This is a genomic window from Pseudescherichia sp. (assembly GCF_031979925.1).
Classification (GTDB): domain Bacteria; phylum Pseudomonadota; class Gammaproteobacteria; order Enterobacterales; family Enterobacteriaceae; genus Pseudescherichia.
Genome location: NZ_DALZFB010000002.1, coordinates 56322 through 108051, shown reverse-complemented (window position 1 = coordinate 108051; position 51730 = coordinate 56322). Strand labels below are relative to the sequence as shown.

Below are 51730 nucleotides of genomic sequence, written 5' to 3'. Positions count from 1 at the left end.
TGCCCACCGTAGGCCGGGCAAACGCAGTGCCGCCCGGCATTTGCGGCAGGCACAAACATGCCCGGTGGCGCTTCGCTTACGCAGGCCTACAAACCCGCACCGTGCCCACCGTAGGCCGGGCAAACGCAGTGCCGCCCGGCATTTGCGGCAGGCACAATTACGCCCGGTGGCGCTTCGCTTACGCGGGCCTACAAACCACACCATGCCCACCGTAGGCCCGGCAAGCTTGCGCCGCCGGGCATTAGCCTCAGCCCTTGATCTTCGGATCCAGTGCGTCCCGTAGGCCGTCGCCCAGCAGGTTAAAGGCCAGCACGGTGAGGAAGATCGCCAGGCTCGGGAAGAGCGCCACGTGCGGGGCGATAACCATATCCGCCCGCGCCTCGTTGAGCATCGCCCCCCACTCCGGCGTCGGCGGCTGCGCGCCCAGCCCCAGAAACGAGAGGCTGGCAGCGGAGATGATCGAGGTGCCGATGCGCATGGTGAAGTAGACCACGATGGATGAGATGGTCCCCGGCAGAATGTGGCGGAACAGGATGGTGGCATCGCTCGCGCCGATGCTGCGCGCCGACTCAATAAAGGTCTGCTGCTTGAGCACCAGCGTGTTGCCGCGCACCAGCCGGGCAAAGGCCGGCACCGAGAAGACCGCCACGGCAATAATCACGTTGGACATGCCGCTACCCATCACCGCCACCACCGCAATGGCCAGTAGAATGCCGGGAAAAGCAAACAGCACGTCACAGATGCGCATGATGATGCGGTCCCACCAGCCTTCGTAGTACCCCGCCAGCAGTCCGAGAACCGTGCCAATCGCAGCGCCAATCAGCACCGCTAGCACCCCGGCGGCCAGTGAGATCTGCGCCCCTACCAGCACGCGGCTAAAGATATCCCGCCCGAGAGAGTCGACGCCGAACCAGTGCACCATCGACGGCCCCTCATTGAGCCGATCGTAATCGAAGTAGTTCTCGGCATCAAAGGGCACAATCCACGGCGCGACGGCAGCAACAACGATCAGCAGCACCACGAACAGCCCGGCGGTCATCGCCATCGGCTGACGGCGGAAGCGCCGCCAGAACTCATGCCATGGAGTACGGATACGCGCCGGTTTGATCCCCGGCATACCCTTTAATATCGCCTGACGACGCCAGTTTAAAAGTCGCATCCTTACTTATACCTGATAGACGGGTTAATGGCGGCATAGAGCATATCCACCACTAAGTTGATAAGAACAAATTCCAGCGAGAAGAGCAGCACCTCGGCCTGAATCACCGGGTAGTCACGCATCTCCACCGAGTCCACCAGCAGACGGCCAAGGCCGGGCCAGTTAAAGACCTTCTCGACCACAATCGAGCCGCCGAGCAGAAAGCCAAACTGCAGGCCCATCATGGTTACCACCGGGATCATGGCGTTACGCAGGCCATGCTTGAGGATCACCCACTTCTCGCTGACCCCTTTGGCACGCGCGGTGCGCATGTAATCCTCGTTGAGCACATCCACAAAGGAGGCGCGGGTAAAGCGTGCCATCACTGCCGCCACCGCCGCGCCGAGGGTCACCGACGGCAGGACGTAGTGCCGCCAACTGTCTGCCCCAACGGTGGGCAGCCAGCCCAACTCAACGGAGAAGACCTGCATCAGCAGCATGCCAAGCGCAAAGGCCGGAAACGAAATGCCGGTCACCGCCAGCGCCATGCCGATGCGGTCTGGCCAGCGGTTGCGCCAGACGGCGGCGACTATTCCGGCGGCGAGGCCAAACAGCACCGCCCACACCATGCTGGCGATGGTGAGCCAGAAGGTGGGCATGAAGCGGCTGGCGATCTCCTCCGCCACCGGACGGCGGGAGACCATCGACATGCCAAAATCGCCCTGCAGCACGTTGGTGATGTAGTGCCAGAACTGGTGCCACAGCGGCTGGTCAAGGCCCAGCTGCTGGCGTACCAGCGCCACCACCTGCGCGTCGGCCTCCGGTCCGGCAATCAGCCGCGCCGGATCCCCCGGCAGCATATGCACGAACAGAAACACCAGCACCGCCACAATCAGCAGCGTGGGGATCAGGCCGAGCAGGCGTTTTAAAAAATAGTTAAGCATCTTCTACCCTGTTACTGGCCCCCGCCACGCTGGGCGGAGGCCAGGCACGACTATTTTAAGTCTGCGTCGTCAAAGCTAAAGCCGGTATCCGGCATGATATAAAAACCGCTCAGATCTTTATTGTGCGCGGAGACCAGTTTCTCTACCACCAGCGGCACCCACGGCGACTCCTTCCAGATGGTGTCCTGCGCTGCCTTGTAGTGCTGCGCCTTCTCCTCGTTGCTGGTAGTTTTCAGCGCGGCGGCGAGATCCTGATCAACCTGCGGATTGCTGTAAAACGCGGTGTTGAACAAAGTTGGCGGCCAGTTCTGCGAGGCGAACAGCGGCGACAGCGCCCAGTCCGCTTCGCCGGTCGACGCCGACCAGCCGGTATAGAACATCCTCACCCCGCTCTCCTTCTGCCCTTTGCCCTCAACTTCGGCGGCGCGCTGCCCGGCATCCATCGCCGTGACCTGCGCTTTAATGCCGATCTGGGCCAGCTGCTGCTGGGTAAACTGCAGCACCTTCTGGGCGGTACTGTGGTTATGGGAGGACCACAGCGTGGTGGTGAATCCGTTCGGGTAGCCCGCCTCTTTCAGCAGCGCCTTCGCCTTAGCCGGATCGTAGGGCCACGGCTGGTAGCTCTGGGCGTAGGCAATGGACGGCGGCACGATGCCGGTGGCGGGGGTGGCGTAGCCGGCAAAGGCGACCTTCACCAGCGCCTGGCGGTTGATGGCGTAGTTAATCGCCTCGCGCACTTTCGCATTATCAAACGGCTTCTGCGTTACGTTGAGGCTGATGTAGCGCTGCATGATTGACGGGCTGGCGACCAGATCCAGCTTAGGATTTTTTTGCAGCACGGCGGCCTGCTCGTAAGGGATCGGGAAGGCAAACTGCGCCTCGCCGGTCTGGAGCATCGCCGCCCGGGTGTTGTTATCCACCACTGGACGCCAGGTGATGGTATCCAGCTTCGGCAGGCCCTGCTGCCAGTAGCCGGCAAACTTCTTCACCTTCACAAAGTCGGTCTGGTTCCAGGTCTCCAGCTCGTATGGACCGGTGCCCACCGGGTGGAAACCAATCTCTTTACCATACTTTTTCAGCGCGGCAGGCGAGATCATCGCCGTCGCCGGATGGGCGAGAATATTGATAAAGGCCGAGAACGGCTGGGTCAGGGTGATCTTCACCGTGGTGGGATCCACCGCCTCAGTCTTAGCGATATTCTTGTAGAGGTTATAGCGCTTCAGCCCGCTCTCTTTGTTGCTGGCGCGGTCGAGGTTGGCCTTCACCGCCTCGGCGTTAAAGTCGGTGCCGTCCTGAAACTTGACGCCGCTGCGCAGCTTGATGGTGTAGACCAGCCCGTCGTCAGAGACGGTATAGCTCTCGGCAAGGACGTTTTTCAGCTTCATATCTTTATCGAGGCCGAAAAGGCCCTGATAGAACGACTTCGCTACCGCCTGGGAGAGCGTGTCGTTTGCGTCATAGGGATCGAGGGTGGTGAAATTCGACCCCACGGCCACCACCACATCTTTGGCAGCGAAGGCCGGTGCCACGGCGAGCGCGGCGGCAACGCCCAGCGCCAGACGCCATTTACGCGCAACAAATTGTGTCATCTTATTCTTCTCCTGAAATTCCCTGCCTGTTAACGATCAAAAACGAGACTGCGTGCTGCCGGGCGTAGAGCGGGCAACAAAGTGGCCAGGCCCGACGCTGTGCAGCTCCACGCGGTGTGGATCCTCACCCGGCTTATAGATATTGCTGGGCATATCATCGGAGAGCAGTACGCGCTGCGCCCGCGGATGCCCTGGCTCGGCCACCGGCACGGCGGCCATCAGCTTGCGCGTATAGGGGTGCTGCGGGTTTTCAAATACCGCGCGCCGGGGACCGATCTCCACGATCTGTCCGAGATACATCACCGCCACCCGATGGCTAATACGTTCCACGACTGCCATATCGTGGGAGATAAACAGAAAGGCGATGCCCATCTCCCGCTGCAAATCGAGTAGCAAATTAATAATTTGCGCCTGGATAGAGACATCCAGCGCCGACACCGCCTCGTCGGCGACCACCACTTTCGGATCGAGGGCCAACGCCCGGGCGATGCTGATGCGCTGCCGCTGGCCACCGGAAAACTCATGGGGATAGCGCCAGGCGTGCTCGGGCTTGAGCCCTACCCGCTCCAGCAGCCAGGCCACCCGGCGCTGGGCATCCTCCTCTTCCATCAGCCGGTGCACGCGCAGCGGCTCCATAATCGAATAGCCCACCGTCTGGCGCGGATCGAGAGAGGCGTAGGGATCCTGGAAGATAAACTGGATATCCCGGCGCAGCGGCTGCAATTTGCTGTCCGGCAGGGTATCGATCCGCTTGCCTTCAAACAGAATAGACCCGCCCTGGGATTCCACCAGCCGCAGCAGCGCCCGCCCGGTGGTGGATTTTCCGCTGCCGGACTCCCCCACCAGCGCCAGCGTCTCGCCAGGCCACAGGTCAAAGCTGACATGCTCCACGGCGCGTACCTCACGGGTCACGCGGTTGAGAATGCCGCTGCGCAGGCCGAAGCGGGTCACCAGATCGCGCACCTGGAGAATCGGCTCTCCCTCAACCACCGTATCCTGTTCGATCTCGGCCTCGTGCTGGTCGGGGCGCTCCTTGCTCACCAGCGGCAGGCGACGAGGCAGATCGCTGCCGTTCATCGCCCCCAGACGCGGAACGGCGGCCAGCAGCGCTTTGGTGTAGGCGTGCTGCGGGCTGTGGAAAACCGCCTCCACGGGGCCGGTCTCGACCGCCTCGCCCTGGTACATCACCAGCACGCGGTCGGCGATGTCCGCCACCACGCCCATATCATGGGTGATAAAGATCACCCCCATCGCCATCTCTTTTTGCAGCACGCTGATGAGCTGTAAAATCTGCGCCTGAATCGTCACGTCCAGGGCGGTGGTGGGCTCGTCGGCAATCAGCACCGCCGGACGGCAGGAGAGCGCCATAGCGATCATCACCCGCTGGCGCATCCCGCCGGAGAGCTGGTGCGGATAGCGGGAGAGGATCGCGTCGGCCTCTGGAATACGCACCTGCTCCAGCATCCTTTTCGCCTCGGCCAGCGCCGCCTCACGCCCCAGCTTCTGGTGCAGGCGGATCGACTCCGCGATCTGCTCCCCAACGGTAAACACCGGGTTGAGGGAGGTCATCGGCTCCTGGAAGATCATGGCGATATCGGCCCCGCGCACGCCGCGCATCTGCGCCTGGCCTAAGGCGTTGAGATCCACCACCTGGCGATTGCGTCGCTGAAGCCGCATATGATCGCAGCGCACGCTGGCCCCGCTCTGCTGCTCCAGCAGGCGCAGCAGCGCCAGAGCGGTGACCGATTTGCCCGAGCCAGATTCCCCAACGATAGCCAGCGTCTCGCCGCGTTGCAGGCTGAACGACAGATCGCGCACCGCCTGCGTCACCTGACCTTCGTTTTCAAAACGAATGTTCAGGTTACTGACGTCCAGTACGGGGCTATTTTCTTGCAGATGATTTGGCGGCTTAGTCATTATTTATTGCTCGTCTGGCAGCTTTTTCTATAAATATCATTATTGTCGCCGCAGTTTGATACGAATTTTGAATATAGAAAGTCGAAACGGTGATGTAAAGAGCCCGCGCGGCAATGGCACATAATGGGTACATTCAGTCTGGCCTGGTTTTCTGCCATAATGGCGCATTGATTTCCCAGATTGCCCTCCCAGGAGTGAACTCATGGACCATACCGCCGGGCTGATCCCGCTTGACGCGGCGCTCGCTCAGATGCTGTCGCACATTACCCCGCTCACCGACTACGAAACCCTACCCCTGCACGCCTGCTTTGGCCGGGTGACGGCGCGGGAGATTGTCTCCCCCCTCAACGTGCCCGGCTTCGATAATGCCGCGATGGATGGCTACGCCGTGCGCCTTGATGACCTGCAGGCAGGTGTGCCGCAGCCGGTGGCGGGCAAAGCTTTCGCTGGTCAGCCCTTCCACGGCGAGTGGCCTGCGGGGAGCTGCATCCGCATTATGACCGGTGCGCCCATCCCGCCGGGCTGCGATGCGGTGGTGATGCAGGAGGAGACCGAGCAGAGCGACGCCGGGGTGCTGTTTACCGCCGAGGTGCGTGCCGGGCAAAATATTCGCCGCGCCGGTGAAGATATCACCCAGGGTGCGATAGTCTATGCGCCGGGTACTACCCTGACGGTGGCGGAGCTGCCGGTGCTGGCCTCCCTCGGTATTCCCGAGGTCGAAGTGGTGCGCAAGGTGCGGGTGGCTCTCTTCTCCACCGGCGATGAACTCCAGCTGCCGGGCCAACCGTTGGGCGATGGTCAGATCTACGACACCAACCGGCTGGCGGTCCACGTTATGCTGGAGCAGCTCGGCTGCGAAGCGATCAACCTCGGCATCATTCCGGACGATCCCGCCCGGCTGCGTGAGGCCTTTATCGCCGCTGACCAGCAGGCCGACGTGGTGATCAGCTCCGGCGGCGTCTCGGTAGGCGAAGCCGACTACACCAAAACCCTGCTGGAAGAGCTGGGCGAAATCGCCTTCTGGAAACTGGCGATCAAGCCGGGCAAACCCTTTGCCTTCGGCAAGCTCAGCAACGCCTGGTTCTGCGGCCTGCCGGGTAACCCGGTCTCAGCGGCACTCACCTTCTACCAGCTGGTGCAGCCTCTGCTGGCTCGCCTGAGCGGCAAGCCTGGCAGCGCCCTGCCCCCGCGCCTGCGGGTCCGCGCCGCTACCCGGCTGAAGAAAGCGCCGGGGCGTCTCGACTTCCAGCGCGGTATCGTTGCACGCGACGCCGAGGGGAATTTGCAGGTGAGCGCCACCGGCCACCAGGGATCCCACATCTTCAGCTCCTTTAGCCAGGGCAACTGCTTTATCGTGCTGGAGCGCGAGCGCGGCAGCGTCGAGCCAGGGGAGTGGGTAGAGATCGAGCCGTTTAACCACCTGTTTGGGGGGCTGTGATGGCCGTCGAGCTGAGCGATAGCGAGATGCTGCGCTACAACCGGCAGATTGTCCTGCGCGGCTTCGATTTTGACGGTCAGGAGGCGCTGAAGTCCTCACGCGTGCTGGTGGTGGGTCTGGGCGGGCTGGGCTGTGCCGCCGCCCAGTATCTGACGGCGGCGGGCATCGGTCACCTGACGCTACTGGATTTTGACACCGTGTCGCTGTCAAATTTGCAGCGCCAGACTCTGCACAGCGATGCGACGATCGGTCAGCCAAAGGTCGCCTCGGCGCGAGCATCCCTGGCCCGGATCAATCCGCTCGTCAGCTTTACTACCCTTGATGCCCGACTGGAGGGCGAAGCGCTGAACGCGCAGATTGCCGCCCACGATCTGATCCTCGACTGCACCGACAACGTCGAGATCCGCAATCAGCTCAACGACGGCTGTTTCAGGGCCAAAGTGCCGCTGGTTTCCGGGGCGGCGATCCGCATGGAGGGGCAGATTAGCGTCTTTACCTGGCAGGAGGGGGAGCCGTGCTACCGCTGCCTGAGCCGCCTGTTTGGCGATACGGCGCTGACCTGCGTTGAAGCAGGCGTAATGGCTCCACTGGTGGGCGTGATTGGTGCGATGCAGGCGATGGAGGCGATCAAGGTGCTGGCGAAGTTCGGTCAAAGCGCCGCCGGGAAGATTGTCCTGTACGACGCCATGACCTGCCAGTTCCGCGAGATGAAACTGATGCGCAACCCCCAGTGCGAGGTGTGCGGCGGATAACGGTTAGATACCCGCCCGGCCAAACGCCGTCTGCCACTCCTGCTCAAACTTAACGATGGCCGCCTCTACCGCCGGGGCGGCGATAAACTGCTCCGCCACGTCCAGCGGCAGGGTAATGGCTTCACAGCCCGCCAGCAGGCACGCCAGCGCCTGACGCGGCGTCTTAAAGCTTGCCGCCAGCACCTTCGAACCCGGCGCGTGCAGAGTCAGCAGGCGTTGCAGATCCGTCACCGTCTGGATGCCGTCTCCGCCCTGAGCGTCCATGCGGTTAACGTAGGGAGCAACGTACTCTGCCCCGGCCAGGGCGCTCAGCAGCCCCTGCCCCGCCCCGTACACCGCCGTTCCGAGGGTCGGGATCCCTTGAGCTTTCAGCAGCTTAATCGCCGCCAGCCCCTCGGCGCTTACCGGCACCTTCACCACGATATCCGCAATGATACCGCGCAGCGCGCGCGCCTCGGCCACCATCTCCTCGGCGTTGCTCGCTAATACCTGGGCAAAGAGCCGCCCTTTTCCGCCCAGCGCATCATGCAGAGCGGGCAGCAGCTCCACCAGCGGCATGTTGCCTTTGGCGACAATGCTCGGGTTGGTGGTTACCCCGGCCAGCGGAAAGCTGCGGGCCAGCCTTTTTACTGCCGCCACGTCGGCGGTGTCCAGGTACAGTTCCATATGAACTCCTCAAAGTGTGAGATTTAGCATGCTTTAAAACTTACCCATTTCAACCTGCCCATATGTTGACCAGAATCAAAATAACTTTCATTCGAAAGTAATTTAATCTGTGTATGAAACATGAGGGCAGATTATGATTTTCAATATTCAGCGCTACTCCACCCACGACGGCCCCGGCATTCGCACCGTCGTCTTCTTAAAAGGCTGCTCGTTGGCCTGTCGCTGGTGCCAGAACCCGGAGAGCCGCGCTCTGAAGCGGGAGGTGCTCTTCGACGCCCGTCTCTGTCTCGACGGATGCGATCTCTGTCAGCAGGCCGCGCCGGGCGTGATTGACCGGACGCTTAACGGCCTGCTGATCCATCGGGAAAAACTCAGTGAGGCACATTTTACTGCGCTGGAAGCCTGCTGCCCTACCCAGGCGCTGACGGTCTGCGGTGAAACCCAACCGGTGGAGGAGATTATGGCCATCGTGCTACGGGATAAACCTTTTTACCAGCGCAGTGGGGGCGGGATCACGCTTTCCGGCGGTGAACCCTTTATGCAGCCCGAGCTCAGCGCCGCGCTGCTGAGGTCCAGCGTTGAGCACGGTATTCACACAGCGGTTGAAACCTGCCTGCACGTGCCGTGGGGCTACATCGAACCCTCCCTCTCCTGTGTCGATCTCTTCCTGGCCGATCTCAAGCATGTCGACAGCAAGGTCTTTAAGACCTGGACCGACGGCTCGGCGAAGCGCGTGCTGGTGAACCTAAAACGGCTGGCGGCGCGGGGGAAGCAACTCATTATCCGCGTGCCGCTGATCCCCAGCTTTAACGCTGACGAAGCCTCTATCAGGGCGATTACCCGCTTTGCCGCCGACGAGCTTAATGTCCAGGAGATCCACTTTCTGCCCTACCACACGCTGGGCATCAACAAATACCACCTGCTGAATCAGCCCTATACCGCGCCTGATAAGCCGCTCGATGCGCCAGACCTGCTGGCCTTCGCCAACGCGTACGCCCGCGAGTGCGGCTTAACCGCTACCCTACGAGGATAATGCCATGACCGAGTTACGTCTTGATACCCTGACCCGCCGCATTCAGGCGCATAAAGATGCGCTGGTGCACATTGTTAAGCCCCCGGTCTGCACCGAGCGCGCCCGGCACTACACCGATTCCTACCGGCAACATCTCGACAAGCCCATTCCGGTGCGCCGGGCGCTGGCCCTCGCCCACCATCTTGCCGAGCGCACCATCTGGATCAAACACGACGAGCTGATTATCGGCAACCAGGCGAGCGAGCTTCGCGCCGCGCCTATCTTCCCGGAGTACACCGTGTCGTGGATTGAAAAGGAGATCGATGACCTGGCCGATCGCCCTGGCGCGGGCTTTGCGGTGAGCGAAGAGAACAAGCGTGTGCTGCATGAGATCTGCCCGTGGTGGCGCGGCCAGACGGTGCAGGATCGCTGCTACGGCATGTTTACCGACGATCAGAAGGCCCTGCTGGCAACCGGCATCATCAAGGCCGAGGGCAATATGACCTCCGGCGACGCACACCTGGCGGTGAATTATCCGCTGCTACTGGAGCAAGGCCTCGACGGCCTGCGCGCAAAGGTGGCGGAGCGCCGGTCGCGCATCAATCTTACCGTGCTGGAGGATCTGCACGGGGAGCAGTTCCTGAAGGCGATTGATATCGTCCTGCATGCGGTCAGCGACCATATCAAACGCTTTGCCGCCCTCGCCCGTGAGATGGCCCAGGACGAACAGCGCGTCAGCCGCCGGTATGAGCTGCTGCAAATAGCCGAGAACTGCGACATCATCGCCCATCGTCCGCCGGAAACCTACTGGCAGGCGCTACAGCTCTGCTACTTTATCCAGCTGATTTTGCAGATCGAGTCCAACGGCCACTCGGTCTCCTTTGGCCGCATGGATCAGTACCTCTACCCTTACTACCGCCGCGACGTCGAGCTGAATCAGACCCTCACCCGGGAGCAGGCCATCGAGCTGCTGCACGGTTGCTGGCTGAAGCTGCTGGAGGTGAACAAGATCCGCTCCGGCTCGCACTCGAAGGCCTCCGCCGGTAGCCCGCTCTATCAGAACGTGACCATCGGCGGCCAAAAACGGGTGAACGGCAAGGCGCAGGACGCGGTCAACCCACTCTCCTACGCTATCCTCGAGTCCTGCGGACGCCTGCGCTCGACCCAGCCAAACCTGAGCGTGCGCTACCACGCCGGGATGAGCAACGATTTCCTCGACGCCTGCGTACAGGTGATCCGCTGCGGCTTCGGCATGCCTGCTTTTAACAACGATGAGATTGTTATTCCCGAGTTTATCAAGCTTGGCGTCGAGCCGGATGATGCGTATGACTACGCGGCGATCGGCTGTATCGAGACCGCGGTTGGCGGCAAGTGGGGCTACCGCTGTACCGGGATGAGCTTTATCAACTTTGCCCGGGTGATGCTGGCCGCCCTTGAGGCGGGCCGCGACGCCACCAGCGGCAAGGTATTCCTGCCCCAGGACCAGGCGCTGTCTAAAGGTAACTTCGCCGACTTCAACGAGGTGATGGCGGCCTGGGACAGGCAGATCCGCTACTACACTCGCAAATCCATTGAGATCGAGTACGTGGTGGACACCATGCTGGAGGAGAACGTTCACGATATTCTCTGCTCGGCGCTGGTAGATGACTGTATCGAGCGGGCAAAAAGCATTAAACAGGGCGGCGCAAAGTATGACTGGGTCTCTGGGTTACAGGTCGGCATCGCCAACCTTGGCAACAGCCTCGCGGCGGTGAAAAAGCTGGTCTTTGACCAGGGGATTATCGGCCAGCAGCAGCTTGCCGAGGCGCTGGCAGCGGATTTTGCCGGTCTGACGCAAGAGCAGCTGCGCCAGCGCTTAATCAACGGTGCGCCGAAGTACGGCAACGATGATGACAGCGTCGATCTGCTGCTGAACCGCGCCTATCAGACCTACATTGACGAGCTGAAGCAGTATCACAATCCGCGCTACGGTCGCGGCCCTATCGGCGGCAACTACTACGCGGGCACCTCCTCTATCTCTGCCAACGTGCCTTTTGGCGCGGCGACCATGGCGACGCCGGACGGGCGCAAAGCCATGACTCCGCTGGCGGAGGGGGCCAGCCCGGCGTCCGGAACGGATCGTTTCGGCCCCACGGCGGTAATTAACTCCGTCGGTAAGCTGCCGGTGGGATCAATTCTTGGCGGCGTGCTGCTCAACCAGAAGCTGAACCCAGCCACGCTGGAGAATGACGGCGATCGCCACAAGCTGATGCTGCTCCTGCGCACCTTCTTTGAAGTCCGTAAAGGGTGGCATATTCAGTACAACATTGTCTCCCGCGAGACGCTGCTGGCGGCGAAGGAAAATCCGGACCAGTATCGGGATCTGGTGGTACGCGTGGCGGGCTACTCGGCGTTCTTTACCGCCCTGTCGCCGGACGCGCAGGATGATATTATCGCCCGCACGGAGCACACGTTGTAAACAGCAACGCCCGGCGGCGCAGGCTTGCCGGGCCTATGCTTTACTTTCATATGAAATTAAAGGTGTGCATTTGCTCACATCGTTACTAGAATGCTCCTGACTGTTTTTACCCTGGGAGCATAACGTATGACCGTAAAAGTTATCGTCACTGACATGGACGGAACTTTCCTTGATGATGCCAAAGCGTATGACCGCGACCGTTTCCTCAGCCAGTACCGTGAGCTTCAGGCACGCGGTATTGAGTTTGTGGTCGCCAGTGGCAACCAGTTTTATCAGCTCATCTCCTTCTTTCCAGAAATCAAAGACGAAATCTCCTTCGTCGCCGAAAACGGCGCGCTGGTCTACGAGCACGGCAAAGAGCTTTTCCACGGTGAGCTGACCCGCCACGAGTACCAGATCGTGCTGGGCGAGCTGCTCAAGAGCGAAGGCCTGAACTTTGTCGCCTGCGGCCTCGAGAGCGCCTACGTCAGCAAAAACGCGCCGCCGGAGTTTGTTGAGCTGATGTCTCATCACTATCACCGCCTCAAGCTGGTGAGTGACTACCGTGAGATTGACGACAAGATGTTTAAGTTCTCTCTCAACCTCCCGGACAGCGAGATCCCGCAGCTGGTGGACGCCCTGCATGTCTCTCTCGACGGCATTATGAAACCGGTCACCAGCGGATTCGGCTTTGTGGATCTGATCATCCCCGGTCTGCACAAGGCTAACGGCATCACCCGCCTGCTCAAGCGCTGGCAGCTTTCGCCCAGCGACTGCGTCACCATTGGCGACAGCGGTAATGACGCCGAGATGCTGCGCATGGCGAAGTTCTCTTTCGCAATGGGTAACGCCAGTGAAGCCATCAAAGAGATTGCTAACTTCCAGACCGACGATAACAACCAGCAGGGCGCGCTGAATGTGATTCAGGCCGTAATTGACGCCACCCCACCTTTTACCGCCTAAGCACCTCTACGCCAGCACGCTCGCGGCTGGCGTCACCCTCTTCTCTCTTTTGTGCACCCCATCATCTTTTTAAACTTGCATTAACTTTTTTTTAACTTAAATTAGCATATGTAAGTTAATTACTTTCGAATGAAAGACACGAGAGGGTTATATGACTGAAATGTATGCAAGCGAAGCGCTGCCCGCTGACCATAAGGCGGCGATTCGTCAGGTAAAACAGGCCCTGCGGGCGCAGATTGGCGACGTGCAGGCCGTCTTTAACCGCCTTGAAGAGCGTATCGCCGCTCAGGTCGCTGAGATCAACGCCCTGAAAGCGAAAGGCGAGACGGTCTGGCCAGTGATCCCCTTTGAGGATGTGAAGAGCGGTCGCGTCAGCGAGGCGCAGCGTGCGGCCATCAAGCGTCGGGGCTGCGCGGTGATCAAAGGCCACTTCCCACGCGAGCAGGCGCTGGGCTGGGATCAATCCATGCTGGCCTACCTCGACCAGAACCGTTTTGACGACGTCTATAAAGGTCCGGGGGACAGCTTCTTCGGTACCCTTGAGGCCTCGCGTCCCGAAATCTACCCCATCTACTGGTCACAGGCGCAGATGCAGGCCCGCCAGAGCAGCGAGATGGCGCAGGTGCAGTCCCTGCTTAACCGCCTCTGGACCTTCGAGAGCGACGGCAAGCAGTGGTTCGATCCTGACGTCAGCGTAATCTATCCGGACCGTATTCGCCGCCGCCCGCCGGGCACCACCTCGAAGGGGTTGGGAGCGCATACCGATTCCGGGGCGCTGGAGCGTTGGCTGCTGCCAGCCTACCAGCAGGTTTTCGCCTCGGTGTTTAACGGCGATATCGACAGCTACGATCCGTGGCACGCCGCCCACCGTACCGAAGTCGAAGAGTACACCGTGGATAACACCACCAAGTGCTCGGTGTTCCGCACCTTCCAGGGCTGGACGGCGCTGTCGGATATGCTGCCGGGTCAGGGGCTGCTGCACGTGGTGCCGATCCCCGAGGCGATGGCTTACGTTCTACTGCGTCCGCTGCTGGACGACGTGCCGGAGGATGAGCTGTGCGGCGTAGCACCTGGGCGCGTGCTGCCCATCTCTGAGAAGTGGCATCCGCTGCTGATGGAGGCGTTAACCAGTATTCCGGCGCTGGAGGCCGGGGACTCGGTATGGTGGCACTGCGACGTGATCCACGCCGTCGCGCCGGTGGAGGATCAGCAGGGCTGGGGCAACGTGATGTATATTCCTGCCGCGCCGCTGTGCGAGAAGAACCTCGCCTATGCACGGAAGGTGAAGGTAGCGCTGGAGAAAGGCGCGTCGCCGGGAGACTTCCCGCGTGAGGATTATGAAGCGCAGTGGGAGAATCGCTTTACGGTTGCGGATTTGAACGAGCACGGCAAGCGCGCGTTGGGCATGGCTTAAACGTCGTACAATCCTTCCCGCTCTACGGCGGTGCGACGCTCCGGTCGTATCCGCCGTACCGACTCCCGTACCACCAGCGTGCCGTTGATCAGGTACGATCCGATTGCCGCCTGGGGACGAATAAGCCGCTGCTGTAAAAGCTGTACTGCTTCAACACCCAGCTCGTCGCGTGGGACATGCACCGCCGTCAGCGGCACATCCTGAATAGCCGGGAGGTTAAAGGCATCAATACTCATGACTGAAACGTCCTGCGGTACGCGCAGACCACGCTGTTGCAGGGCACGCACTGTCCCCTCCGCCATGAAATCTCCCCCCACCAGGAACGCCGTCGGCACGTTTTTATGCGCCGGGTTATCCAGCCACTCCGTTACTCGTGCCTCTGCTTCTTTAGCGCTAAAGCTGGGGACGGTTATAAGATCGCGTTTGCTCTGAAACTTCAGGTTTCGCTGCTCCCAGGCCTCTTTAATACCCGCCAGGCGGAGATCCATGGTATAGCGCCGCAGGCACATAATGGTGACGACGTCACGATGACCTAAATCAAACAGGTAGTCAGCCGCAAATTCACCTATCGCGCGGTGGTCGGGCGCAACGGTTGGCAGACGCATCCGCCTGTCGCGGCAGTTGATTAATACGCAGGGCTTAGCTAAATCTGCCGCCAGCTCATGGATATGCGGATCGTCAATGCCAAGTAGAATAGCCGCCTGGGTTTCCGGCTCACCCATTCTGGCAATAAACACATTGGCGTCACTGTCCAACTCCTCTAGCGCACAGTAACGCAGCCTGACTTCATGCGGCTCCAGCGATTTGCTAATACTCTGTATTACGCGATAGTAGAAGATGTCGGAACGCTCATCGAACGCCCGCTGAGGTGCGAAAACCACCAGGTTGTTAAGTAACAGCCGGCCAGCCGCAATACCACTCATCACCCCCAGTTCACGTGCGCAGGCCAGCACGGCATGCCGAGCGGCTTCACTGGTGTTCGCTTTCCCGGCCAATACTCTCGACACGGTGCTGGTCGAGAGGTTCGTACGGCGGGCAATTTCACTGATTTTGAGCTTTTTATCCATTCTGTGATCTGGCTCCGTTTCCCTCATGAGAATAATTTCATGAGATAAAAACCTGATGAATACTCGTTGCACGCCCATGCTGGCACATAATTTTAACAATTGATGAGAATCCTTGCACAGAATCCGCTTTGGCTCTCTCTTTTTCTCACCTAACGTAAACCTGTCGTACAACTTCCATACTAGTTGTATACAAAATCAAGGCTAAAAAAGAGAAATATCCTTACGCGGGCCATATCGGTATGACAAATAAACAGATGGCCCGTCACGACGTCCCTACAGAACGTGTGCGGAGAAACTGATGAGCCAGGGAATTAACAACAATGACGGGGTGGTAACCAAAAGCCCTCGAATAATCAAAAAATTACGCTGGTGGATGCTGATCCTGTTCCTCCTCGGCGTGACCGTTAACTATATCACCCGTAACTCGCTGGGGATTATCGCCCCGGAACTGAAGGACAGCCTCGGTATTACCACCGAACAATATTCGTGGATCGTTGGCGCCTTCCAGCTGGCCTATACCCTCTTTCAGCCCCTGTGTGGCTGGCTCATCGATGTCATTGGCCTGAAGCTGGGCTTTATGATCTGCGCCACTCTATGGGCCGTAGCCTGCATCGCCCACGCCGGGGCTGGCAACTGGCTACACCTGGCGATCCTGCGCTTCTTTATGGGCGGGGCGGAAGCGGCAGCCACGCCAGCAAATGCCAAAACCATCGGCGAATGGTTTCCGAAATCCGAACGCCCCATTGCTGCCGGTTGGGCTGGCGTAGGCTTCTCTATCGGCGCGATGCTGGCACCGCCAATCATCTATTTCGCCCACGCCTCTTTCGGCTGGCAAGGGGCGTTTATGTTTACCGGCGTGCTGGCGCTGCTGTGGGTCGTGCTGTGGTGGGCGTTCTATCATAGCCCTGATAAGCACCCGAACCTGAGCAAAGAAGAGCTGGTGCATATTCAGCAAGATAATGAGCCACGCACCGAGAGGCTGCCCTTCTTCATCGCGCTGAAAACCGTCTCGAAGAACAGACGTTTTTACGGTATCGCCATTCCGGCGTTTATGGCGGAACCGGCCTGGGCAGTGATGAGCTTTTGGGTGCCGCTGTATCTGGCAAAAGAGCATGGTATGGATTTGAAACAGATCGCCATGTTTGCCTGGCTGCCGTTCCTCGCCGCCGATCTGGGCAGTATCGCCAGCGGCTATCTGACCAAACTTTATACCCGCTGGTTTGGCTGCGTGCGCATTAACGCCATCGTCGCCAGCTCAGTTACCGGCGCATTCCTGATGATTTCGCTGGCTATCGTCACGCTGACCCGCGATCCCTACATCATCATCGCCCTTATTTCTATTGGCGGCTTCGGCCATCAGATCATCTCCTGCATGCTCAGCGCGCTGGTGGTGGAGTCTTTCGACAAGGGGCAGATGGCGACAGTAAACGGCATGCGCGGCTCTGCCGCATGGATCGCCAGCTTCCTCTTCTCTCTGCTTATTGGGGTTACCGCCGACAAAGTTGGTTTTAACCCGCTATTCATTGCCATGGGCTTCTTTGACCTGATTGGTGCCGTGTTCCTGGTTGCTTTTATTGCTGAACGTCGCGCCAAGCGCGCCTGAGAGTGGATATAAATTATGAAGACGCTGAAAAACTGGATTTTTGACACGCAGTCGGCCCATCACGTGGAGCTGAAAATCGACGGCCAGCACAGCCTGTGCCTCTACGTGCTGGAACAGGATCTGTTCCGCGTGCTGATTAAACGCAAGGGCGTACTGGCGCTGGAGAGAACCTGGAGTATCGCTCCGGCGCAGGACGTGCCGTGGGAAGGTCGCTCCCGGGACGATCTGAGCGGTTTCACCCTGCCCGCGTGGACGCTGGAGCAGCGAGACGAGCAGTTAACCATCGCCAGCGAACAGCTGCGCGTGACCGTCCATCAGCCGCTGTGGCTGGAGTGGCACTACCGTAACGAGGAGGGTGAGTGGCAGCATCTTACCAGCGACCGCCCAACCAGCGCCTACCTGCTGAATGCCCACGGTGACGGCGTAGCGCACTACCTCAACCGCCGTAAAGATGAGCGTTTCTATGGCCTTGGCGAAAAAGCGGGCAACCTGCAACGTACCGGTCAGCGCTACGAAATGCGCAACCTGGACGCCATGGGCTATAACGCGGCAAGTACCGATCCGCTCTACAAGCACGTTCCGTTTACCATCGCTCGCCGGAGTGATATCAGCTACGGTCTGTTTTATGACAATCTGAGTAGCTGCTGGCTGGATCTGGGCAATGAAATCGACAACTACCATACGCCTTACCGACGCTGGCAGGCCGAGGCAGGCGATATTGATTACTACATTTTCACCGGCAAACGTGTGCTGGATGTGACCAAAGCATTTATTCGCCTGACCGGTAAGACCCTGTTCGGGCCAAAGTGGAGCCTGGGTTACAGCGGCTCCACCATGCACTATACCGATGCCCCGGACGCGCAGAACCAGCTGCTGAACTTTATTCGCCTGTGCGCCGAGCATGCCATTCCGTGCGACTCGTTTCAGCTCTCCTCCGGCTACACCTCAATCAACGGTAAGCGCTACGTCTTCAACTGGAACTACGATAAGGTGCCGCAGCCGAAGGTGATGAGCCAGGCATTTCATGATGCGGGAATAAAACTGGCGGCCAATATTAAGCCCTGCCTGTTACAGGATCATCCTCGCTACAGCGAAGTCGCCGAGCGCGGCCTTTTCGTTCGCGACTCTGAGTCCAGTGCGCCAGAGCGCTCAAGCTTCTGGGATGATGAAGGCTCCCACCTCGACTTCACCAATCCGGAGACCGTGGCATGGTGGCAGGAGGGTGTGACCACCCAGCTGCTGGAGATGGGTATCGACTCCACCTGGAACGATAATAACGAATTTGAGATCTGGGACGGCGAAGCGCGCTGCCATGGTTTTGGCCGCGAGATCGCTATCAAGCATATTCGTCCGGTCATGCCGCTGCTCATGATGCGTGCCTCGCTGGAAGCGCAGCAGCGTTTTGCTCCGGAGTTGCGCCCCTATCTGATCTCCCGCTCTGGCTGTGCCGGGATGCAGCGCTATGTGCAAACCTGGAGCGGAGACAACCGCACCAGCTGGGAGACGCTGCGCTACAACACGCGCATGGGGTTAGGGATGAGCCTGTCAGGACTGTATAACATTGGCCACGACGTGGGTGGTTTCTCTGGTGATAAGCCTGATGCTGAGCTGTTTGTTCGTTGGGTACAAAACGGCGTAATGCATCCGCGTTTCACCATTCATTCGTGGAATGATGACCATACGGTGAATGAGCCGTGGATGTATCCAGGCGTTACGCCAGCCATTCGCAGCGCTATTGAGCTGCGCTATCGTCTGCTGCCCTATCTCTATACCCTGCTGTGGCAGGCGCACGCTGACGATGAGCCTATGCTGCGTCCAACTTTCCTCGATCACGAGCACGATGAACAGACCTTTGAAGAGTGTGATGATTTCCTGCTGGGTCGCGATCTTCTGGTGGCCAGCGTGGTGGAGCCGGGTGCTCGGGAGCGTCGTGTCTGGCTTCCTGCAAATGAGAGCGGCTGGTACGATTTTTATACTAATGAATGGTTCTCCGGCGGACAGTGGATTGTTCGTGATGCGCCGCTGGAAAAGCTGCCTCTGTTGGTCCGTGCCGGGGCCGGTTTGCCGCTCAGCGAGCGTATTACCCACGTCAATGCCGCCCAAGATGATTGTCGCAAGCTGTGTCTGTTTCCGCTGAAAGGTGTCGGTACCAGCCGCGGCCTGCTGTTTGAAGATGACGGTGAGAGCTGGGGCTACAGGCAGGGCAATGCGCTGTGGCTGGAGTGGGAGATGGTCTGCTCAGGCAGCACCATTGATCTCAAGGTAAATGTGCAGGGCGACTACCGTCCGGCCTGGAACGTACTGGAGGTGATATTACCGGCGGGAGAAAAACGCACGCTGCGGGTGAATGGTGAAGTCAGGAGTGAATGGAAGTTGTAGCAGATTGCCCGGTAGGCGCCAGCGCCACCGGGCAATCCCATAGCCCAATTTCCCTAAGTATTTCGCGTTACAGGAAGGTGGCAAACCTGTAAATCCCCGGGAGCTTACATAGGTAAGTGACCGGGGTGAGCAGGTGCAGCCAACACACCTGTAGCGCGAAAGACGACGGGAAATTAATCGATGCCTTTGCTGCGCAGATAGTCTTCATAGTTACCACTGAAGTCCACCACGCGCTCAGGGGTGATCTCAATCACGCGGGTTGCCAGCGAGCTAACGAACTCACGGTCGTGGGAGACAAACACCAGCGTGCCCGGATACATCTCCAGCGCCATGTTCAGCGATTCGATAGATTCCATATCCAGGTGGTTAGTCGGTTCATCCATTACGAGGATGTTCGGCTTCTGCATCATCAGCTTGCCGAAGAGCATACGCCCCTTCTCGCCCCCGGAGAGCACCTTCGCTGGCTTTTTGATATCGTCCTGGCTGAAGAGCAGACGGCCCAGGAAGCTGCGCACCACCTGCTCATCGTCCCCCTCCTGCTTCCACTGGCTCATCCAGTCGAAGACAGTGAGATCGTTATCGAAATCTGCGGCGTGATCCTGTGCGTAGTAACCAATCTTCGCGTTTTCAGACCACTTCACGGTACCGTTATCCGGCTCCAGATCGCCTACCAGGGTTTTCAGCAGGGTAGTTTTACCCACGCCGTTAGCGCCCAGAATGGCGATCTTCTCGCCTACTTCCAGCAGCAGGTTGAAGTTCTTGAACAGCGGGCCGTTATCGAAGCCTTTAGTGAGGGCTTCCACTTCCAGCGCGTTACGGAACAGCTTCTTATCCTGTTCAAAACGAATGAACGGGTTCTGACGGCTGGAGGCTTTCACCTCGTCCAGCTTAATCTTATCGATCTGACGCGCGCGCGAAGTCGCCTGACGAGACTTCGAGGCGTTGGCGCTAAAGCGGCTAACAAAGGATTGCAGGTCAGCGATCTGCGCTTTCTTCTTGGCGTTGTCGGCCAGCAGACGCTCGCGCGCCTGGGTCGCCGCGGTCATGTACTCATCGTAGTTGCCCGCATAGACGCGCAGCTCGCCGTAGTCGAGATCGGCCATATGGGTGCAGACCATGTTCAGGAAGTGACGGTCATGCGAGATGATGATCATGGTGCTGTTACGCTCGTTCAGCACCTGCTCCAGCCAGCGAATGGTATCGATGTCCAGGTTGTTGGTCGGTTCATCGAGCAGGAGAATGTCCGGATCGGAGAACAGGGCCTGGGCCAGCAGCACACGCAGCTTCCAGCCGGGAGCCACTTCGCTCATCGGGCCGTAGTGCTGCTCTACCGGAATACCGACGCCGAGCAGCAGCTCACCCGCACGAGACTCGGCGGAGTAGCCGTCCATCTCGCCGTACTGCACTTCGAGATCGGCCACTTTATAGCCGTCCTCTTCGCTCATCTCGGCCAGGCCGTAGATGCGATCGCGCTCTTGCTTCACTTCCCACAGTTCGCCGTGCCCCATGATCACCGTGTCGAGCACGCTGAACTCTTCAAAGGCGAACTGATCCTGACGCAGCTTACCGATACGCTCGTTCGGGTCGAGGGAGACGTTGCCCAGCGTCGGCTCAAGGTCGCCGCCGAGGATCTTCATAAAGGTGGATTTTCCGCTACCGTTCGCCCCAATCAGGCCGTAACGATTGCCGCCGCCAAACTTGACGGAGATATTTTCAAACAGCGGCTTACTGCCAAACTGCATGGTGACGTTGCTGGTAACTAACACGGTGTTATCCTGAAAATGTGTGACAAACTCTGCATTATGCCACAATTCCGAATTGAAATCGCGCAGGTGTGAACAGTTGCTACAATAGGGTGAGAGAAAAAAATGTGATTTCGTACACATCTCAATTCCATGCGCGTGGGAATGCACATATAATGCGCTCCCATCTTTTGAGCATTCTTAACTAAACGGCCTCTGGCATAGAAACCTCGCATACCATGAATATGAAATTAACAACAATTTTAGCGGCGGCTTTCGCTGTAGTAGGGTTTTGCAAATCCGCGTCTGCTGTAACCTATCCGCTGCCAACCGATGGTAGCCGTCTGATTGGTCAGAACCAGGTCATCACCCTGCCAGAGAACAACAGCCAGCCGCTGGAGTACTACGCAGCTCAGTACCAGATGGGGCTGTCTAACCTGATGGAAGCTAACCCAGGTATCGATCCTTACCTGCCGAAGGGCGGCAGCGTGATGAATATTCCTCAGCAGCTGATCCTGCCGGACACCGTGCACGAAGGGATTGTGATCAACAGCGCTGAGATGCGCCTCTACTACTATCCGAAAGGCACCAACACCGTGATTGTGCTGCCGATCGGTATCGGCCAGCTGGGCAAAGATACGCCTATCAACTGGACCACCAAAGTTGAGCGTAAGAAAGCCGGTCCGACCTGGACCCCGACGGCGAAGATGCACCAGGAGTATAGAGAAGCGGGTAACCCGCTGCCGGCTGTGGTTCCGGCTGGTCCGGATAACCCGATGGGCCTCTACGCCCTGTACATTGGCCGCCTGTATGCAATCCACGGTACCAACGCTAACTTTGGTATCGGCCTGCGCGTAAGCCACGGCTGCGTGCGTCTGCGTAATGACGACATCAAGTTCCTGTTCCAGAACGTGCCGGTGGGTACCCGCGTACAGTTTATCGATGAGCCGGTAAAAGCCACCTCCGAGCCGGACGGCAGCCGCTACATCGAAGTACACAACCCGCTCTCTACCACCGAAGCGCAGTTTAACGGCAAAGAGATCGTGCCAATCACGTTGACCAAGAGCGTGCAGAGCATCACCAGCCAACCGGACGCCGACCAGAGCGTTGTTGAGCAGGCGATTCAGAACCGTTCCGGGATGCCGGTTCGTCTGAACTAAGATTTTCGTAAGTCAGTAAAAAGCCCGGCAACCGCCGGGCTTTTTTATTACCAAATTACTGCTGTGCCAGCTGGTTACGGCGATATTCTCCCTGCCGCTCCAGCATCCAGCCTGGATACTCCCGCGGCAGCGCGCTGACCGCATCGAGCTGTTTCAGCTCCTCTTCACTCAGGCGAATCTCCGTCGCGGCAATGTTATCCGCCAGCTGATCCGGACGTTTGGCGCCGATAATCACGCTGCTCACTACCGGCTGATGCAGCAGCCACGCCAGGGCGATCTGCGCCACCGACACGCCTTTGCTGTCAGCAATGTTGCGCATCACGTCCACGCAGTCGAAGGCGCGCTCTTTTTCGACCGGCGGGAAGTCAAACGCCAGTCGGCGGCCGCCCTCCTCTCCGCTGCCGCTGCGGTCATACTTGCCGCTCAACAGGCCGCCCGCCAACGGGCTCCAGACCATCAGCCCCACCCCCTCGCTTTGCAGCATCGGAACCAGCTCACGCTCAAGGTCGCGTCCGGCGATGGTGTAGTAGGCCTGTAGCGAGGCGAAGCGGGCCAATCCTAAACGCTCGGAGATACCCAGCGCCTTCATGATCTGCCACGCCGCCCAGTTGGACACGCCGATATAGCGGACGTGACCGTGCTGAACCAGGTTATCGAGGGCGTAGAGCGTCTCCTCAATCGGCGTTGCCGGATCGAAGCCGTGGAGCTGGTAGAGGTCGATATGATCCAGCTGGAGGCGGCGCAGGCTCTCCTTGACGCTGCTGATAATATGGTAGCGGGAGCTGCCGCGGGAGTTGACCCCGGCGGTGCCGGTTTCGCCGAACACCTTGGTCGCCACCACTACGTCCTCGCGAGGGATCTTAAGATTTTTCAGCGCCTGGCCGGTGATCTCTTCCGAACGCCCTTCCGAATAGACGTTGGCGGTATCGATAAAGTTGATGCCCGCTGCCAGGGCATCGCCCACCAGCTGCTCAGCCTCGCTCTGCCGTAGCTGACCAATCTTGCCCCACATGCCGCCTTCGCCGCCGAAGGTCATGGTGCCCAGGCACAGCTCGGAGACAAAGAGACCGGTATTGCCAAGTTTTTGATAACGCATAGAACGCTCCTTAGGGTGTCGATGAGTGTTCAATAGTTATACGCCAGTGCGCCGGATCGCGAATGTGAGGATCCTGCGCGTTTCTTGCCCAATCCTCTGAACTTTATCCCCGCGCCGCCTCGCCAAAGACCGGGTAGTCCGGCAGCTGTACGGTCTGATACGGCTCCCAGCCGCCCCCCAGCGCCTTATAGAGCGCCACCAGGTCGAGGCTGCTCTGCACCCGTGCCTGGGCGCGCTGCTGCTCGGCCTGGGCCAGCTGGCGCTGGGCATCGAGTACGTCAATAAAGGTTGCGATCCCCTGGCGATAGCTGTCGCTGGCAAGGTCGAACGCGCTCTGCAACGCCTCTATGGTTTTGCTCAATCCAGCCTCGCGCTGCTGATCGGTGCGGTAGCTGACCAGAGCGTTCTCCACGTCGCCCAGCGCGCTCAGCACCGTCTGACGATAGTTAAGTGCCGCTGCGCCCTGCTGCGCCCGCGCCAGCTTGACGCTGGAGACCAGCCGTCCGCCCTGGAAGATGGGAATCGACACCTGCGGTCCGAAGCTATAGAAGTGGCTGCTCCAGTCGGTCAGCCAGTCGGTTTCGCTATTGCGCAGGCCAAACTGGCCGCTCAGGGTCAGGCTCGGGAAGAGCTGGGCCACCGAGACGCCAATCTGCGCGGTGGCCGCATGCAGGTTAGCCTCCGCCTCACGCACGTCCGGACGACGGCGGGCCAGCGTTGAGGGGATCCCGGTCTGGATGATATCCGGCAGCTTCGGCAGGGGCTGCACCGACCGTAGCTCCGCATTCAGCGCACCCGGAGGCTTGCCGATCAGGATCGCCAGGGCGTTCATCGCCTGCTGCTCCTGGGCCTGGTACTGCGGTAGCTGCGCCTCCAGGTTGCCGAGCTGTGCCCGAGCATTCTCGACGTCCAGCTGCGGCGACAGACCGCCGCGCTGGCGACTCTCGGTCAGGCTAAGCGTCTCCTTTGCGGTGTCGATCTGCGTGTTCATAGTCGCAAGGATGCTCTGCGCCCCGCGCAGCTGGAGCCACGCCCGAGCCACCTCCGCCTCCAGCGACACCAGGGCATCGTTGCGCTGCTCAATAGCCGCCCGCTGCTGGGCATCGGCCGCCTCGACCTGGCGGCGAACTTTGCCCCACAAATCCAGCTCCCACTGGGCGTCAAAGCTGCCCTGGTAGAGGTTCACCGGCTGGGTCAGCACGCCAAGGGCGTTACGCACCTCGGGGTCGGCATCCTGCAGTTGGCCGTAGACGTCATGCGCCTTCAGCTCCCCTTCCAGCCCCAGCTGCTGCCGGGTGGCCTGCAGGTTGCCGTTGACCGCTGGCATGAAAGCACCGCCCGCCTGGTTGATCTGCTCCCGTGCCCCGGCAATGCGCAGCACGGTCTGTTGTAGGGAGAGATTCCCGGCGATCGCCCGCTCGATCAGGCTGTTAAGCTGCGGCGAGTTGAAGCTGGTCCACCAGCGCGGATTGACCGCCTGGCTGGAGGTTTGCGACGGCACGGTTTTATCCCCGGCGTCGTTCCAGTGGCTTACCGCAGGCGGCACGGGTTGCTGGTAGTCCGGCCCCACGGCGCAGCCTGCCAGCAGCAGGGTGAGTAACGACAGCGTCGGGGTATGTATCCTGTGCATGTTAATGTGCTCCTGCGCTGCCTTCGCTCTTGATCGGCGAAAGCAGAAGACAAAACGGAATCAGTAGAAACGCCACGGCGCTGAGGATGGTAAAGACATCAACGTAGGCGAGAAAACGCGACTGCTCGATCATGGTTCGGTACATCTGACCGGTCGCCAGGCCAAGGGGATCTCCCGGCAGCGTGGTGAAGTCGCGGATCGCCTCGGCCGTCTCCCGCACCGCCTGCTGGAACTGCTCGCTAAAGGGGGTGGTGTGGGCGCTCAAATAGGCGCTGTGCACCTGGGCGCGTTCGGTAATCGCGGCGGTGGAGAGCGAAATACCGATCGATCCGGCAACGTTACGGAACATGGTAAACAGCGCCGCGGCGTCGGCGTTAAGCTGACGCGGTATAGTGATAAAGGCGATGGTGGTGAGCGGCACAAAGAGGAAGCCGAGACCAATCGACTGCGCGCTACGGAACAGCACCAGCGTTTCGAAATCGACGTCCGGGGTCAGGTTGCGCGACCAGAAGAAGGCCACCGCCAGGCAGGTAAAACCGAAGGCAATGATCCACCGGGTCTGCACCACCGGCATCAGCTTCAGCACCAGCGGTATGGTCAGGACGATCAGCACCGCGCCCGGCGAGAGCACCAGCCCGGACCAGGTGGCGGTATAGCCGAGGTCCTGCTGCGCCAGCTGGGGGATCACCACCGAGCTACCGTAGAGGATCATCGCCATTCCGGCCATCAGCAGGCTGGAGACGGCAAAGTTTTTATCCTTCATGCAGTGCAGATCGACCACCGGCTTTTTGGCATACATCAGCCAGTAGATAGCGCCGATAATGCCGATCAGGGTCAGGACGGCAAAGGTGCGGATAAAGTTAGAGGCGAACCAGTCGTCATCTTCCCCACGGTCCAGCATCACCTGCAAACAGCCCAGCCCCAGCGCAATCAGCCCGATGCCGGTCCAGTCGATGGTCAGCTTCTCTTCCGATTTACGCTCCCAGGGCGGATCTTCCAGCAGCTGGTAGATGGCCAGCACCGTGACGATCCCCACCGGAATATTGATAAAGAAGACCCAGCGCCAGGAGTAGTTGTCGGTGATCCAGCCCCCGAGGGTTGGCCCGAGCACCGGGGCAACGATGATCGCAATTGACGAGAGGCCAAAGGCCTTGCCGCGATCCTCCGGCTTAAAGTAATCCAGCAGCACCGACTGCTGGGTCGGCTGTAGCCCCCCGCCGAAGAAGCCCTGCAGGATGCGGAACAGGATGATCTCCCACAGCTCGGTGGCGATACCGCACAGGAACGAACAGACGGTAAACATCACGATGCAGATAAGGAAGAAGCGCTTGCGGCCAAAGACGCGGCTCAGGAAGGCCGAGATCGGCAGCACGATGCCGTTCGCCACCAGGTAGCTGGTGAGCACCCAGGTGGATTCGCTATAGCTTGCCGAGAGCGATCCGGCGACGTGGGGCAGCGCCACGTTAATGATGGTGGTATCAAGGATCTCCATAAACACCGCGAGGGTGACGACAATCGCCACCGCCCACGGGTTACTGGCGGGACGCCAGTTCTCATGGCTGTGATCGGTCATTCCAGGGTCACCTTCGGCTCCACCGACAGCCCCAGCGGCAGCGGCGGCTGGTTAGCGTCCAGGCCCTTATCGATGACAATCTTCACCGGTACGCGCTGGACGATCTTCACAAAGTTGCCGGTGGCGTTTTCCGACGGGAAGGCGGAGAAGCGCGAGCCGCTCCCCTGCTGTATGCTGTCGATATGCCCCTCCAGCTCCAGGTCCGGGTAGGCATCGACGCCGATAGTGACTTTATTGCCGGGGCGCATCCGCTCCAGCTGTGACTCTTTAAAGTTCGCCACCACCCAGATATCGGTAGAGACCAGCGAGAAGAGTGCCGTACCCGCCTGCACCAGGGCGCCGTTCTGCACGTTACGTTTGGTGACAAAGCCATCGAAGGGGGCGCGCACTTCGGTCCAGGAGAGGTTGAGGTTCGCGGTCTCCAGCTGGGCGCGGGCCTGCTCTACCTGCTGCTCCCGGGCTTCGACGTTAGTCTCCTGCTGGCGGATCTGTAAGTTTATCTGGCTTGCTACCTCCAGCTGAGCATTGGCGCTGGCAAGCTGGGCTTGAGCGCTGCGCAGCTGGGCGTTGGCGCTATCGATATTTTGTTGCGTGGTCGCGCGCGGGTCGACGCCGCGCTGGCGGCGATAGGCGGCTTCGGCATTGGCTAAATCAGCTTTAGCCTTCAGCACCTGCGCCTGCGATTCGTCGCGCTGGGAGGGGTACTGCACCTTCGAGAGCGCCAGCTGGGCCTGGGCCTGATGCAGCTGGGCGGTTGCCAGTCCGAGCTGGGCCTGAGCCTGATCGCGCTGGGCTGTGGCGTCCCGAGGATCAATCACCACCAGCAGATCGCCCTTCTTCACCCGCTGGTTATCCTTAACCCGCAGCTCGGTCACGTAGCCCGCTACCTTGGGCGCAACCGTCACGGCATCGCCTTCGGTAAAGGCGTCGTCGGTGGTCTCCTGGTTGCGGGTCATAAACCACCACACCAGGGCCACGATCACCATGACCACCACCACTACACCCAGAATAATGAGTGGCTTTTTACCGGGGCGCTTACGTCCATTTTTATCGTTCTTTTGATCGTTGTTTTGATCGTTATTGTTCTCTTCCTGCGCTGCGTCAGGATTCTTTTCGTTATCAGCCATAGCGTTGCAACTGTCCTGTCGATGAACGGCGCGACACATGCGCCGTTATCTAAAGTTAGGAGGTTGCTATACATTTGCCAGGAAAAACTGACAAATTCGCATTAACTGATAATAAGCAACTCATACCCCACCAGCGCCGCCCAGATCAGCAGCGGTATAGAGTAGAGATGGAAGCGCCACCAGATGCGGCGGTTATTAGCCATCCGCAGAGCGATAAGATTCGCCAGCGAGCCGGGCAGCAGGCCGAATCCGCCGACGTTCACCGCCCATGCGAGCAGCTGGCTGGGAGGGACGTAGTTCAGCAGCAGGATGGTCGCCGGTACGTTGCTGATCACCTGCGACAGGCCGATGGCCGTGAGCCATAATGCAGGCTGGGAGAGGTTCTCTACCCCGTTGAGCGATCCCTGTAGCGCGGGCAGCTGCACCAGCAGGTGAACGTCGATAAACATCGCCATAAACACCAGCAGCAGGGTCCAGTCCACGCTCTTCAGCACCTTACGGGCAAGAACAGCAAAGCCCACGGCAACGATTAGCACGCCCCAGCCTTCGAGCTTCATCTCTAGCGAGATGAGGAAGATCACGTAGAGTCCCAGACAGCTCCAGAGCAGCCGGGGCTGCCATGATGGAGCCTGGCTGCCGCTGTGGTAGGTCAGGGCCTTGTTGGGGAAGAAGATCCAGCAGAGCAGCAGCAGGGTCGCCATCATCACCAGCGCCAGCAGCGCCATCTGTCCGGTAAAGGCGGCAAACGAGAGGCCGGAGCGCCCCCACAGCAGAATATTTTGCGGATTGCCGATGGGGGTAAGCAGCGATCCGGCGTTAACCGCCAGCGCTTCAAAGATAATCAGCCGGTTGACCGGGATCTCGCACAGCTTTCTGAGCGTCAGGGTAAGTGGCACCACAATAAACAGCGCCACGTCGTTGGTCAGGAAGGTAGAGAGCAGCGCTGCCGCCAGCGCCATGAACATCGCCAGTCGCCGCTCGGTGGCAAAGCGCCGGACCATTCTGCGGCCCAGCACGTCAAAGTAGCCGCTCTGCTCCACCCCTTTGGTGAGCATCATCAGTCCGCTGAGGGTGAGAATAGTGTGCCAGTCGATCGCCTTTGGCCACGCGGCCGGGTTAAAGGGAACGAAAAGGCTCAGGGCAATGCCGATCAGGATCAGCAGCTGGAGAAAGCGATCGCGCGCCAGCGCACGCACGAACGGCAGGGTCATTCCGCAGGGTGCTCCTGCTGGAGAGTAAAGAGGCGAAAACGCTCCAGCGTCTCCTCGCTGACGTGGTGCTCCATACCCTCGGCGTCACGGCGGGCGGTTTCCGGGCTGACGCCCAACACCAGCAGGAAGCTCTCAACAATCTGGTGGCGCTCGCGGCTCTCCTGGGCCAGCTTCTCCCCTTCCGGGGTCAGAAACACGCCGCGCCAGGGGATCTGCTCGATTAGCCCCACCGTTGCCAGACGCTTGAGCATCTTGGCCACCGTCGGCTGGGAGACTCCTAGTCGGGCGGCCATATCGACCTGGCGGGCTTCCCCTACCTCGCGGATCAGATCGGAGATCAGCTCAACATAGTCATCAATCAGCTCTCGCCGGTGCGCTTCCCGCACCTGGCGAAAGCCTTCGACATGCTCTTCGACATTCACCAGCTGCGTCACTTTTTTTGTTGTTGTCTTGCCTGCGCGACGGCTCATTGGACTTCCTCATGGGGTAACGCGATAAATGCATCATATACGGTTGCGCCCAGTGTAAACCATAAGTAGACCAGCACAAAAAATTTGGGTAATAGCCGTAGCTATACAATATAGCCTGTGCTATATCTGTATGTAATGCAGACAACCTTCATGGATTGAACGTCCCACCATCAAGCAGGAGGAGGTTGATATGAACGAACTCAAGAGGTGCCTTAGCGTGTTTACCCACTCCCCGTTCCAGGTCCGGTTACTGTTGCTCAATATGCTGTGCGATATGTTCAACGGTAAACCGCAGCAGGACGATAAAAAATCCCACTAATGCGGCGTCGCGGTACGCCGCTTCATTTTTCTGTCATGCTTCTCCGTCATACTGACGCTCCGTCATAGAAAATTCTTCTTATTTGCTGATTTTGCAACCACTCTCGCAAAAGATCCCTTCGTAAGCAGTTGATCTTCGTCGGCTCTCGCTCTATCTTCTCGCAGCCCTGCACAAATGCGGCTCGCGGATGCGGAATGCTCCCTTTTCCCAACGCCCTCTCCGGCAGGTTTTGACCCTCTACGCCAGGGTGAGCACATGGCGTTTTCGCGATACAGCTATATGAATTTAACAATAAAAGAAACGCTCGCTGCCCGTAGCCAGGCGCTTAGCCCGTGGACGGGTTTCTACTTTCTCCAGTCACTGCTGATCAACTACGCCCTTGGCTATCCCTTTAGCCTGCTCTACAGCACCGCATTTGCCTGCCTGCTACTGCTGCTGTGGCGTCACGCGCCGCGGACGCAGAAGGTGCTGGTGGCGGTCTTCTCCCTGCTCGCCGCCTCTTACTACCCGTTTGGCCAGGCCTACGGTGCGCCTAACTTCAATACGCTGCTGGCGCTGCACTCTACCAATATGGAGGAGTCCACGGAGATCCTGACCATTTTCCCGTGGTACAACTACGTGATTGGCCTGTTTATCTTTGGCCTTGGGGTTATCGCCGTGCGGCGTAAAAACAGTGAACGTGCCGCATGGGGCAAGTGGGATCACCTCGGCGTCGCCTTCTGCCTTGCCGCCGTTTTTGTCGCCCCGGTACAGAACCTGGCCTACGGCGGCGTCTTTAATCTGAAGGATACCGGCTATCCCGTGTTTCGCTTTGTGAAAGACGTGGTAGTGAACAACCAGGAAGTGCTGGACGAGCAGAGTCGAATGGCGCAGCTTGCCGGAATGAAAGATAGCTGGAACGTGATGGCGGTGAAGCCAAAGTATCATACCTACGTGGTGGTGATCGGCGAGAGCGTGCGCCGCGATGCGGTGGGTGCCTTTGGCGGACACTGGAAGAACAGCCCCTTTGCCAGCAGCGTTAACGGCACGCTTTTTACTGACTACGTGGCGGCCAGCGGCTCAACGCAGAAATCGCTGGGCCTGACCCTGAACCGGGTGATGGACAACAAGCCCCAGTATCAGGATAACTTTGTTACCCTGGCCAACCGGGCGGGCTTCCAGACCTGGTGGTTCTCTAATCAAGGGCAGATTGGTGAGTACGATACCGCTATCGCCAGCATTGCGAAGCGCGCCGACGAGGTGCAGTTCTTAAAAAGCGGTGATTTCGAGGCGGATAAAAACACGCGTGACGAGGCGCTGCTGAAGATGACCGCACAGGTGTTAAGCACCGCACGCAGCCAGCCGCAGCTGATTGTCCTGCACCTGATGGGTTCCCACCCGCAGGCCTGCGATCGCACCGGCGGCAAGTATACGGACTTCGTGCAGTCGAAGGAGACCTCGTGCTATCTCTACTCGGTGACGCAAACCGATACCCTGCTCAGCAAGCTCTATGATCAGCTGCGCGGCAGCGGCAGCACCTTCTCCATGGTCTACTTCTCCGACCACGGGCTGGCCTTTAAGGAGCGCGGCAAAGAGGTGCAGTATCTGGCCCATGACGATAAGTTCCAGCAGAACTTCCAGGTGCCGTTTATGGTGATCTCCAGCGATGACACCCGCCATCGGCTGATTAAAGCCCGCCGCTCGGCCAACGACTTCCTGAGCTTCTTTTCGCAGTGGACCGGCATTACCGCCAAAGAGATCGCCACCCGCTACCGCTTTGTCTCGAATGACAAAGCCGGGCCAACCTGGGTGACCAACTTCAAGCTGCAAAAGGTGGATTACAACCATCTGGGCACGGACCTGTTCGAGACCCGCTCACGATAAGGGATATTCACGCCCGGCGGCGCTCCGCTTGCCGGGCCTACAGGCGAGTCTAAAGGCTCGCTTCTAAATCAGCTAAGGTAATCATAAGTAACATCGGATCGCCGGGAGAGGGTTCAAAACCGACCTTCAAATAAAATTCTCGTACATCGTCAGACAGAGCATGCACCAGCATTCCGCGGATGCCAATCGTCTCAGCAACCTGAATCACACGTAATCCAGCATCGCGAACGAGTGCTCGTCCCACACCTTTACCATGTAGAGATTTATCTACTGCAAGGCGGCCTAATACGACGACGGGAATAGGATCGGGCATATTGCGGCGAAAGCGACCCGGCGCATCGTTTGTTGTCACGGCACTGGAGGCCAGCGAATAATAGGCCACTACTCGGAGATCCTCACAGCAAACAAAGGTACGGGATGCGCCTGTCATCTGGTTTTTTAGCGCCCGCTGTGTAAGCCAGCTATCCATAGAATCCACACCACAGCAAAACGAAGTTAGAAGATGCCGGGCATGAAGTGGCTCAGGGGCTGCAATCATTTTTTCTGCTCCCATGGAGCAGGCGTTTGCATAGTTTTACGCAACGCTGCGTTGGGCGCCGGAGCCTGATCCAGGCGGGTAATAAACAGTTGATACGCCTCAGGATCGGCCAGAATAATACGCTGTTCAATGAGTGTTTCTTCGGCAGCAGCGCGTGCTGCTTCCAGAACAAAATCAGTCCGGTTTTTACCTTTGGCCTTGGCTGCCCTATCGATAAGATCGCGCTCAGCGGGCTTAATGCGCAGGTTCAATGTCTCACGTTTGATGGCCATGCTGCTTGCGGTTGGCATAACAAGCTCCTCCCTTTAATTGATGAGCATTAAGTATACAGCATGCGTAACGTCAACGTCATTACGATTTGTAGGCCGGGTAAGCGCAGCGCCACCCGGCGTTTGCACCCATACCCGGTGGCGCTCCGCTTGCCAATAAACTGCGCCCATAAAAAAAACGGCCCCTGGGGGCCGTTTTTATGTCTAGACTATCACCGGGGTGATTAGAAGCGGTAACCTACGCCTGCGATCCAGGTGCCAACGTCAACGCTACGGATGCGGCTCTGCTCGTAGGAAACGTCGATAGCAACATCTTCGATTGGGTTGAACTGCATACCCGCACCGTAGGAGAAGCCGTAGTCGCTGCTGTCAGAATGGTTAACAACATCCTGAGACTGCTGGAATTTACCGTAGCCAACACCCACTACACCGTAGATGCTTGCCCAGTCGTTCAGACGGAAAGCAGGACCTGCGGTTACGCCGTAGTACTGTGCTTTGTTGTACACGCCGCTTTCGGTACGATCTTTTTCAGTGTAGGTAAAGGAACCGATGTAACCCAGCGGAGTGTCGTTTTCGTAGCGATATTTCAGGTTGAAACCGTTAGCTTTGTTCGCCACGCCCTGCATGTCGCTCTGAGCATAACCGCCGGAAACAGTGGAGGTTGCCGCTACAGCGGAACCTGCGGATACAGCCAGAACAACTGCCAGTGCTGAAAGACATGCAATTTTTTTCATAACCACCTCAAATGTGCTTCAAGTAAGTCCTAAGTATTAAATATAACAAAAAATATTGAGAAACTCTTTGCGCTTCACGCTGTCTAACGCGCCTTTTGATGTAACAGAACGTTTCCTCTTCCGCGTATCTCTTTCAAAAAAAAGCTTTTTTTCAAGTCATGCCGCTATTATCGCGCCATAAAAGCGACATATTCATCCAGATTATTCCTAAAGATACGGTGAATAATCCAGCAACTTGTCACCATTCTATCGCTTTCCTGACATTTATTTTCAACGGAGACTCAACCACAGACATCTATTTCCATTACACTGCCCTCTTTACTCTGTTTGACATAAATTGACAGGAGAAAGGATGCCTGCTTTACCGCGCAAATTGCCCGTCTGGTTACCTGTATTAATACTGCTTATCGCGATGACGTCGATTCAAAGCGGCGCATCCCTGGCGAAGTCGCTCTTTCCGCTGATTGGTGCGCCCGGCGTGACCGCCCTGCGTCTTGCTCTGGGAACAATCATCCTTGTCGTTATCTTCCGGCCCTGGCGGCTACGCTTTACGCCGGAGCAGCGTAAGCCGCTGCTGTTTTATGGCCTGGCGCTGGGGGCAATGAACTACCTCTTCTATCTCTCTATCCAGACGGTTCCGTTGGGTATTGCGGTGGCGCTTGAGTTTACCGGCCCGCTGGCGGTAGCTCTCTTCTCCTCCCGCCGCCCGGTAGACTTTATCTGGGTTGTGCTGGCCGTGCTGGGGCTGTGGTTTCTTCTGCCGCTGGGGCAGGACGTCTCCCACGTCGATCTCACCGGGGCGGCCTTCGCGCTGGGGGCAGGTGCCTGCTGGGCCATCTACATTATCTGCGGCCAGCGTGCCGGAGAGGAGCACGGCCCGGCCACCGTGGCGCTGGGTTCGCTGATTGCCGCCGTGGTGTTTGTTCCCCTGGGCGCAATCCAGGCGGGGGACGCGCTCTGGCACTGGTCGATTCTCCCCCTGGGACTGGCCGTGGCTGTGCTCTCCACTGCCCTCCCCTACTCGCTGGAGATGGTAGCCCTGACGCGCATGCCGACCCGCACCTTTGGTACCTTAATGAGTATGGAGCCTGCGCTGGCAGCGGTATCGGGGATGATCTTCCTGAGTGAGACCCTGACGCTGGTGCAGTGGCTGGCTCTGTCAGCCATCGTTGCCGCATCTATTGGCTCTACGCTGACGCTGCGCCGGGAGAGCAAAATAAAAGAAGTTGATATTGGTTAATTATTTTCTGCACGGTCTCGCATCGTGCAGAATAATTCCTTCAGCTTCGCCTCTCGGTATGAATAATATTCATTAGCATTCTCAATGCTTTATATAAATTAAGAATCATCTCCCTCGTTAAATGTAAGTTACTGATATGTAAAAAATAGCTTTTTACACCCTTGTTATTACTATTGGACCGATAGGAACAGCCAAAATAGCAAAGCCAAAAACCGATGCTATACTTAGTTCCAGTAATTACCTGGGAACATACATCAAGAGGATATGAGATTATGAGTACCGCTAAACTGGTAAAAACCAAATCATCCGATCTGCTTTATACTCGTAACGATGTCGCGGACGACGATAAGAAGGCAACCGTTGAGTTGCTGAACCGCCAGGTGATCCAGTTCATTGACCTGTCCCTGATCACCAAGCAGGCGCACTGGAATATGCGCGGCGCTAACTTTATTGGCGTACATGAGATGCTGGACGGCTTCCGTACCACTCTGACCGATCACCTCGATACCATTGCCGAGCGTGCGGTACAACTGGGTGGTGTGGCGCTGGGTACGACTCAGGTCGTTAACAGCAAAACGCCGCTGAAAAGCTACCCGCTAGATATTCACACCGTTCAGGATCACCTGAAAGAGCTGGCCGAGCGCTACGCCATCGTGGCAAACAGCACTCGTAAAGCCATTAGCGAAGCGAAAGATGAAGACACCGCCGATATCTTCACTGCCGCCTCTCGCGACCTGGATAAATTCCTGTGGTTTATCGAATCTAACATTGAATAAGCCATAAGCTTTATCTATTGCCCTCTCCCGCCCGGGAGGGGGTTTTGCACTTCCGTGGTGCAACCCATGCAGAACCGCCCTTTCTCTCCCCTTGGTAAAGTAAATCACTTGTAATAATTACCTCACACAATCGTTAATCAAGGGTTGTTTTATCGCCGCTTTATGCGCTTAATAGCAGCACATTGTGCAACATGTCACCTACGCACCAAAATGGGTCACTTAAATGGTGCACATCGCTCAGCCATGCATGCTTTTTGTACGGCAGTTGAAAATATCGCCTTTACAAAACAATAGGTTGTAAACCTGGCACGATTTTTTCATACTGCGTACGTTCTCTCAGGGGATCGCCCCGTGGATATAAAAGGAAATGTTATGAAGTCTGTGTTTAAAGTTTCCCTTGCTGCACTTACCCTGGCATTTGCGGTCTCTTCCCATGCCGCCGACAAACTGGTCGTGGCAACCGATACCGCGTTCGTTCCGTTCGAATTCAAACAGGGCGATAAATATGTTGGTTTTGACGTGGATCTGTGGGCTGCGGTAGCGAAAGAGCTGAAGCTGGATTACACCCTGAAGCCAATGGATTTCAGCGGCATCATCCCGGCGCTGCAAACTAAAAACGTTGACCTTGCTCTGGCAGGGATCACCATTACCGACGAGCGTAAAAAAGCGATCGACTTCTCTGATGGCTATTACAAAAGCGGTCTGCTGGTGATGGTCAAAGCCAACAATAACGACGTGAAAAGCGTTAAAGACCTTGATGGCAAAGTGGTGGCAGTGAAGAGCGGCACCGGCTCCGTTGACTATGCGAAAGCCAATATCAAAACTAAAGATCTGCGCCAGTTCCCGAACATCGACAACGCCTACATGGAACTGGGTACTAATCGCGCTGATGCGGTCCTGCACGATACGCCGAACATTCTGTACTTCATCCAGACTGCCGGCAAAGGCCAGTTCAAAGCGGTTGGCGACTCACTGGAAGCGCAGCAGTACGGTATCGCGTTCCCGAAAGGCAGCGACGATCTGCGTGAGAAAGTGAACGGCGCGCTGAAAACCCTGAAAGAGAACGGCACCTATAACGAAATCTATAAAAAATGGTTCGGTACAGAGCCTAAATAATTCAGCCTGAATTCAGGTTTGTAACGCCCGGTGGCGCTCGCGCTTACCGGGCCTACATTTTTAGTATTTCACCACGGTATACAGGAATTCATCATGCAGTTTGACTGGAGTGCCATCTGGCCTGCCATTCCCATTTTGTTTGAAGGCGTCAAAATGACCCTGTGGATCTCGGTCCTCGGTCTGGCGGGCGGTTTAATTATCGGCCTTGCAGCCGGTTTCGCCCGCAGCTTCGGCGGCTGGATAGCAAACCACATTGCACTGGTATTTATCGAGATCATTCGCGGCACGCCTATCGTTGTTCAGGTGATGTTTATCTACTTCGCCCTGCCGATGGCCTTTAACGATCTGCGCATCGATCCGTTCAGCGCCGCCGTTGTCACCATTATGATCAACTCCGGAGCCTATATCGCCGAAATTACCCGCGGCGCGGTGCTCTCGATCCATAAAGGCTTTAGCGAAGCGGGTCTGGCACTGGGTCTCTCTAAGCGTGAGACTATTCGCCGGGTGATCCTGCCTCTGGCGCTGCGCCGTATGCTGCCGCCGCTGGGTAACCAGTGGATCATCAGCATTAAAGACACCTCGCTGTTTATTGTTATCGGCGTGGCCGAACTGACTCGCCAGGGCCAGGAGATCATCGCCGGCAACTTCCGTGCGCTGGAGATCTGGAGCGCCGTTGCGGTGTTCTATCTCATTATTACCCTGGTTCTGAGCTTTATTTTGCGTCGTCTTGAAAGAAGGATGAAAATCCTGTGATTGAATTTAAAAACGTCTCCAAGCACTTTGGTAAAACCCAGGTGCTGCATAACATCGACCTGAACATCAACCAGGGCGAAGTGGTAGTCATCATTGGCCCGTCCGGCTCCGGTAAGTCGACGCTGCTGCGCTGCATCAACAAGCTGGAAGAGATCACCAGCGGCGATCTGATTGTTGACGGCCTGAAGGTGAACGATCCGAAGGTGGATGAGCGCCTGATCCGCCAGGAAGCGGGCATGGTGTTCCAGCAGTTCTACCTCTTCCCGCACCTGACGGCGCTGGAGAACGTGATGTTTGGCCCGCTGCGCGTGCGTGGGGCGAGCAAGAGCGAGGCGCAGAAGCTGGCTAACGATCTGCTGGCGAAAGTAGGACTGGCCGAGCGTGCCAACCACTATCCGTCTGAGCTCTCCGGCGGCCAGCAGCAGCGCGTGGCGATTGCCCGTGCGCTGGCGGTGAAGCCGAAGATGATGCTGTTTGATGAGCCGACTTCAGCCCTCGACCCCGAGCTGCGCCACGAGGTACTGAAGGTGATGCAGGACCTGGCCGAAGAGGGGATGACGATGGTCATCGTGACCCATGAGATCGGCTTTGCCGAGAAGGTTGCCTCGCGTCTGATCTTTATCGATAAAGGCCGCATTGCTGAAGATGGCAATCCGCAGACGCTGATCGAGAACCCGCCCAGCCCACGTCTGCAAGAGTTCCTCCAGCACGTCTCCTGATGTATCAACGCTCTCCATCCGGGGAGCGTTTTTTTTCTTGCCTCCGATTTTTCCCATTTCCAGACGCAGCGCTGGCAGCATCTATACTTATCTTTTTGCACTATTTTCTCAGGAGAGAGACCGTGCCGTGGTTACTGCTGCTGCTTAGCCTGTTCATCATGCCGCTACACGCGGCGACCATTCCGGGCATCACGTCCGCCGCCCCTGCCACCAGCGAAACGACACCGGCCGCCGAGCCGGATCTCGAGCAAAAGAAAGCCGCCTACGGCGCGCTGGCGGACGTGCTGGAGAATACCAGCTCCCGTGAGGAGCTGATTGGCCAGCTGCGCAAGGTCGCCGCTACCCCGCCGCCGGAGCCGGTGCCGACCATCACGCCACCGGAAGAGGTCGCCGAAGAGAAGACGGTGCTGGAGAACGTGCAGGAAGTCAGCCGGCACTATGGCGAGGAGCTGTCGTCGCGCTTTGCCCAGCTCTACCGCAACATTACCGGCTCGCCGCACAAGACCTTTAACCCACAGACCTTTATCAACGCCGCCGGTCACTTCCTGCTGCTCGCCGGGCTGGTCTTTGTCTTCTACTGGCTGGTGCGCCTCTGTGCTTTCCCGCTCTATCGCAAAATGGGCAAGTGGGGGCGGCGTAAGAATCATGACAGGACCAACTGGTTACAGCTGCCCGCGATGATCGTCGGGGCGTTTATTATTGACCTGATGCTGCTGTCGCTCACCCTCTTTGTCGGCCAGTTGCTAAGCGACAATCTGAACGGCGGCAACCGCACCATCGCCTTTCAGCAGAGCCTGTTCCTCAACGCCTTTGCGCTCATTGAGTTCTTTAAGGCGATCCTGCGACTCATCTTCTGCCCACGCTTCCCCGATCTACGACCTTTCTCGATTAAAAACGAGGCGGCGAAATACTGGCACCTGCGCCTCAGCGCCCTGAGCAGCCTGATTGGCTATGGCCTGCTGGTGGCCGTACCGATCATCTCAAATCAGGTTAACGTTCAGTTTGGCGCGCTGGCGAACGTGCTGATCATGCTCTGTATCACCACCTGGGCGCTCTACCTTATTTTTCACAATAAAACCACGGTATATGAGAACCTCCACCACCTTGCCGATCGCTCGCTGGCTTTCTTTAGCCTCTTTATTCGCGCTTTTGCGCTGGTCTGGCACTGGCTGGCCTGCGCCTATTTCGTGGTGCTATTCTTCTTCTCGCTCTTCGATCCAGGCAACAGCCTGAAATTTATGATGGGCGCGACGGTACGCAGTCTGGCGATTATCGGTATTGCGGCGTTTGTGTCGGGCATGCTGTCGCGCTGGATTGCCAAGCGGATCACCCTCTCACCACAGGTGCAGCGCAGCTATCCAGAGCTACAGAAGCGGGTAAACGGCTGGCTGTCGACGGCGCTGAAGGTGGCACGTTTTCTCACCGTTATCGTTGCCATTATGCTACTGCTCAGCGCGTGGGGCCTGTTCGATTTCTGGAACTGGCTGCACTATGGCGCGGGGGAGAAGGCGGTCGATATTCTGATCCGCATCGCGCTGATCCTCTTCTTCTCGGCGGTGGGCTGGACCGTACTGGCGAGCCTGATCGAGAACCGGCTGGCGTCCGATATCCATGGTCGCCCGCTGCCCAGCGCCCGAACCCGTACCCTGCTGACGCTGTTCCGCAACGCGCTGGCGGTGATTATCAGCACCATTACGGTAATGATTGTACTCTCGGAGATTGGGGTGAACATCGCCCCGCTGCTGGCCGGTGCCGGAGCATTAGGTCTGGCCATCTCCTTCGGGGCGCAAACCCTGGTGAAGGATATTATTACTGGGATCTTTATTCAGTTTGAAAACGGGATGAACACCGGGGACCTCGTCACCATTGGGCCGCTCACCGGAACGGTAGAGCGAATGTCGATCCGCTCCGTCGGGGTACGCCAGGATACCGGCGCGTACCACATTATTCCGTGGTCATCGATCACCACCTTCGCCAACTTTGTGCGCGGGATTGGTTCGATAGTGGCGAACTACGACGTGGATCGTCATGAGGATGCAGAGAAAGCGAATAACGCGCTGAAGGCGGCGGTGGGTGAGCTGATGGAGCAGGAGGATATCCGTAAGCTGATCATTGGCGAGCCGAGCTTCGTAGGTATTGTTGGACTGACCAACACCGCCTTCACGCTGCGGGTGACCTTTACCACCCAGCCGCTGAAGCAGTGGACGGTGCGCTTTGCTCTCGACAGCATGGTGAAAAAGCACTTTGACCTTGCCGACGTGCGCCCGCCAGTGCAGACCTACCAGATGCTGGCTAACCCAGCGGCTGCGCAGCCGGGCGCCGCAGAGCCAGGGGGCGGCCAGACCCTGCCCCCTGCACAACCTACGCTTTAAACCGCGTCTGTGCCCAGCGGCGACGCTGGGCCTCATCCAGGAAGGTCCAGGCAATGAAGCGGCTCTGCTTCTGCCCCTGGGCCATCTCTTTTTTCACCACCTTCACCGCGCCAGCGGCGGTCAGGGCGCGGTAGAGCGGCGGCAGGTTCTCGCCGCGTGACACCAGCGAGGTGAACCACAGCACCTGACGGCCAAAGGCCTGGCTCTCGGCGATCATCTTGCTGATAAAGGCCACTTCCCCACCTTCGCACCACAGCTCCTGCTGCTGGCCGCCAAAGTTAAGACCGCTCGCCTCGCTCTGGCCCAGGTTACGCCGCTTGCGGTCGTTACCCGCCTGGGCCGCCGCCGCCGAGTCGTGAAACGGCGGGTTGCACAGCGTGGCATCGTACTGCTCGTTCTTGTGGATCATGCCATTAAGGATGGCGGCCGGATCTTTCTGGCGACGCAGACGGATCGCCCGAGTCAGGCCAGGATTGCCGGTAACGATCGCCTGAGCGCTGGCAAAGGCCGCGTCGTTGACCTCGGTGCCGGTAAAGCGCCAGCTGTACTCATGATGACCAATCAGCGGGTAGATGCAGTTGGCCCCGGTGCCGATATCCAGCACGCTCGCCTGGCGCGGGATCGCATCATCGACGCTGGTTTCGGCCAGCAGATCCGCCAGGTGGTGGATATAGTCCGCCCGGCCCGGCACCGGCGGGCAGAGAAAGCCTTGAGGAATATCCCAGTGCGCCACGCCATAAACGTGCGCCAGCAGCGCTTTGTTCAGCGCCTTGACGGCATCGGGATCGGCGAAGTTGACCGTCGGCTCCCCGGCTGGGGTAGCAATGATAAAACCGCGTAGTTGCGGCTCTACGGCGCAGAGCGCGTCGAGATCGTAGCGGCTGCGGTGACGGTTACGCGGGTGTAACCCCGGCTTCTGGGCATTCATGGCATTCTCCTGTAATGAGCGGCGTAAGATACCCCCTGAAGGCGGCGCGGTAAACAGCGATTCATGCAAAAAACCGCGTCATCTTGACGAAATATTTGCCCGTAAGCCTCTCTTCGCCGGGCCTAAACTTAAGCTGCGGTTCCCTGATAAGAGGATGTCATGATGAAAAAATATCTGGCAATGGCTGCCGCACTGGCGTTTTCCGCCATGACGGTCAGCGCCTTTGCCGCACCACAGCAACTAATGAGAGGTGATACCGGGACGCTACGCCCGGCGGGCACGGTCTCCGCACAGGGTGCGCTGAGCCTGGACGATCTCCAGGATGAGCTGGCTGAAAAAGCCCGTGAACAAGGCGCGAAAGGATTTGTGATTAACTCTGCTGGCGGTGAAAACCAGATGTACGGCACGGCAACCATCTACAAATGATTTATCTTCACTTCGCCCCGAAAAGCCGCTATGACTTTTACGGGGCGTTGCGCTTAACGACTATCAGCGTTCGTTAGCCGCCGCCAGCAGGGTGTTGAGCAGCACGTTTGCCCCACGCTCTGCCCACTGCGGGGTGATATTTTCCGCCTCGTTGTGGCTGATGCCCTTTTCGCAGGGGATAAAAATCATTGCGGTAGGGGCGACGCGGTTAACGTAGCAGGCGTCGTGACCCGCCCCGGAGACCATCCGGCGCTGGGAGTAGCCCAGTTCACGGGTCGCCTGCTCGATGCGGGTAATGCAGCCCTTATCAAAGTTCACCGGGGCGTAGTCAAAGATACGCTCCCAGGCGACGTCAATGCTGCGGGCCGACAGTGCGTTCAGCGCCTCGGTTAACGCCGCCTCCATCTCCACCAGCGCGGTGGTTTCCGGGTGGCGGAACTCGACGGGGCAGAAGACCGCTGACGGCACGACGTTGCGCGAGTTAGGCGTCGCCTGCACGCTGCCTACGGTGGCCCGCCCGTCCGGCGCAAAGCGGCGGCCAATGGTTTCAACCGCCAGGGTCAGTTCGGCAAAGGCGCACAGAGCATCGCGGCGCAGATCCATCGGCGTGGTGCCTGCGTGGGCGGCAAACCCGGTCAGGTTGATCTCATACCAGCGCTGGCCCATGGCGGCGTGAACGACGCCGATATCGGTCTCCTCCGCCTCAAGCAGCGGTCCCTGCTCGATATGCAGCTCATAGCAGGCGTGCAGCGGGATAGCCGCCGCCGGACGCTCACCCTGATAGCCGATAGCCGCCAGCGCCTGGCCAACGCTAATGCCGTCGCGATCTTCCCGTGCCAGGGCATAGGCTTCGCTGAATACCCCGGTCCAGACGCCGGAGGCCAGCATCGCCGGAGCGAAACGCGCCCCCTCTTCGTTGGTCCAGTTCACCAGAATGAGATCGCGCTCGGTGGTGATGCCGCGATCGTTAAGGGTACGCAGCGCCTCCAGTCCGGCGAGCACGCCATAGATGCCGTCGTAGTTGCCGCCCAGCGGCTGGGAGTCACCGTGCGAGCCGGTGAGTACCGGAGTCAGATCGGGGTTACTGCCCGCCCGGCGAATAAACATATTCCCCAGCCGGTCAACGTCGCAGCTAAAGCCCGCCTCACGCGCCCAGGCGGCGAGCAGGTCTCGCCCGCGCCGATCCTCGTCGCTCAGCGCCAGCCGGGTCACCCCGCCCCCCGCCGTTGCGCCAAGGGTGGCAAACTCATTGAGGGTCTGCCACAGGCGTGCGCTATCCACCTGTAGAGGAGACGCCATCACGCCTCCTTGTCTTTGACGCGATAGCGGAAATCGCAGCACGGCGCGCCGGACATAATGGTCTGGGTGCGGGTCAGCTCAACGTCCGGCGCATAGCCAACGATAAACTTATCGTCCCTCGCGCAGGAGAGCAGATGGCCGATCTCGCCGAGGCCCATCTCATGATACATCTCGGCGTAGCGGCAGCGCGTCACGTCATAGTCGTAGCGCTGGCCGTCATCTTCGATCACCCGCACGTCGAGGGCATTATCCTTCTCCCAGAGATATTGCAGATCGACAAAGCTGCGCAGATCCGCTTTTTTCGGTTCGGCGGCGGCAAAGTTCTGCCCGGCCTGGATAGCCGCCTGCTCGATGGCTTCGCCAATCACCGCCTGGGCGCGGGCTTTACCGACCTCGCGCACCAGGATGTCATAGATCGGTTTAATTATTTCAGCTTCAATTTTACGGCGGGCGAGAATGCCCAGCTCTTGTTTTTGCTCACAGCTCATCATTGCCTCACAAATTACTTCGCGCTACCGCCCAGCACGGTCTGGGGTTCCCACTTACCGTTCACCACTTTGTAGACGGTAAAGGATGGATTCTTCAGGTTGCCCTGCTCATCAAAGGCGATATTGCCGGTTACGCCAGCGTAGTTGATGGCGCGCAGCGCAGGCAGATAGTCACCGGCATCAACGGAGTCGGCTTTCTGCATCGCGGCGATCAGCACGCGGGTAGCGTCATAGGCAAACGGCGCGTGGAGTTCGATATGGGTGTGGTATTTAGACTGATAGGCCTGCTCGAAGGCTTTACCGCCCTGCATTTTGTCTACCGGCAGACCCGGCTCCAGCGCAACCACGCCCTCGCCCTCTTTCTGCGCCAGGCTCAGGAAGGTCTGGCTAACGAAGCCGCCCGCGCCCATCAGCGTGGCCTTCATGCCCAGCTGCTTGAGACGACGCGCCAGCGGTGCTGCCTGACTATCCACGCCGCCGAAGAAGACCAGATCGGCATTTTTGCTGCGGATGGCGGTCAGCACGGCGTTGAAGTCTACGGTCTTCTCATCAACATACTGGCGATCAACCGGCTTGATGCCCTGCGCCTCCAGCGACTTGATGAACTCATCGGCCAGCCCCTGACCGAACGCGGTCCGGTCGTCGATTACCGCGATACGTTTTGCTTTCAGGGTCTGCACCGCATATTTTGCCGCATAGTCGCCGCCGTCATCGTCGTGGCCCATCACGCGGAAGCTGGTGTCAAAACCCTGCTGGGTGTAGGCGTGGCCGGTGGCGACCGGGGCAACCTGGGCGATGCCCGCATCATGATAGATACGCGCCGCCGGAATACTGGTCCCGGTGTTCCAGTGGCCCACCACGCCTGCCACTTCGCTGTCTACCAGGCGCTGGGCCACGGCCACGGCGGTACGCGGGTCAGACTGATCGTCCTCGGATTGCAGCTTAAAGGTCACCGCTTTGCCGCCAATCGTCGGGTGGGTTTTATTCACGTCGTCGATGGCGAGCTGGGCGCCGTTTTCCAGATCCTTACCGATACGCGCCGACGGGCCGGTCAGCGGGCCAGCCAGACCGATAATCACGGTCTCATCGGCCTGGGCCTGATTTACCGCCGATCCGCCAAGAGCAGCAAGCACAATCATGGCGCTTAGCGCTTTGCGTGGTTTAGTTTTCATTGTTGTTTCCCTGATGTTGGTGGTGTTTTAAACGGCGATTTCGCCTAAATAGATTTCCTGAATGCGGTTGTCGGCCAGCAGCGCGGCAGATTCGCCATGATGGGCAATAGATCCGCTGTCCATTACCCACGCGCGATGGGTGACCTCCAGCGCCAGCCGGGCGTTCTGCTCAATCAGCAGCAGCGTGACACCGGCATCGCGCAGGGCAGCAATCTCTTTGAAAATGGTCTCGACCATGATCGGGGCCAGCCCCATCGACGGCTCGTCGAGGATCAGCAGACGCGGCTGGCTGAGCAGCGCCCGGCCCAGAGCCAGCAGCTGCTGTTCACCGCCGGAGAGCAGTCCGGCCAGCTGATCTTTACGTTCACCGAGGCGCGGAAAACGCTCGTAGAGCTGGGCCATCTCCTGCTTCACCGCCTGCCGCCCTTTACGCCGCCAGGCTCCCATCAGCAGGTTCTCTTCTACCGTCATGCGGGTGAATATGCCCCGCCCCTCCGGCACGAGAACAACGCCGTCGCGAAGAAGATCCTGCGGGGCGCGACGGTGAATCGATTTGCCCTGCCAGAGGATCTCCCCGCCGTAGGGTTGCAGCCCGGCGATGGCCCGTACGGTAGAGCTTTTACCCGCGCCGTTGGCCCCCAGCAGCGTGCCCTGCTCACCTTCGTTAAGGCTGAATTCGATCCCGCGCACGGCCTGGATGCCGCCGTAGTGCACGGAGAGGTTACGCACCTGCAAAATAGGTTCAGACATGGGCGTTTCCTCCAAGATAGGCGCGGATCACGTCCGGATGGCTACGTACCTCCTCCGGTTCCCCTTCAGCAATCACCTTGCCGTAGTCCAGCACGCTGATGCGGTCGCAGAGGCTCATAATCAGCTTCACGTCATGCTCAATAATCAAAATGGTTTTGCCATCGTCACGAATGCGGCGCAGCAGCTCGCCGAGGGCCACCTTCTCCGCGGCGTTCATGCCTGCCGCCGGCTCGTCGAGGGCCAGCAGCTTAGGATCGGTTGCCAGGGCGCGGGCAATCTCGAGGCGGCGCTGGTGGCCGTAGGCGAGATCGCAGGCGCGATAGTGGGCAAACTGCGCGATGCCGGTGTACTCCAGCCAGTACCAGGCCTGGCGCTCGGTCTCCGCCTCCTCCTCTCTCGCCCGCTTATGACGAGAAATGGCGGCCCACAGACCGTTGCGGGTGCGGACGTGGCGACCGATCATCACGTTCTCCAGCACGCTCATATCGTTAAACAGGCGCAGGTTCTGGAAGGTACGGGCGATGCCTGCCTGGGTCACTTTCTCAATGGCGCGTGGCGAGTAAGGTTTGTCGGCCAGGCTAAACTCGCCGCTGTCGGCGGTATAGAGACCGGTGATCAGGTTGAAGCAGGTGGTTTTCCCCGCGCCGTTGGGGCCAATCAGGCCATAGATCTCGCCCGCCTTTACCGACAGGCTGACGTCGTTGACCGCCACCAGGCCGCCAAAGCGTTTGCTCAGATTACGGATCGTTAACAGGCTCATGCTTTTGCCCCCGCATGTTTAGCAGGCCAGACGCCGCCCGGACGGAAGATCATCACCAGCACCAGCGCCAGACCGTAGAAGAGCTGACGCAGGATCTCAGGATCCACCAGCACGGTACCGAAGAGCGCTTCCTGCACCGGCACGGCCTGGCTACGGAGTAGCTCCGGCAGCGCCGAGAGCATCACCGCGCCGAGGATCACCCCCGGCACGTGGCCGATGCCGCCCAGCACCACCATCGCCAGCACGACGATGGACTCCTGCAACGTAAAGGATTCCGGGGAGACGAAGCCCTGGAACGAGGCAAACATCACCCCGGCGACGCCGCCAAAGGAGGCACCCATCGCGAAAGCCAGCAGCTTAAAGTTACGCACGTTGATGCCCATTGCCCGCGCCACGTCCTCATCCTCGCGGATGGCATGCCAGGCCCGGCCCACCCGGGAGCGTTGCAGGCGGATGCAGATAAAGACGATCGCTACAATCAGCGCGGCAAAAAGGTAGTACCAGAGGTAGAGCGCGGGAATTTTTACCCCCAGCAGGTGGTAGACACCACGAAACTCGAGGCCGAACAGGCTCAAGGAGTCGATGCCCGAGATCCCCTTCGCGCCGTTAGTGATATTGACCGGACGATCGAGGTTGCGCATCAGGATGCGAATAATCTCCCCGAATCCAAGGGTCACAATCGCCAGATAGTCACCGCGCAGGCGCAGGGTCGGCGCGCCCAGCAGGATACCGCAGATCCCGGCAATAAAGGCCGCCAGTGGGATCAGCACCCCGTAGGAAACATGCAGCCCGTCGCTAAAGTAGCCCTGCAATACCGGGAAGGCGTCGAGCAGATGCGGCGAGGCGAGCAGCGCAGCCAGATAGGCTCCCACGGCATAGAAGGCGATAAAGCCCATATCCAGCAGGCCGGTAAAGCCGACCACAATATTAAGTCCCAGAGCCAGCATAATATAGAGCAGTGTAAAGTCGATCACCCGCACCCAGTAGTTGCCGCCTGCGGCAGAGGCCAGCCACGGAGCGAGCAGCAGCCCGACCACCAGCAGGATAATACCGAGGTTAAGACGCGGTGCGGCGCTGCGTTCGGAAGTTAAGATAGTCATAGGATCCTCAGGCACGCTGTGCAACACGCTCGCCCAGCAGGCCAGCAGGACGGAAAACCAGCACCAGGATCAGCACGATAAAGGCCAGAATATCCTGGTAGTTACTACTGAACGCGCCGCCGGTAAGATCGCCCAGGTAGCCTGCCCCCAGCGCCTCGATCAGCCCAAGCAGAATGCCGCCCAGCATGGCACCACGAATGTTGCCGATGCCGCCGAGTACCGCCGCGGTAAAGGCTTTGATGCCCGGCAGGAAGCCCATGGAGAAGCTGGCGCTGCCGTAGTTGCTGGCCATCATCACCCCCGCCAGGGCGGCAAATGCGCCGCCGATAGCGAAGGTCAGGGTAATAATCCGGTTCGGCGAGACGCCCATCAGGCTGGCAACCTGCGGGTTTTCCGCCACCGCACGCATTCCGCGCCCCAGACGGCTGTACTCCACCAGCAGCCACAGGCCGAGCATCACCAGGAAGGTGACGGCCAGGGTAACCATACCGGTCACGGTGATAATCGCGGGCGGATGCTCAACGCTGCCCGCAGTGATCTCAATGGGATCCATCGGCAGGATCTGGGGAAACATCAGCGGGTTACGACTCCAGATCAGCATGGCAACGGTTTGCAGCAGCACCGAGATGCCGATCCCGCTGATCAGCGGTGCCAGCCGGGGCGCGTTACGCAGTCGGCGGTAGGCAAAGCGCTCTACCGCCATCGCCAGCAGAGCGCAGACGACCATCGCCGCCATCAGGGCAAGGGTCAGCTGCAACAGCAGGTTCATGCCAGGGAACCACTGGGAGAGAAAATTGATCCCTGAAAGGGTCGTGAGCGCGCCGACCATTAAGATGTCGCCGTGGGCAAAGTTAATGATGCGCAAAATGCCATACACCATGGTATAGCCGAGGGCAATCAGGCCATAAATGCTGCCCAGCATCATGCCATTGATTAATTGCTGAATAAGTGTGTCCACAATACGTGCCTGCTGAGAATTTTTTCAGCGTAAGCATCCAACAATTGAATTTAATTTTGAAATACAGATATATTCTTTCTTATTATAAAAGCGTATTTCACTAACTTACTGATATTAAATTATAAAATAAAAACGATTTTTGGGAATCAGACAGGGTTTGCCTCAACATATGAAAAAAACAGAAGAGTTAAGCGAAAGCGGGCTGCCGGACGATCCGCCTCTGCGCGCAGTGCGGGTGTTTGAAGCTATCGCCCGGCTGGGCAGTGTGGCCGCCGCTGCCGAAGAGCTGAGCGTCTCTCCTTCGGCGGTGAGTCACCAGCTCAAGGTGCTGGAGAACTTTTTACAGCTGCCGCTCACCCATCGTCAGGGACGCCATCTGGTGCTGAGCAGCGAGGGGCGCGAGTACTATCGCTCGATACGCGCAGCCTTTAGCGTGCTGCGCCAGGCCACCGGCCAGCTGTTCGAGCAGGGTCGCTCGCGTCAGGTGACCATCAGCCTGATCCCGCTCTTTGGTATGGGCTGGTTTATTCCCCGTCTGCCGCGCTTCATCCAGGCCCATGCCCAGATGGAGATCAACGTGGTTTACGCCAACCACCGCAACTACCTGAGCGACGCCTCGGATATGTCGATCCGCTTTGGCAATGGCCAGTGGGTGGGCTACCGCAGCGAGAAGCTGATCTCCGGGCGCATGATCCCGGTATGCAGCCGGGAGTTTATCCGCCTGCATGGCTACATTGAGACCCCGGCGCAGCTGGCGCAGATGCCGCTGCTGCATGATGAAGAGCGCGCCACCTGGACGCAGTGGTTTGGCGAGCAGCAGGTGAAACGCGTGCGTCGGGATGGGGCGATGTTTGAGGATGGGCTGCTGACGCTGGCCGCCGTGCAGGCCGGACTGGGCTGCGCCCTGATGCGCGAGCCGATGATCCTGCCCTATCTGCAAACCGGCGAGCTGGTGAAGATTTTTGACCTGCCCATCGACGACGGACGCGACTACTATCTTTGCGTGCGCCAGGATGTGGAGATGACCCACGAGGGCAAGCTGCTCCAGCAGTGGCTGCGTGAGGAAGCCGGGAGATAGCGTCCCTACTTTCATTCAGGGAACGCTAGTGGAAAGCCCAGTCGAGCTTCTGGGCTTTGGATTTCCGAGAGCACTATTATTTAGTCTTGCGGCTGCTTTCTGCTTTCCATTCTTCGTAAGAGGCTTCAAGAACCCAGAGACAAACAGCGCCTTTATCAGTACTCAGTAAGGCCAGCCGGGTTCGCTGATAAAACCCTTCAACCACAGGGGTGGTATTTTCAGCGGGAACGCTACAGACAACATCGGTTCCAATCATATGAGGCCATGCGTGGCCATCAACAGCGCTGAGCGTGTCCAGAGCGCCTTGCGTATTTTTTGATAGCGCTTCGGCTAGTGCATTCTCCAGACCAATGGCCTGCTCAACATCAGCGGCTGCTGCCAATTCAGGCACCTTTTCAAGCCAGACCTGTTCTCCCGATTCAACTCCTTTTAGAGACGCTGACCAGTTGATGTCATTTCCGGCAGCCCAGACTAGACACGGGAACAGACTCAGAAGAATGATCCGTTTCATCTTACAACCTCAAGTGTCCCGCCCTCACGCAAAATCCGCCGTCGGGTGGACAGAGACATAATAATGCAACCTTCCGACGCGTACCCTGCTGGCTTCCCGACACGCTCACCATGTATACGAAAGGCGGAACGACCAAAAGATTCTCCGGAGGTCTGCTCCAGAATAATCGTCACTGGGCCTTTTGAGTGTGAATGTCCTGCGATGCGGTACGTCCCTCGGGGAAGCGGTCCCATCCCTTTGACCTGTTGGCGGTCAGGGTTATTTTTATTGGTCAAATTGCCAGAGTAACCGGTCTCAACCAGCTCGCTGCCACTATAAAGCCTGCCTGTACTTTGCTCGTATTTCCATGCCATAGGTAAGTGTCCCTTATGCCGTCACGCGTTCATTCCAGCTGTCTGCGTGGATGATGTTCCCGTCCACGTAACGCCAGGTGATTTTTTCGTAGACCAGCTCCACGACTTCCATGTGGTTTCGTCTTTCTCCATATTGAGTTTTGACGTCATACATAAGCGGCCCTATGCTGACGACCGTAACGCCCTCCATCAGGAGGCTGAAATATTCTTCCTCCCAGCCAGCATCATTGATGCGGTAAAATTTTACTTCAGCAGATCTAAGTTTCTGCCCGGAAGTCACGGCCTTGTAAAGATAAGGGCTAGAGGCATCAATCTCTTTGTCAAAGCTGTAGGGAAAGTGTTCGCAAGTAGAAGTAGGTTTACCTGTTGCACCGTCTGTGGGTAGAGAGACGCCGTGATTCAGACCAAGGATTTCAATAGTACCTTCGCGGCCTGCAACGTCGGCAGAGCCGCGTATAACCGCATCGCCGTCGTCTTTAAGCCATAAATAAGCTGGTATAGCCATAGCGTAAACTCCTTTTAAAAAAGAGGTCGCCAACTTAAATCTGCTGGCTAACCCGCTGCGTTCACTGCAAATTTAAGCTACGCCTAAGTCAAATAAGCGTCAATTTCACACAGGCTAAAAATTGTTCAGCTACGCTGTCCTAAATAATACATCTGCCCATTCGGGTAATTACCTATGAGGCATTTGCTAAACTTAAGTCATATTCCTCACTAAGGAGAGCGCTATGGCTTCAGGTTGGGCAAACGACGGTGCGGTACAGGATCAGATCGACAGCACCATTGACGATGCGGTAGCCCGCGCGCGCCGTGAACTGCCGAAGGGCGAGAGCCTGCACGAGTGCGAAGAGTGTGGTGCAACCATTCCCGAAGCGCGCCGCAAGGCGATTCCGGGCGTACGGCTGTGCGTGGATTGCCAGCAGAAGAAAGATTTGAAAAATGACTCGTTTTCAGGATATAACCGTAGAGGTTCGAAAGACAGCCAGCTTCGTTAGCTAAATAACGGCAGCTCAGGCAGCGCAAGCGGTTGCAATTTGGATCACAAAAAAGCGTTGCTGAAGTGGCATTTCGTGCCGCTAACATGGCGGCACAACGTTAACCATCTGAGTGATGAATAATTCTCGTTAAAAATCATTCATTTTCAATATATTAACGATCGTTCAAAATTTTAGATGAAGGTCGTCAATTCTATTCGATTTAATCTCTCGCGAAAAAACGTGATACTCATCACATCGACGGAACATCGTCTCCCATACAGAACAAATTGCGAGAATTGAACCATGAAAACCATCAAATATGCTGTTGCTGCTCTTGCATTGACCACCCTCTCCTTTGGCGCGTTCGCAGCCCAGGCAATTACCGCTGAACAGGCTCAGAGCATGCATAAGATTGGTGTTGTTTCAGCGCAGGGCGCGACCACGCTGGATGGTCTGGAAGCACAGCTGGCTCAGAAAGCCGCTGCCGCAGGCGCGAAAGGCTATAGCATCACCTCTGCCAACGCCTACAACAAAATGAGCGGTACTGCGGTTATCTATCAGTAATCGCCTTACCGTGTCTGCCCCGTCGGCTCATCATCGGCGGGTTGTATTACCCCTCATTATTACTGCATTGACCCTGTTTGTTGTTACCCTTGTTGCCCGTCCGGTTCTGGACGGGCTTTTTTTTGCCCGCTATTTATCAAAAATGCTGCGCCACGCGCGCCAGGCCCTCTTCCACAGTCTCTACTTCACCCGTGCCGACGAAACAGCAGGCGATCTGCCGCTTCAGGGACTCTGGCACCGGCTCGCTTCCCACCAGGCAGCGCTCAATCCAGCGAGCGGTCACCTCCGGATCTTTGCTGGTTGGCAACGCAGCCTGCTCTGCCGTTTCGTCCTGTCGCT

49 protein-coding genes (1 of these 49 running past the window's edge) are annotated in these 51730 nt (G+C 58.3%); 21 read left to right on the top strand and 28 right to left on the bottom strand.

Annotated elements, in window-relative coordinates:
• Window positions 1-247: 247 nt before the first annotated feature.
• Genes gsiD through gsiA form a run of 4 tightly spaced genes read right to left on the bottom strand, consistent with a single transcriptional unit; the run spans window position 248 to window position 5588 of the window.
• A complete protein-coding gene (gene gsiD / locus RTM13_RS03885) occupies window positions 248-1159 on the bottom strand; it encodes a glutathione ABC transporter permease GsiD (protein ID WP_312210295.1) in 912 nt (303 codons plus the stop codon).
• A 2-nt stretch (window positions 1160-1161) separates the two neighbouring features.
• Window positions 1162-2082, bottom strand: a complete 921-nt coding sequence (gene gsiC / locus RTM13_RS03880) for a glutathione ABC transporter permease GsiC (RefSeq protein ID WP_312210293.1) — start codon at window positions 2080-2082, stop codon at window positions 1162-1164.
• Window positions 2083-2132: 50 nt separating this feature from the next.
• Complete coding sequence (gene gsiB, locus RTM13_RS03875; protein WP_312210291.1) at window positions 2133-3671, bottom strand: glutathione ABC transporter substrate-binding protein GsiB; 1539 nt, start codon at window positions 3669-3671, stop codon at window positions 2133-2135.
• Window positions 3672-3707: 36 nt separating this feature from the next.
• On the bottom strand, window positions 3708-5588 hold the full coding sequence (gene gsiA / locus RTM13_RS03870) for a glutathione ABC transporter ATP-binding protein GsiA (protein ID WP_312210289.1): 1881 nt from the start codon (window positions 5586-5588) through the stop codon (window positions 3708-3710).
• A 202-nt stretch (window positions 5589-5790) separates the two neighbouring features.
• Between gsiA and moeA the strand changes: the two genes are divergently transcribed.
• Entirely contained in the window at window positions 5791-7026 is a 1236-nt protein-coding gene (moeA, locus tag RTM13_RS03865) for a molybdopterin molybdotransferase MoeA (protein ID WP_312210287.1), read from the top strand.
• A complete protein-coding gene (gene moeB / locus RTM13_RS03860) occupies window positions 7026-7778 on the top strand; it encodes a molybdopterin-synthase adenylyltransferase MoeB (RefSeq protein WP_312210285.1) in 753 nt (250 codons plus the stop codon). The genes moeA and moeB overlap by 1 nt, the downstream gene beginning before the upstream one ends.
• Before the next feature lie 3 nt (window positions 7779-7781).
• Here moeB and fsa read toward each other — a convergent pair whose 3' ends face one another.
• Window positions 7782-8444, bottom strand: a complete 663-nt coding sequence (gene fsa, locus RTM13_RS03855; protein ID WP_312210284.1) for a fructose-6-phosphate aldolase — start codon at window positions 8442-8444, stop codon at window positions 7782-7784.
• A gap of 133 nt (window positions 8445-8577) precedes the next feature.
• On the opposite strand from fsa, the gene RTM13_RS03850 reads away from it, so the two are divergent.
• The 4 genes from RTM13_RS03850 to RTM13_RS03835 all read left to right on the top strand — a co-directional run bounded on the left by RTM13_RS03850 (window position 8578) and on the right by RTM13_RS03835 (window position 14270).
• The gene (locus tag RTM13_RS03850) at window positions 8578-9477 is read left to right on the top strand and encodes a glycyl-radical enzyme activating protein (protein WP_312210282.1); all 900 of its coding nucleotides are present in this window, start codon (window positions 8578-8580) and stop codon (window positions 9475-9477) included.
• A gap of 4 nt (window positions 9478-9481) precedes the next feature.
• Window positions 9482-11914: a formate C-acetyltransferase/glycerol dehydratase family glycyl radical enzyme gene (locus RTM13_RS03845; protein ID WP_312210281.1), complete on the top strand. Its 2433-nt coding sequence runs from the start codon at window positions 9482-9484 to the stop codon at window positions 11912-11914.
• A gap of 126 nt (window positions 11915-12040) precedes the next feature.
• Window positions 12041-12856 carry a Cof-type HAD-IIB family hydrolase gene (locus RTM13_RS03840; RefSeq protein ID WP_312210279.1) on the top strand — a complete coding sequence of 272 codons (816 nt, stop codon included), beginning with the start codon at window positions 12041-12043 and terminating at the stop codon, window positions 12854-12856.
• 151 nt (window positions 12857-13007) lie between these two features.
• Window positions 13008-14270: a DUF1479 domain-containing protein gene (locus tag RTM13_RS03835; protein WP_312210277.1), complete on the top strand. Its 1263-nt coding sequence runs from the start codon at window positions 13008-13010 to the stop codon at window positions 14268-14270.
• Here RTM13_RS03835 and RTM13_RS03830 read toward each other — a convergent pair.
• Window positions 14267-15337 carry a LacI family DNA-binding transcriptional regulator gene (locus tag RTM13_RS03830; RefSeq protein WP_312210276.1) on the bottom strand — a complete coding sequence of 357 codons (1071 nt, stop codon included), beginning with the start codon at window positions 15335-15337 and terminating at the stop codon, window positions 14267-14269. The genes RTM13_RS03835 and RTM13_RS03830 overlap by 4 nt on opposite strands.
• A gap of 298 nt (window positions 15338-15635) precedes the next feature.
• On the opposite strand from RTM13_RS03830, the gene RTM13_RS03825 reads away from it, so the two are divergent.
• Window positions 15636-16940, top strand: coding sequence for an MFS transporter (locus RTM13_RS03825; protein ID WP_312210275.1), 1305 nt, complete (start codon window positions 15636-15638; stop codon window positions 16938-16940).
• 15 nt (window positions 16941-16955) lie between these two features.
• A complete protein-coding gene (locus RTM13_RS03820) occupies window positions 16956-19319 on the top strand; it encodes a glycoside hydrolase family 31 protein (protein ID WP_312210273.1) in 2364 nt (787 codons plus the stop codon).
• A gap of 173 nt (window positions 19320-19492) precedes the next feature.
• Here the strand turns inward: RTM13_RS03820 and RTM13_RS03815 are convergent, their stop codons facing one another.
• Complete coding sequence (locus tag RTM13_RS03815) at window positions 19493-21085, bottom strand: ABC-F family ATPase (RefSeq protein WP_312210271.1); 1593 nt, start codon at window positions 21083-21085, stop codon at window positions 19493-19495.
• Between the two features lie 215 nt (window positions 21086-21300).
• Between RTM13_RS03815 and ldtB the strand changes: the two genes are divergently transcribed.
• On the top strand, window positions 21301-22221 hold the full coding sequence (ldtB, locus tag RTM13_RS03810) for a L,D-transpeptidase (RefSeq protein ID WP_312210269.1): 921 nt from the start codon (window positions 21301-21303) through the stop codon (window positions 22219-22221).
• Window positions 22222-22276: 55 nt separating this feature from the next.
• Here ldtB and RTM13_RS03805 read toward each other — a convergent pair whose 3' ends face one another.
• The 6 genes from RTM13_RS03805 to mntR all read right to left on the bottom strand — a co-directional run bounded on the left by RTM13_RS03805 (window position 22277) and on the right by mntR (window position 29328).
• Window positions 22277-23317: an aldo/keto reductase gene (locus RTM13_RS03805; RefSeq protein WP_312210268.1), complete on the bottom strand. Its 1041-nt coding sequence runs from the start codon at window positions 23315-23317 to the stop codon at window positions 22277-22279.
• Window positions 23318-23420: 103 nt separating this feature from the next.
• Complete coding sequence (locus RTM13_RS03800; RefSeq protein WP_312210266.1) at window positions 23421-24947, bottom strand: efflux transporter outer membrane subunit; 1527 nt, start codon at window positions 24945-24947, stop codon at window positions 23421-23423.
• 1 nt (window position 24948) lies between these two features.
• Window positions 24949-26520, bottom strand: coding sequence for a DHA2 family efflux MFS transporter permease subunit (locus tag RTM13_RS03795; RefSeq protein ID WP_312210265.1), 1572 nt, complete (start codon window positions 26518-26520; stop codon window positions 24949-24951).
• Complete coding sequence (locus tag RTM13_RS03790; protein WP_312210263.1) at window positions 26517-27647, bottom strand: HlyD family secretion protein; 1131 nt, start codon at window positions 27645-27647, stop codon at window positions 26517-26519. Before RTM13_RS03790 ends, RTM13_RS03795 begins: the two co-directional genes overlap by 4 nt.
• Window positions 27648-27748: 101 nt before the next feature.
• A complete protein-coding gene (locus tag RTM13_RS03785) occupies window positions 27749-28858 on the bottom strand; it encodes an anion transporter (protein WP_312210262.1) in 1110 nt (369 codons plus the stop codon).
• A complete protein-coding gene (mntR, locus tag RTM13_RS03780) occupies window positions 28855-29328 on the bottom strand; it encodes a manganese-binding transcriptional regulator MntR (RefSeq protein WP_042392308.1) in 474 nt (157 codons plus the stop codon). The genes RTM13_RS03785 and mntR overlap by 4 nt, the downstream gene beginning before the upstream one ends.
• 190 nt (window positions 29329-29518) lie before the next feature.
• Here mntR and mntS point away from each other — a divergent pair, with 190 nt between their 5' ends.
• Both mntS and RTM13_RS03770 read left to right on the top strand, forming a co-directional pair.
• A complete protein-coding gene (gene mntS / locus RTM13_RS03775) occupies window positions 29519-29647 on the top strand; it encodes a manganase accumulation protein MntS (protein ID WP_103819731.1) in 129 nt (42 codons plus the stop codon).
• Between the two features lie 279 nt (window positions 29648-29926).
• Complete coding sequence (locus tag RTM13_RS03770; RefSeq protein ID WP_312210259.1) at window positions 29927-31510, top strand: phosphoethanolamine transferase; 1584 nt, start codon at window positions 29927-29929, stop codon at window positions 31508-31510.
• A gap of 49 nt (window positions 31511-31559) precedes the next feature.
• Here RTM13_RS03770 and RTM13_RS03765 read toward each other — a convergent pair whose 3' ends face one another.
• The 3 genes from RTM13_RS03765 to ompX form a co-directional block, all read right to left on the bottom strand.
• Window positions 31560-32048 (bottom strand): GNAT family N-acetyltransferase, encoded by a 489-nt coding sequence (locus RTM13_RS03765; RefSeq protein ID WP_312210258.1) that lies wholly within the window; start codon window positions 32046-32048, stop codon window positions 31560-31562.
• Complete coding sequence (locus tag RTM13_RS03760; RefSeq protein WP_312210256.1) at window positions 32045-32338, bottom strand: DUF1778 domain-containing protein; 294 nt, start codon at window positions 32336-32338, stop codon at window positions 32045-32047. Before RTM13_RS03760 ends, RTM13_RS03765 begins: the two co-directional genes overlap by 4 nt.
• A gap of 203 nt (window positions 32339-32541) precedes the next feature.
• The gene (gene ompX, locus RTM13_RS03755; protein ID WP_312210254.1) at window positions 32542-33051 is read right to left on the bottom strand and encodes an outer membrane protein OmpX; all 510 of its coding nucleotides are present in this window, start codon (window positions 33049-33051) and stop codon (window positions 32542-32544) included.
• Between the two features lie 352 nt (window positions 33052-33403).
• Between ompX and rhtA the strand changes: the two genes are divergently transcribed.
• From rhtA to ybiO, 6 genes are all read left to right on the top strand, one after another.
• The gene (rhtA, locus tag RTM13_RS03750) at window positions 33404-34291 is read left to right on the top strand and encodes a threonine/homoserine exporter RhtA (protein ID WP_312210252.1); all 888 of its coding nucleotides are present in this window, start codon (window positions 33404-33406) and stop codon (window positions 34289-34291) included.
• A gap of 272 nt (window positions 34292-34563) precedes the next feature.
• The gene (gene dps, locus RTM13_RS03745; protein ID WP_312210251.1) at window positions 34564-35067 is read left to right on the top strand and encodes a DNA starvation/stationary phase protection protein Dps; all 504 of its coding nucleotides are present in this window, start codon (window positions 34564-34566) and stop codon (window positions 35065-35067) included.
• A gap of 372 nt (window positions 35068-35439) precedes the next feature.
• Window positions 35440-36183, top strand: a complete 744-nt coding sequence (glnH, locus tag RTM13_RS03740; RefSeq protein ID WP_312210249.1) for a glutamine ABC transporter substrate-binding protein GlnH — start codon at window positions 35440-35442, stop codon at window positions 36181-36183.
• Between the two features lie 93 nt (window positions 36184-36276).
• On the top strand, window positions 36277-36936 hold the full coding sequence (gene glnP, locus RTM13_RS03735; protein WP_042392296.1) for a glutamine ABC transporter permease GlnP: 660 nt from the start codon (window positions 36277-36279) through the stop codon (window positions 36934-36936).
• The gene (gene glnQ, locus RTM13_RS03730) at window positions 36933-37655 is read left to right on the top strand and encodes a glutamine ABC transporter ATP-binding protein GlnQ (RefSeq protein ID WP_312210247.1); all 723 of its coding nucleotides are present in this window, start codon (window positions 36933-36935) and stop codon (window positions 37653-37655) included. Before glnP ends, glnQ begins: the two co-directional genes overlap by 4 nt.
• A gap of 122 nt (window positions 37656-37777) precedes the next feature.
• Window positions 37778-40027 carry a mechanosensitive channel protein gene (gene ybiO / locus RTM13_RS03725; RefSeq protein WP_312210245.1) on the top strand — a complete coding sequence of 750 codons (2250 nt, stop codon included), beginning with the start codon at window positions 37778-37780 and terminating at the stop codon, window positions 40025-40027.
• Here ybiO and rlmF read toward each other — a convergent pair.
• Window positions 40017-40955 (bottom strand): 23S rRNA (adenine(1618)-N(6))-methyltransferase RlmF, encoded by a 939-nt coding sequence (gene rlmF / locus RTM13_RS03720; protein WP_312210243.1) that lies wholly within the window; start codon window positions 40953-40955, stop codon window positions 40017-40019. The two genes, ybiO and rlmF, sit on opposite strands and share 11 nt — an antisense overlap.
• 162 nt (window positions 40956-41117) lie before the next feature.
• Here rlmF and mcbA point away from each other — a divergent pair, with 162 nt between their 5' ends.
• Window positions 41118-41381, top strand: coding sequence for a DUF1471 family periplasmic protein McbA (gene mcbA / locus RTM13_RS03715; RefSeq protein WP_312211004.1), 264 nt, complete (start codon window positions 41118-41120; stop codon window positions 41379-41381).
• 63 nt (window positions 41382-41444) lie between these two features.
• Here mcbA and RTM13_RS03710 read toward each other — a convergent pair whose 3' ends face one another.
• Genes RTM13_RS03710 through RTM13_RS03680 form a run of 7 tightly spaced genes read right to left on the bottom strand, consistent with a single transcriptional unit; the run spans window position 41445 to window position 47908 of the window.
• The gene (locus RTM13_RS03710) at window positions 41445-42680 is read right to left on the bottom strand and encodes a Zn-dependent hydrolase (protein ID WP_312210241.1); all 1236 of its coding nucleotides are present in this window, start codon (window positions 42678-42680) and stop codon (window positions 41445-41447) included.
• Window positions 42680-43168, bottom strand: a complete 489-nt coding sequence (locus tag RTM13_RS03705; RefSeq protein ID WP_042392287.1) for an L-2-amino-thiazoline-4-carboxylic acid hydrolase — start codon at window positions 43166-43168, stop codon at window positions 42680-42682. The genes RTM13_RS03710 and RTM13_RS03705 overlap by 1 nt, the downstream gene beginning before the upstream one ends.
• A 14-nt stretch (window positions 43169-43182) precedes the next feature.
• Window positions 43183-44340, bottom strand: coding sequence for a branched-chain amino acid ABC transporter substrate-binding protein (locus RTM13_RS03700; RefSeq protein ID WP_312210240.1), 1158 nt, complete (start codon window positions 44338-44340; stop codon window positions 43183-43185).
• A gap of 27 nt (window positions 44341-44367) precedes the next feature.
• A complete protein-coding gene (locus RTM13_RS03695; RefSeq protein WP_312210238.1) occupies window positions 44368-45090 on the bottom strand; it encodes an ABC transporter ATP-binding protein in 723 nt (240 codons plus the stop codon).
• Entirely contained in the window at window positions 45083-45850 is a 768-nt protein-coding gene (locus RTM13_RS03690; protein WP_312210237.1) for an ABC transporter ATP-binding protein, read from the bottom strand. Before RTM13_RS03690 ends, RTM13_RS03695 begins: the two co-directional genes overlap by 8 nt.
• Window positions 45847-46950 carry an ABC transporter permease subunit gene (locus RTM13_RS03685; protein ID WP_312210235.1) on the bottom strand — a complete coding sequence of 368 codons (1104 nt, stop codon included), beginning with the start codon at window positions 46948-46950 and terminating at the stop codon, window positions 45847-45849. The genes RTM13_RS03690 and RTM13_RS03685 overlap by 4 nt, the downstream gene beginning before the upstream one ends.
• Window positions 46951-46957: 7 nt before the next feature.
• Window positions 46958-47908, bottom strand: a complete 951-nt coding sequence (locus RTM13_RS03680; RefSeq protein WP_312210233.1) for a branched-chain amino acid ABC transporter permease — start codon at window positions 47906-47908, stop codon at window positions 46958-46960.
• Window positions 47909-48077: 169 nt separating this feature from the next.
• Between RTM13_RS03680 and RTM13_RS03675 the strand changes: the two genes are divergently transcribed.
• Window positions 48078-48986 carry a LysR substrate-binding domain-containing protein gene (locus tag RTM13_RS03675; protein ID WP_312210231.1) on the top strand — a complete coding sequence of 303 codons (909 nt, stop codon included), beginning with the start codon at window positions 48078-48080 and terminating at the stop codon, window positions 48984-48986.
• A gap of 76 nt (window positions 48987-49062) precedes the next feature.
• On the opposite strand, the gene RTM13_RS03670 is transcribed toward RTM13_RS03675, so the two are convergent.
• The 3 genes from RTM13_RS03670 to RTM13_RS03660 are packed head-to-tail and all read right to left on the bottom strand — an operon-like array spanning window position 49063 to window position 50355.
• Entirely contained in the window at window positions 49063-49497 is a 435-nt protein-coding gene (locus RTM13_RS03670; RefSeq protein ID WP_312210229.1) for a hypothetical protein, read from the bottom strand.
• Window positions 49494-49850, bottom strand: coding sequence for a tlde1 domain-containing protein (locus tag RTM13_RS03665; protein WP_312210227.1), 357 nt, complete (start codon window positions 49848-49850; stop codon window positions 49494-49496). The genes RTM13_RS03670 and RTM13_RS03665 overlap by 4 nt, the downstream gene beginning before the upstream one ends.
• Window positions 49851-49863: 13 nt before the next feature.
• Window positions 49864-50355 carry an Hcp family type VI secretion system effector gene (locus tag RTM13_RS03660; protein WP_312210225.1) on the bottom strand — a complete coding sequence of 164 codons (492 nt, stop codon included), beginning with the start codon at window positions 50353-50355 and terminating at the stop codon, window positions 49864-49866.
• A gap of 223 nt (window positions 50356-50578) precedes the next feature.
• Between RTM13_RS03660 and RTM13_RS03655 the strand changes: the two genes are divergently transcribed.
• Window positions 50579-50845 (top strand): DksA/TraR family C4-type zinc finger protein, encoded by a 267-nt coding sequence (locus RTM13_RS03655; protein WP_312210224.1) that lies wholly within the window; start codon window positions 50579-50581, stop codon window positions 50843-50845.
• A 285-nt stretch (window positions 50846-51130) separates the two neighbouring features.
• Window positions 51131-51391 (top strand): DUF1471 family protein YbiJ, encoded by a 261-nt coding sequence (gene ybiJ / locus RTM13_RS03650; protein ID WP_312210223.1) that lies wholly within the window; start codon window positions 51131-51133, stop codon window positions 51389-51391.
• Window positions 51392-51527: 136 nt separating this feature from the next.
• Here the strand turns inward: ybiJ and ybiB are convergent, their stop codons facing one another.
• Window positions 51528-51730, bottom strand: the 3' end of a protein-coding gene (gene ybiB, locus RTM13_RS03645) for a DNA-binding protein YbiB (RefSeq protein WP_312210222.1). The gene runs 763 nt beyond the window's last position; only the last 203 of its 966 coding nucleotides appear in the window; the start codon falls outside the window, past its right edge; its stop codon occupies window positions 51528-51530.

Excerpts from the sequence above, each read along its gene's own strand:
- RTM13_RS03765 (WP_312210258.1), bottom strand. The coding sequence starts at position 32,048 with ATGATTGCAGCCCCTGAGCCACTTCATGCCCGGCATCTTCTAACTTCG.
- gsiB (WP_312210291.1), bottom strand. The coding sequence starts at position 3,671 with ATGACACAATTTGTTGCGCGTAAATGGCGTCTGGCGCTGGGCGTTGCC.
- RTM13_RS03710 (WP_312210241.1), bottom strand. The coding sequence starts at position 42,680 with ATGGCGTCTCCTCTACAGGTGGATAGCGCACGCCTGTGGCAGACCCTC.
- RTM13_RS03660 (WP_312210225.1), bottom strand. The coding sequence starts at position 50,355 with ATGGCTATACCAGCTTATTTATGGCTTAAAGACGACGGCGATGCGGTT.
- gsiA (WP_312210289.1), bottom strand. The coding sequence starts at position 5,588 with ATGACTAAGCCGCCAAATCATCTGCAAGAAAATAGCCCCGTACTGGAC.
- glnP (WP_042392296.1), top strand. The coding sequence starts at position 36,277 with ATGCAGTTTGACTGGAGTGCCATCTGGCCTGCCATTCCCATTTTGTTT.
- RTM13_RS03830 (WP_312210276.1), bottom strand. The coding sequence starts at position 15,337 with ATGGATAAAAAGCTCAAAATCAGTGAAATTGCCCGCCGTACGAACCTC.
- RTM13_RS03805 (WP_312210268.1), bottom strand. The coding sequence starts at position 23,317 with ATGCGTTATCAAAAACTTGGCAATACCGGTCTCTTTGTCTCCGAGCTG.
- moeA (WP_312210287.1), top strand. The coding sequence starts at position 5,791 with ATGGACCATACCGCCGGGCTGATCCCGCTTGACGCGGCGCTCGCTCAG.
- RTM13_RS03675 (WP_312210231.1), top strand. The coding sequence starts at position 48,078 with ATGAAAAAAACAGAAGAGTTAAGCGAAAGCGGGCTGCCGGACGATCCG.
- RTM13_RS03665 (WP_312210227.1), bottom strand. The coding sequence starts at position 49,850 with ATGGCATGGAAATACGAGCAAAGTACAGGCAGGCTTTATAGTGGCAGC.
- RTM13_RS03850 (WP_312210282.1), top strand. The coding sequence starts at position 8,578 with ATGATTTTCAATATTCAGCGCTACTCCACCCACGACGGCCCCGGCATT.
- RTM13_RS03770 (WP_312210259.1), top strand. The coding sequence starts at position 29,927 with ATGAATTTAACAATAAAAGAAACGCTCGCTGCCCGTAGCCAGGCGCTT.
- RTM13_RS03760 (WP_312210256.1), bottom strand. The coding sequence starts at position 32,338 with ATGCCAACCGCAAGCAGCATGGCCATCAAACGTGAGACATTGAACCTG.
- RTM13_RS03840 (WP_312210279.1), top strand. The coding sequence starts at position 12,041 with ATGACCGTAAAAGTTATCGTCACTGACATGGACGGAACTTTCCTTGAT.
- RTM13_RS03790 (WP_312210263.1), bottom strand. The coding sequence starts at position 27,647 with ATGGCTGATAACGAAAAGAATCCTGACGCAGCGCAGGAAGAGAACAAT.
- gsiD (WP_312210295.1), bottom strand. The coding sequence starts at position 1,159 with ATGCGACTTTTAAACTGGCGTCGTCAGGCGATATTAAAGGGTATGCCG.
- RTM13_RS03820 (WP_312210273.1), top strand. The coding sequence starts at position 16,956 with ATGAAGACGCTGAAAAACTGGATTTTTGACACGCAGTCGGCCCATCAC.
- mcbA (WP_312211004.1), top strand. The coding sequence starts at position 41,118 with ATGAAAAAATATCTGGCAATGGCTGCCGCACTGGCGTTTTCCGCCATG.
- RTM13_RS03845 (WP_312210281.1), top strand. The coding sequence starts at position 9,482 with ATGACCGAGTTACGTCTTGATACCCTGACCCGCCGCATTCAGGCGCAT.
- ldtB (WP_312210269.1), top strand. The coding sequence starts at position 21,301 with ATGAATATGAAATTAACAACAATTTTAGCGGCGGCTTTCGCTGTAGTA.
- rlmF (WP_312210243.1), bottom strand. The coding sequence starts at position 40,955 with ATGAATGCCCAGAAGCCGGGGTTACACCCGCGTAACCGTCACCGCAGC.
- RTM13_RS03835 (WP_312210277.1), top strand. The coding sequence starts at position 13,008 with ATGACTGAAATGTATGCAAGCGAAGCGCTGCCCGCTGACCATAAGGCG.
- ompX (WP_312210254.1), bottom strand. The coding sequence starts at position 33,051 with ATGAAAAAAATTGCATGTCTTTCAGCACTGGCAGTTGTTCTGGCTGTA.
- dps (WP_312210251.1), top strand. The coding sequence starts at position 34,564 with ATGAGTACCGCTAAACTGGTAAAAACCAAATCATCCGATCTGCTTTAT.
- RTM13_RS03700 (WP_312210240.1), bottom strand. The coding sequence starts at position 44,340 with ATGAAAACTAAACCACGCAAAGCGCTAAGCGCCATGATTGTGCTTGCT.
- RTM13_RS03800 (WP_312210266.1), bottom strand. The coding sequence starts at position 24,947 with ATGCACAGGATACATACCCCGACGCTGTCGTTACTCACCCTGCTGCTG.
- RTM13_RS03705 (WP_042392287.1), bottom strand. The coding sequence starts at position 43,168 with ATGAGCTGTGAGCAAAAACAAGAGCTGGGCATTCTCGCCCGCCGTAAA.
- gsiC (WP_312210293.1), bottom strand. The coding sequence starts at position 2,082 with ATGCTTAACTATTTTTTAAAACGCCTGCTCGGCCTGATCCCCACGCTG.
- moeB (WP_312210285.1), top strand. The coding sequence starts at position 7,026 with ATGGCCGTCGAGCTGAGCGATAGCGAGATGCTGCGCTACAACCGGCAG.
- glnH (WP_312210249.1), top strand. The coding sequence starts at position 35,440 with ATGAAGTCTGTGTTTAAAGTTTCCCTTGCTGCACTTACCCTGGCATTT.
- RTM13_RS03655 (WP_312210224.1), top strand. The coding sequence starts at position 50,579 with ATGGCTTCAGGTTGGGCAAACGACGGTGCGGTACAGGATCAGATCGAC.
- fsa (WP_312210284.1), bottom strand. The coding sequence starts at position 8,444 with ATGGAACTGTACCTGGACACCGCCGACGTGGCGGCAGTAAAAAGGCTG.
- RTM13_RS03795 (WP_312210265.1), bottom strand. The coding sequence starts at position 26,520 with ATGACCGATCACAGCCATGAGAACTGGCGTCCCGCCAGTAACCCGTGG.
- RTM13_RS03785 (WP_312210262.1), bottom strand. The coding sequence starts at position 28,858 with ATGACCCTGCCGTTCGTGCGTGCGCTGGCGCGCGATCGCTTTCTCCAG.
- rhtA (WP_312210252.1), top strand. The coding sequence starts at position 33,404 with ATGCCTGCTTTACCGCGCAAATTGCCCGTCTGGTTACCTGTATTAATA.
- RTM13_RS03685 (WP_312210235.1), bottom strand. The coding sequence starts at position 46,950 with ATGACTATCTTAACTTCCGAACGCAGCGCCGCACCGCGTCTTAACCTC.
- RTM13_RS03695 (WP_312210238.1), bottom strand. The coding sequence starts at position 45,090 with ATGTCTGAACCTATTTTGCAGGTGCGTAACCTCTCCGTGCACTACGGC.
- RTM13_RS03690 (WP_312210237.1), bottom strand. The coding sequence starts at position 45,850 with ATGAGCCTGTTAACGATCCGTAATCTGAGCAAACGCTTTGGCGGCCTG.
- ybiJ (WP_312210223.1), top strand. The coding sequence starts at position 51,131 with ATGAAAACCATCAAATATGCTGTTGCTGCTCTTGCATTGACCACCCTC.
- RTM13_RS03670 (WP_312210229.1), bottom strand. The coding sequence starts at position 49,497 with ATGAAACGGATCATTCTTCTGAGTCTGTTCCCGTGTCTAGTCTGGGCT.
- RTM13_RS03825 (WP_312210275.1), top strand. The coding sequence starts at position 15,636 with ATGAGCCAGGGAATTAACAACAATGACGGGGTGGTAACCAAAAGCCCT.
- mntR (WP_042392308.1), bottom strand. The coding sequence starts at position 29,328 with ATGAGCCGTCGCGCAGGCAAGACAACAACAAAAAAAGTGACGCAGCTG.
- mntS (WP_103819731.1), top strand. The coding sequence starts at position 29,519 with ATGAACGAACTCAAGAGGTGCCTTAGCGTGTTTACCCACTCCCCGTTC.